This is a genomic window from Marinomonas sp. THO17 (genome assembly GCF_040436405.1).
Classification (GTDB): domain Bacteria; phylum Pseudomonadota; class Gammaproteobacteria; order Pseudomonadales; family Marinomonadaceae; genus Marinomonas.
In genome coordinates, this window is sequence record NZ_AP031575.1 from 2,717,501 (window position 1) to 2,775,171 (window position 57,671).

The 57,671-nt window shown below is 44.4% G+C and carries 44 protein-coding genes and 2 rRNA genes (2 of these 46 running past the window's edge); 35 read left to right on the forward strand and 11 right to left on the reverse strand.

Annotation, left to right across the window (positions count from 1 at the left end):
* Together ABXS85_RS12935 and rrf are read left to right on the forward strand one after the other, a co-directional pair.
* Nucleotides 1-2,881, forward strand: a 23S ribosomal RNA gene (locus tag ABXS85_RS12935); it begins 24 nt to the left of the window's first position.
* A 155-nt stretch (nucleotides 2,882-3,036) separates the two neighbouring features.
* Nucleotides 3,037-3,151, forward strand: a 5S ribosomal RNA gene (gene rrf / locus ABXS85_RS12940).
* Between the two features lie 287 nt (nucleotides 3,152-3,438).
* On the opposite strand, the gene ABXS85_RS12945 is transcribed toward rrf, so the two are convergent.
* Nucleotides 3,439-4,365: a LysR substrate-binding domain-containing protein gene (locus tag ABXS85_RS12945; protein ID WP_353666933.1), complete on the reverse strand. Its 927-nt coding sequence runs from the start codon at nucleotides 4,363-4,365 to the stop codon at nucleotides 3,439-3,441.
* Between the two features lie 220 nt (nucleotides 4,366-4,585).
* Here ABXS85_RS12945 and ABXS85_RS12950 point away from each other — a divergent pair, with 220 nt between their 5' ends.
* The 7 genes from ABXS85_RS12950 (at nucleotide 4,586) to ABXS85_RS12980 (ending at nucleotide 12,583) form a co-directional block, all read left to right on the forward strand.
* A complete protein-coding gene (locus ABXS85_RS12950) occupies nucleotides 4,586-6,133 on the forward strand; it encodes an ABC transporter substrate-binding protein (protein ID WP_353666934.1) in 1,548 nt (515 codons plus the stop codon).
* A 71-nt stretch (nucleotides 6,134-6,204) separates the two neighbouring features.
* Nucleotides 6,205-7,122, forward strand: a complete 918-nt coding sequence (locus ABXS85_RS12955) for an ABC transporter permease (RefSeq protein WP_353666935.1) — start codon at nucleotides 6,205-6,207, stop codon at nucleotides 7,120-7,122.
* 11 nt (nucleotides 7,123-7,133) lie between these two features.
* On the forward strand, nucleotides 7,134-8,072 hold the full coding sequence (locus ABXS85_RS12960; RefSeq protein ID WP_353666936.1) for an ABC transporter permease: 939 nt from the start codon (nucleotides 7,134-7,136) through the stop codon (nucleotides 8,070-8,072).
* A 13-nt stretch (nucleotides 8,073-8,085) separates the two neighbouring features.
* On the forward strand, nucleotides 8,086-9,081 hold the full coding sequence (locus ABXS85_RS12965) for an ABC transporter ATP-binding protein (protein ID WP_353666937.1): 996 nt from the start codon (nucleotides 8,086-8,088) through the stop codon (nucleotides 9,079-9,081).
* On the forward strand, nucleotides 9,081-9,914 hold the full coding sequence (locus tag ABXS85_RS12970) for an ATP-binding cassette domain-containing protein (RefSeq protein ID WP_353666938.1): 834 nt from the start codon (nucleotides 9,081-9,083) through the stop codon (nucleotides 9,912-9,914). Before ABXS85_RS12965 ends, ABXS85_RS12970 begins: the two co-directional genes overlap by 1 nt.
* Nucleotides 9,915-9,967: 53 nt before the next feature.
* A complete protein-coding gene (locus ABXS85_RS12975) occupies nucleotides 9,968-11,389 on the forward strand; it encodes a M20 family metallopeptidase (protein ID WP_353666939.1) in 1,422 nt (473 codons plus the stop codon).
* Nucleotides 11,390-11,410: 21 nt separating this feature from the next.
* Nucleotides 11,411-12,583, forward strand: coding sequence for a M20 family metallopeptidase (locus tag ABXS85_RS12980; protein WP_353666940.1), 1,173 nt, complete (start codon nucleotides 11,411-11,413; stop codon nucleotides 12,581-12,583).
* A 79-nt stretch (nucleotides 12,584-12,662) separates the two neighbouring features.
* Here the strand turns inward: ABXS85_RS12980 and ABXS85_RS12985 are convergent, their stop codons facing one another.
* Nucleotides 12,663-13,622 carry a class 1 fructose-bisphosphatase gene (locus tag ABXS85_RS12985; protein ID WP_353666941.1) on the reverse strand — a complete coding sequence of 320 codons (960 nt, stop codon included), beginning with the start codon at nucleotides 13,620-13,622 and terminating at the stop codon, nucleotides 12,663-12,665.
* A 146-nt stretch (nucleotides 13,623-13,768) separates the two neighbouring features.
* Between ABXS85_RS12985 and ABXS85_RS12990 the strand changes: the two genes are divergently transcribed.
* Complete coding sequence (locus ABXS85_RS12990; RefSeq protein ID WP_353666942.1) at nucleotides 13,769-14,737, forward strand: zinc transporter ZntB; 969 nt, start codon at nucleotides 13,769-13,771, stop codon at nucleotides 14,735-14,737.
* 51 nt (nucleotides 14,738-14,788) lie between these two features.
* Here ABXS85_RS12990 and rpiA read toward each other — a convergent pair whose 3' ends face one another.
* The gene (gene rpiA / locus ABXS85_RS12995; RefSeq protein WP_353666943.1) at nucleotides 14,789-15,463 is read right to left on the reverse strand and encodes a ribose-5-phosphate isomerase RpiA; all 675 of its coding nucleotides are present in this window, start codon (nucleotides 15,461-15,463) and stop codon (nucleotides 14,789-14,791) included.
* Between the two features lie 278 nt (nucleotides 15,464-15,741).
* Here rpiA and ilvA point away from each other — a divergent pair, with 278 nt between their 5' ends.
* The 4 genes from ilvA (at nucleotide 15,742) to ABXS85_RS13015 (ending at nucleotide 21,195) form a co-directional block, all read left to right on the forward strand.
* Nucleotides 15,742-17,247 carry a threonine ammonia-lyase, biosynthetic gene (ilvA, locus tag ABXS85_RS13000; protein ID WP_353666944.1) on the forward strand — a complete coding sequence of 502 codons (1,506 nt, stop codon included), beginning with the start codon at nucleotides 15,742-15,744 and terminating at the stop codon, nucleotides 17,245-17,247.
* Nucleotides 17,248-17,383: 136 nt separating this feature from the next.
* A complete protein-coding gene (gene argS / locus ABXS85_RS13005; protein ID WP_353666945.1) occupies nucleotides 17,384-19,117 on the forward strand; it encodes an arginine--tRNA ligase in 1,734 nt (577 codons plus the stop codon).
* A gap of 124 nt (nucleotides 19,118-19,241) precedes the next feature.
* Nucleotides 19,242-20,213 carry an asparaginase domain-containing protein gene (locus tag ABXS85_RS13010; RefSeq protein ID WP_353666946.1) on the forward strand — a complete coding sequence of 324 codons (972 nt, stop codon included), beginning with the start codon at nucleotides 19,242-19,244 and terminating at the stop codon, nucleotides 20,211-20,213.
* A gap of 121 nt (nucleotides 20,214-20,334) precedes the next feature.
* Nucleotides 20,335-21,195 carry a DMT family transporter gene (locus ABXS85_RS13015; RefSeq protein ID WP_353666947.1) on the forward strand — a complete coding sequence of 287 codons (861 nt, stop codon included), beginning with the start codon at nucleotides 20,335-20,337 and terminating at the stop codon, nucleotides 21,193-21,195.
* On the opposite strand, the gene ABXS85_RS13020 is transcribed toward ABXS85_RS13015, so the two are convergent.
* The 6 genes from ABXS85_RS13020 to ABXS85_RS13045 all read right to left on the reverse strand — a co-directional run bounded on the left by ABXS85_RS13020 (nucleotide 21,192) and on the right by ABXS85_RS13045 (nucleotide 27,221).
* On the reverse strand, nucleotides 21,192-21,815 hold the full coding sequence (locus ABXS85_RS13020) for an SCP2 sterol-binding domain-containing protein (protein WP_353666948.1): 624 nt from the start codon (nucleotides 21,813-21,815) through the stop codon (nucleotides 21,192-21,194). The two genes, ABXS85_RS13015 and ABXS85_RS13020, sit on opposite strands and share 4 nt — an antisense overlap.
* A gap of 33 nt (nucleotides 21,816-21,848) precedes the next feature.
* Nucleotides 21,849-22,226, reverse strand: a complete 378-nt coding sequence (locus ABXS85_RS13025; RefSeq protein WP_353666949.1) for a DUF971 domain-containing protein — start codon at nucleotides 22,224-22,226, stop codon at nucleotides 21,849-21,851.
* Between the two features lie 63 nt (nucleotides 22,227-22,289).
* Nucleotides 22,290-23,615 (reverse strand): ATP-dependent protease ATPase subunit HslU, encoded by a 1,326-nt coding sequence (gene hslU, locus ABXS85_RS13030; protein ID WP_353666950.1) that lies wholly within the window; start codon nucleotides 23,613-23,615, stop codon nucleotides 22,290-22,292.
* 39 nt (nucleotides 23,616-23,654) lie between these two features.
* Complete coding sequence (hslV, locus tag ABXS85_RS13035) at nucleotides 23,655-24,206, reverse strand: ATP-dependent protease subunit HslV (protein ID WP_353666951.1); 552 nt, start codon at nucleotides 24,204-24,206, stop codon at nucleotides 23,655-23,657.
* A gap of 94 nt (nucleotides 24,207-24,300) precedes the next feature.
* Nucleotides 24,301-24,939, reverse strand: a complete 639-nt coding sequence (locus ABXS85_RS13040; RefSeq protein ID WP_353666952.1) for an SPOR domain-containing protein — start codon at nucleotides 24,937-24,939, stop codon at nucleotides 24,301-24,303.
* A gap of 50 nt (nucleotides 24,940-24,989) precedes the next feature.
* Entirely contained in the window at nucleotides 24,990-27,221 is a 2,232-nt protein-coding gene (locus tag ABXS85_RS13045; RefSeq protein WP_353666953.1) for a primosomal protein N', read from the reverse strand.
* A gap of 267 nt (nucleotides 27,222-27,488) precedes the next feature.
* On the opposite strand from ABXS85_RS13045, the gene rpmE reads away from it, so the two are divergent.
* The 4 genes from rpmE to ABXS85_RS13065 all read left to right on the forward strand — a co-directional run bounded on the left by rpmE (nucleotide 27,489) and on the right by ABXS85_RS13065 (nucleotide 30,633).
* Complete coding sequence (gene rpmE / locus ABXS85_RS13050; RefSeq protein WP_353666954.1) at nucleotides 27,489-27,704, forward strand: 50S ribosomal protein L31; 216 nt, start codon at nucleotides 27,489-27,491, stop codon at nucleotides 27,702-27,704.
* A 14-nt stretch (nucleotides 27,705-27,718) separates the two neighbouring features.
* On the forward strand, nucleotides 27,719-28,495 hold the full coding sequence (locus ABXS85_RS13055; RefSeq protein WP_353666955.1) for a thermonuclease family protein: 777 nt from the start codon (nucleotides 27,719-27,721) through the stop codon (nucleotides 28,493-28,495).
* 175 nt (nucleotides 28,496-28,670) lie between these two features.
* Nucleotides 28,671-29,939 carry a malic enzyme-like NAD(P)-binding protein gene (locus ABXS85_RS13060; protein ID WP_353666956.1) on the forward strand — a complete coding sequence of 423 codons (1,269 nt, stop codon included), beginning with the start codon at nucleotides 28,671-28,673 and terminating at the stop codon, nucleotides 29,937-29,939.
* 133 nt (nucleotides 29,940-30,072) lie between these two features.
* Nucleotides 30,073-30,633 carry a TIGR00730 family Rossman fold protein gene (locus ABXS85_RS13065; RefSeq protein WP_353666957.1) on the forward strand — a complete coding sequence of 187 codons (561 nt, stop codon included), beginning with the start codon at nucleotides 30,073-30,075 and terminating at the stop codon, nucleotides 30,631-30,633.
* 71 nt (nucleotides 30,634-30,704) lie between these two features.
* Here the strand turns inward: ABXS85_RS13065 and ABXS85_RS13070 are convergent, their stop codons facing one another.
* Complete coding sequence (locus ABXS85_RS13070) at nucleotides 30,705-33,164, reverse strand: penicillin-binding protein 1A (protein WP_353666958.1); 2,460 nt, start codon at nucleotides 33,162-33,164, stop codon at nucleotides 30,705-30,707.
* Nucleotides 33,165-33,323: 159 nt separating this feature from the next.
* Between ABXS85_RS13070 and ABXS85_RS13075 the strand changes: the two genes are divergently transcribed.
* The 12 genes from ABXS85_RS13075 (at nucleotide 33,324) to ABXS85_RS13130 (ending at nucleotide 50,190) form a co-directional block, all read left to right on the forward strand.
* On the forward strand, nucleotides 33,324-34,286 hold the full coding sequence (locus tag ABXS85_RS13075) for a hypothetical protein (protein WP_353666959.1): 963 nt from the start codon (nucleotides 33,324-33,326) through the stop codon (nucleotides 34,284-34,286).
* Nucleotides 34,252-34,989 (forward strand): hypothetical protein, encoded by a 738-nt coding sequence (locus tag ABXS85_RS13080; protein ID WP_353666960.1) that lies wholly within the window; start codon nucleotides 34,252-34,254, stop codon nucleotides 34,987-34,989. Before ABXS85_RS13075 ends, ABXS85_RS13080 begins: the two co-directional genes overlap by 35 nt.
* Complete coding sequence (locus ABXS85_RS13085; RefSeq protein ID WP_353666961.1) at nucleotides 34,955-36,130, forward strand: type II and III secretion system protein; 1,176 nt, start codon at nucleotides 34,955-34,957, stop codon at nucleotides 36,128-36,130. Before ABXS85_RS13080 ends, ABXS85_RS13085 begins: the two co-directional genes overlap by 35 nt.
* Nucleotides 36,131-36,172: 42 nt before the next feature.
* A complete protein-coding gene (locus tag ABXS85_RS13090; protein WP_353666962.1) occupies nucleotides 36,173-36,715 on the forward strand; it encodes a shikimate kinase in 543 nt (180 codons plus the stop codon).
* Between the two features lie 5 nt (nucleotides 36,716-36,720).
* A complete protein-coding gene (gene aroB / locus ABXS85_RS13095) occupies nucleotides 36,721-37,821 on the forward strand; it encodes a 3-dehydroquinate synthase (RefSeq protein ID WP_353666963.1) in 1,101 nt (366 codons plus the stop codon).
* 35 nt (nucleotides 37,822-37,856) lie between these two features.
* Entirely contained in the window at nucleotides 37,857-39,398 is a 1,542-nt protein-coding gene (locus ABXS85_RS13100; protein WP_353666964.1) for an AAA family ATPase, read from the forward strand.
* Nucleotides 39,399-39,821: 423 nt separating this feature from the next.
* Nucleotides 39,822-44,273, forward strand: coding sequence for a glutamate synthase large subunit (gene gltB / locus ABXS85_RS13105; RefSeq protein WP_353666965.1), 4,452 nt, complete (start codon nucleotides 39,822-39,824; stop codon nucleotides 44,271-44,273).
* A gap of 92 nt (nucleotides 44,274-44,365) precedes the next feature.
* Nucleotides 44,366-45,787: an FAD-dependent oxidoreductase gene (locus ABXS85_RS13110; RefSeq protein ID WP_353666966.1), complete on the forward strand. Its 1,422-nt coding sequence runs from the start codon at nucleotides 44,366-44,368 to the stop codon at nucleotides 45,785-45,787.
* A 156-nt stretch (nucleotides 45,788-45,943) separates the two neighbouring features.
* Entirely contained in the window at nucleotides 45,944-46,123 is a 180-nt protein-coding gene (locus tag ABXS85_RS13115; RefSeq protein ID WP_353666967.1) for a DUF6435 family protein, read from the forward strand.
* Nucleotides 46,124-46,440: 317 nt separating this feature from the next.
* Nucleotides 46,441-47,529 (forward strand): hypothetical protein, encoded by a 1,089-nt coding sequence (locus tag ABXS85_RS13120; RefSeq protein ID WP_353666968.1) that lies wholly within the window; start codon nucleotides 46,441-46,443, stop codon nucleotides 47,527-47,529.
* Between the two features lie 47 nt (nucleotides 47,530-47,576).
* On the forward strand, nucleotides 47,577-48,035 hold the full coding sequence (locus ABXS85_RS13125; RefSeq protein WP_353666969.1) for a polysaccharide biosynthesis/export family protein: 459 nt from the start codon (nucleotides 47,577-47,579) through the stop codon (nucleotides 48,033-48,035).
* Between the two features lies 1 nt (nucleotide 48,036).
* Nucleotides 48,037-50,190 (forward strand): polysaccharide biosynthesis tyrosine autokinase, encoded by a 2,154-nt coding sequence (locus ABXS85_RS13130; protein ID WP_353666970.1) that lies wholly within the window; start codon nucleotides 48,037-48,039, stop codon nucleotides 50,188-50,190.
* 47 nt (nucleotides 50,191-50,237) lie between these two features.
* On the opposite strand, the gene ABXS85_RS13135 is transcribed toward ABXS85_RS13130, so the two are convergent.
* A complete protein-coding gene (locus ABXS85_RS13135) occupies nucleotides 50,238-51,800 on the reverse strand; it encodes a cation:proton antiporter family protein (protein WP_353666971.1) in 1,563 nt (520 codons plus the stop codon).
* A 298-nt stretch (nucleotides 51,801-52,098) separates the two neighbouring features.
* Here ABXS85_RS13135 and chvE point away from each other — a divergent pair, with 298 nt between their 5' ends.
* The 5 genes from chvE to ABXS85_RS13160 form a co-directional block, all read left to right on the forward strand.
* A complete protein-coding gene (chvE, locus tag ABXS85_RS13140; RefSeq protein WP_353666972.1) occupies nucleotides 52,099-53,160 on the forward strand; it encodes a multiple monosaccharide ABC transporter substrate-binding protein in 1,062 nt (353 codons plus the stop codon).
* An 83-nt stretch (nucleotides 53,161-53,243) separates the two neighbouring features.
* A complete protein-coding gene (mmsA, locus tag ABXS85_RS13145) occupies nucleotides 53,244-54,779 on the forward strand; it encodes a multiple monosaccharide ABC transporter ATP-binding protein (protein ID WP_353666973.1) in 1,536 nt (511 codons plus the stop codon).
* 14 nt (nucleotides 54,780-54,793) lie between these two features.
* Complete coding sequence (gene mmsB / locus ABXS85_RS13150; protein ID WP_353666974.1) at nucleotides 54,794-55,996, forward strand: multiple monosaccharide ABC transporter permease; 1,203 nt, start codon at nucleotides 54,794-54,796, stop codon at nucleotides 55,994-55,996.
* A 14-nt stretch (nucleotides 55,997-56,010) separates the two neighbouring features.
* The gene (gene araD1, locus ABXS85_RS13155) at nucleotides 56,011-56,994 is read left to right on the forward strand and encodes an AraD1 family protein (protein ID WP_353666975.1); all 984 of its coding nucleotides are present in this window, start codon (nucleotides 56,011-56,013) and stop codon (nucleotides 56,992-56,994) included.
* On the forward strand, nucleotides 56,991-57,671 hold the 5' portion of the coding sequence (locus ABXS85_RS13160) for an SDR family oxidoreductase (protein WP_353666976.1). The gene runs 90 nt beyond the window's last position; the window shows 681 of its 771 coding nt (coding positions 1-681); its start codon is at nucleotides 56,991-56,993; the stop codon falls past the right edge of the window. The genes araD1 and ABXS85_RS13160 overlap by 4 nt, the downstream gene beginning before the upstream one ends.

Consider the following 57,671-nt stretch of genomic DNA (forward strand, 5'->3'; position numbering starts at 1 on the left):
TGGATGCCTTGGCAGTCAGAGGCGATGAAGGACGTGGTAATCTGCGAAAAGGTTCGGGGAGTGGATAAACACGCTGTGATCCGAACATGTCCGAATGGGGAAACCCACCCGCTTGCGGGTATCGTATGGTGAATCCATAGCCATACGAGGCGAACCCGGGGAACTGAAACATCTAAGTACCCGGAGGAAAAGAAATCAACCGAGATTCCCTGAGTAGCGGCGAGCGAAAGGGGATTAGCCCTTAAGTTTAATTGGTGTTAGTAGAAGGCTCTGGAAAGAGCGGCCGTAGAGAGTGATAGCCTCGTATACGAAAACGCCTTTTGAATGAAAACGAGTAGGACGGGACACGTGTTATCCTGTCTGAACATGGGGGGACCATCCTCCAAGGCTAAATACTCCTGACTGACCGATAGTGAACCAGTACCGTGAGGGAAAGGCGAAAAGAACCCCAGTGAGGGGAGTGAAATAGAACCTGAATCCGTGTACGTACAAGCAGTGGGAGCCGACTTGTTCGGTGACTGCGTACCTTTTGTATAATGGGTCAACGACTTATTTTCAGTAGCAAGGTTAAGCATGTAGTGGAGCCGTAGGGAAACCGAGTCTTAATAGGGCGTATAGTTGCTGGGAATAGACCCGAAACCGGGCGATCTATCCATGAGCAGGTTGAAGGTTGGGTAACACTAACTGGAGGACCGAACCCACGTACGTTGAAAAGTCCGGGGATGACTTGTGGATAGGAGTGAAAGGCTAATCAAGCTCGGAGATAGCTGGTTCTCCTCGAAAGCTATTTAGGTAGCGCCTCGTGTATTGCCATTGGGGGTAGAGCACTGTTTGGGCTAGGGGGTCATCCCGACTTACCAACCCCATGCAAACTCCGAATACCAATGAGTATGAGCACGGGAGACACACGGCGGGTGCTAACGTCCGTCGTGGAAAGGGAAACAACCCAGACCGTCAGCTAAGGTCCCCAAGTTACAGTTAAGTGGGAAACGATGTGGGAAGGCTTAGACAGCTAGGAGGTTGGCTTAGAAGCAGCCACCCTTTAAAGAAAGCGTAATAGCTCACTAGTCGAGTCGGCCTGCGCGGAAGATATAACGGGGCTCAAACTGTACACCGAAGCTACGGATATGTAGATGGTTTTGCTGTTTATGTATGGTAGAGGAGCGTTCTGTAAGCCGTTGAAGGGGAAGCTGTAAGGCACCCTGGAGGTATCAGAAGTGCGAATGTTGACATGAGTAACGATAAAGGGAGTGAAAACCTCCCTCGCCGGAAGACCAAGGTTTCCTGTCCCATGTTAATCAGGGCAGGGTGAGTCGGCCCCTAAGGCGAGGCTGAAAAGCGTAGTCGATGGGAAACAGGTTAATATTCCTGTACTTATGCATATTGCGATGGAGAGACGGAGAAGGCTAGGCCAGCGCGGCGATGGTTGTCCGCGTTTAAGGTTGTAGGCTGGTGACTTAGGAAAATCCGGGTCGCCCTCTTTTAGAGAAGGCTGAGAATTGATGACGAGTCCTCTTTTGGACGAAGTGGTTGATGCCCTGCTTCCAGGAAAAACTTCTAAGCGTCAGATATGTGTGAACCGTACCCCAAACCGACACAGGTGGTCAGGTAGAGAATACCAAGGCGCTTGAGAGAACTCGGGTGAAGGAACTAGGCAAAATGGTACCGTAACTTCGGGAGAAGGTACGCCGACCGGTGTGAAGGACTTGCTCCGTAAGCACTGGTCGGTCGAAGATACCAGGTGGCTGCGACTGTTTATTAAAAACACAGCACTCTGCAAACACGAAAGTGGACGTATAGGGTGTGACGCCTGCCCGGTGCTTGAAGGTTAATTGATGGGGTTAGCTTAGGCGAAGCTCTTGATCGAAGCCCAAGTAAACGGCGGCCGTAACTATAACGGTCCTAAGGTAGCGAAATTCCTTGTCGGGTAAGTTCCGACCTGCACGAATGGCGTAACGATGGCCACACTGTCTCCACCCGAGACTCAGTGAAATTGAAATCGCAGTGAAGATGCTGTGTATCCGCGGCTAGACGGAAAGACCCCGTGAACCTTTACTATAGCTTCACAGTGAACTTTGAACCTACTTGTGTAGGATAGGTGGGAGGCTTTGAAACTAAGACGCCAGTTTTAGTGGAGCCGATCTTGAAATACCACCCTGGTATGTTTGAGGTTCTAACTCAGGTCCCTTATCGGGATCGAGGACACTGTGTGGTGGGTAGTTTGACTGGGGCGGTCTCCTCCCAAAGAGTAACGGAGGAGCACGAAGGTGTGCTCAGCATGGTCGGAAATCATGCATAGAGTGTAAAGGCAAAAGCACGCTTAACTGCGAGACAGACACGTCGAGCAGGTACGAAAGTAGGTCTTAGTGATCCGGTGGTTCTGTATGGAAGGGCCATCGCTCAACGGATAAAAGGTACTCCGGGGATAACAGGCTGATACCGCCCAAGAGTTCACATCGACGGCGGTGTTTGGCACCTCGATGTCGGCTCATCACATCCTGGGGCTGAAGCCGGTCCCAAGGGTATGGCTGTTCGCCATTTAAAGTGGTACGCGAGCTGGGTTTAGAACGTCGTGAGACAGTTCGGTCCCTATCTGCCGTGGACGTTTGAGATTTGAGAGGAGCTGCTCCTAGTACGAGAGGACCGGAGTGGACGAACCTCTGGTGTTCCGGTTGTCACGCCAGTGGCATTGCCGGGTAGCTACGTTCGGACGGGATAACCGCTGAAAGCATCTAAGCGGGAAGCCTCCCTCAAGATAAGATCTCACTGGGACTTGAGTCCCCTAAAGAGCCGTTCGAGACTAGGACGTTGATAGGTTGGGTGTGTAAGCGTTGTGAGGCGTTGAGCTAACCAATACTAATTGCTCGTGAGGCTTGACCATATAACACCAAAGTGGTTTTACAGAACTCTGAAGAAAACAGAGTGAGCTACAAAGAATTTACGATAAACTGGTTTGATACTTGATTATCGCTGTTTCAAAAGTTGATTGTTAAAGTGAACAAGTAAACGAATTTGTGCTGAGCACATCCGAGTTTTCTTGATAATCATAGAGGCGTTGAACCACCTGATCCCATCCCGAACTCAGAAGTGAAAAGCGCCATCGCCGATGGTAGTGTGGGAGATCCCATGTGAGAGTAGGTCGTTATCAAGATCTTAATTAAGAAGCCCTGATCGGAAACGGTCAGGGCTTTTTTACGTGTGGAAGAAAGTCAAATCTTCCTTGTTCACATAATCAGATCCAAGCGCGACGCCTTGCGTCACTGACGTCGTCAGCGACTCATGCTTCATTGGATCTGAATGAAGAGTATGATTGAACCATCTAATCCCATCTCGAACTCAGAAGTGGCTCTTTATACGCCACAGGCGTTCGACATGTTTATGGTAGTTTCACAAGTGGGTAACCCGTATTGGATCTAACAATCTAAATCAGGTGTTGAATTAAAAGCCTATTGTTTCTTCATGCTTCATTTTGACAATTAAATAAGCCAGAAACACCTTTATAATGTTGGGTAATGTTCGGCCAGAAAGGGTTTGTATTTCGATATTCCTGACGTCCATACCTCGGTCTCTAATCGGAACCGCGATGAGTTCCTCTGTTGCGATTTGATGTCGCATAGATATCTCTCCTGACAAATGTATTCCGCCGCCGAAAGCGGTAAAGCGACTTAGGCTTGCCATATGGTTTGATTCTAAAATAGGTTCGAATAGGAGGTTCAAACGGCTACAGCAAATATCAAAGAGTTGTCTAACGGTAGTGTTCTCTTCAGGTAAAGCGATTGGGTAAGGTTGCAGCTGTGACAGGGAAACCGTTTTCTTGTGAGCTAGAGGGTGTGTTGGGTGGAATACCGCCATAATGGGTGAGGGTTGCCGATATTCCACTTTAATGTCTTTGGTTGGCGATAAGCTGAGTGTTATGCCAATGTCCGCATCTCCACGACTAATCAAGGTTGCGACTTCGGCAGGTGCGCATACTTTAAGATTGAAGTGAATGCCCGGATGTTGTTGTCGGAAGTTAGACAAGGTTCTGGGTATAAAGTCCATAGCAAACCCTTCGGAACATGCAATGTTAATATGACCTTTCTCTATACCATTGAGCGCATCTATTTCTGCCACAACACGTGCAGACTCAAGGGCGTTTTTGCGGGCGTAAGCAGCCAGCATTTCCCCAGCAGCACTGAGTTTCATTCCTCTTGGTTGGCGTTCGAAAAGTACTGCACCAAGAATGTCCTCTAGGCTGCTTATTTGCCTGCTTATGGCACTTGGGGCAACGTTCAATCGAACCGATGCCTCGCTAATTGAACCGATTTGCGCCACTTCTAAAAAATAGCGTATTGCCGTGTCTTGAAGTCGTAATGAGGCTTTCATCTCCAATACCGTCGAAGAGTCGAATTTATGTCGTCTTTAGAACATTTAGTTGACTGTTATTAAGCTGTTTTTGTGCCTATTTTTATCAAGCCATAGGTTTGCATTTTTGGCAATGTTTCTTTGCAAAATTGTTAATTGTGGCAAGGGACTAATTTCTATTAATGTGAATAGAAGTTGCATTACTTACAAGATTACAATTGGAATGATAGGAAGCAGAACGATGATAAAAAGCCGAAGTCACTCTTTTACACTCCGTAAAACCCTTTTGAACTCACTGATTTCGTGTGCGATTGCGGCCTCAGCTTCTGCTTGGGCGGATAAAGGTAATGATACCCTTGTCTATGCATCCGACAGCGAGCCTGAAAACGTAAGTCCGTACCATAATAACTTAAGGGAAGGGGTTATCTTATCTCACATGGCTTGGGACACTTTGCTTTACCGCGATCCAGCCACATCTGAATATCTGCCATTATTGGCAACCAGTTGGGAGTGGGAAGATACGACAACTTTACTATTTAATCTTCGTAAGGGCGTTAAGTTTCATAATGGTGATGATTTTTCAGCAGACGATGTCGCGTTTACCTTTAACTATGTTGTATCGCCTGACTCCAAGATAGTAACGCGTAAAAATGTTGATTGGATTGATCATGCAGAAAAAGTCGATGACTATACCGTTCGCCTTGTGCTTAACAAGCCATTTCCAGCGGCTCTAGAATACCTTTCTGGACCGACTCCTATCTACCCTGCTAGATACTTTCAAGAAGTGGGAATCGAAGGCTTTTCTAAGGTGCCTGTTGGTACGGGACCATATAAAATCACCAAAGTATTGAGTGGCGAAGGGGTTAACCTAGTCCGCAACGACGATTACTTTGAAGCGAGCCCTATCCCAAAACCGGCGATCAAGAATTTGGAATTTCGTGTCATTCCCGATCCAGATGCTCGTCTTGCACAACTGATGACAGGTGAAATTGATTGGATCTGGCGTGTCCCTTCGGATCAGGCTGATCAAATGAAGATGATGCCGGGTCTTGAAGTAAAAAGCTCTGAGACTATGCGAATCGGTTACCTACGTATGGAAACAACCAGTGAAATACTTAAGGACTCGCCATTTAACAATAAATTGGTTCGTGAAGCCGTGAACTATGCAATTGACCGTGACGCTTTTTCTCAGGATTTAGTGCGTGGCGGTAGCCGTTCTGTTTATACGCCGTGTTTCCCAAGTCAATTTGGCTGTGATGTCAGTGCGGCTAAAAAGTATGAATACAATGTAGAGAAAGCCAAAGCACTTTTGGCGGAAGCTGGCTATCCAAACGGATTTGAAACGGAATTTTATGCCTACCGCGAGCGTGATCTTGCGGAAGCAATGATGGGTTACTTAGGTGCTATTGGCATTAAGGCTAACTTGCATTTCATGAAGTATGCTGCCCTGCGAACTGATCAGCGAGCGGGTAAAGTGCCATTGTCGTTCCAGACTTGGGGTTCTTATTCGGTAAACGACGCTTCAGCGATCACCAGTGTTTTCTTTAAAGGCAGCGTAGATGATTCCGCGAAAGACGAAAAAGTCATAGCCATGTTGGACATTGCGGATACCTCGGTGGATCCAGAAGCGCGTAAAAAGGCATACGCAGAGGCAATTAAGCGCATTTCAGAGGAAGCTTATTGGGCACCTATGTTTTCTTACTCTAGTAACTATGCGTTTAGCGATACGCTGAATTTCAAACCTTATGCCGATGAATTACCACGTTTTTACGAGTCTACTTGGAAGTAACTCAAGGTGCGGAAGTGGTAGTGACGCTATCACTTCCGTAATCGTCTTACGCCTTTCTCTCGGGAGAAACTATGCTGGTGTTTATTTTTCGTCGCTTGTTGGTTGCAATCAGCGTGGCGATTACGGTTTCGATTATTAGCTTCATGTTGCTGCATTTGTCAGGCGATTTGGCTACCGCTATTGCCGGGCCGGAATCGACGGCGGATCAAGTCGAAGAAATTCGAGTTGCATTTGGTTTAGATAAACCGATTGTTCAACAATACTTTTCCTGGCTAATGGCGGCGGTACAGCTCGACTTTGGTCGCTCTTATTACTTTCAAGATACTGTGATGTCTCTTATTAGCGAGAGGTTACCAGTGACATTGACCTTAGGGGCGCTAGCTTTGGCAGTGGCGACTTTCGTCGCGATTCCTCTAGGTGTGCTTGCTGCGATCAAACAAGATACTTGGATTGATCGTTTGGCCCTTATGATTGCGGTGGTCGGTCAGGCCATGCCTAGCTTTTGGTTTGCCCTGACCTTGATAGTTGTATTTGCTGTTAACCTTCATTGGTTGCCAGCGGGGGGTAATTCGACTTGGCAGCACTTCATCTTACCAGCGATTGCTTTGGGGTATTACGCCATGCCTGCCATGATGCGACTTACACGTACTGGCATGCTGGAAGTATTAGGTTCGGACTACATAAGAACAGCGCGTGCTAAAGGCTTAAGTGAAACCTCAGTCGTCTTCAAACATGCTCTTCGTAATGCGGTTATTCCGGTTGTCGCTCTGGCTGCGGTGGAGCTTGGTTTTATGTTAGGCGGTTCGATTGTCATCGAATCTGTATTTTCTTTGAAGGGCCTTGGGCAACTGGCATGGGATGCGATTTCTCGTAATGATTACCCTGTTGTGCAAGCTGTGGTGCTAATCATTGCTGTTTTCTACATCGCGTTGACCTTTGTGGCTGATGTCATAAATGCCATGTTAGATCCACGTTTACGTGTTCGATGAGGGAGAAAATTATGTCACAAACTCTGTCTAATTCTGCTTCTGACTCGACTCTAAACGCAACTGAGCCGTCTATTGCATCGGCCTTACCTGTCGTTCCTGAGTGGCGTAAGGGTTTGAATAAATTTATGGGGCACCGTGGTCTGTTTATTGGTTCGGTTATTCTTGGCTTGGCTGTTCTCGCGGCCATTTTCGCTCCTTGGATAGCGCCGCACGATCCATATCTACAAAATATTTCGCAAAGAATGATTCCGCCAGTTTGGCACGAAAAAGGCTCTTGGGAGCATATTCTAGGAACGGACAAACTTGGCCGTGATTATCTCAGCCGCTTGCTTTACGGCGCGCGTATTTCTCTGACAATTGGATTAACCGCAGCATTAATTTCCGGCTTTATTGGCACCACGCTTGGGGTGTTAGCAGGCTATTTTGGTGGCCGTACCGATGCGATTATTAGCTATATCATCACGACTCGTCTGGCCTTGCCTGTTTTGCTAGTGGCCCTAGCAATGGCCGCGTTGGTTGGTGGTTCCCTTGAAATGGTGATTATTCTACTTGGTCTTTTGCTTTGGGATCGCTTTGCTGTAGTGGCCCGATCTACCACGCAACAACTTCGTGATGCAGAGTTTATTGCCTCTGCCAAAGTATTAGGCGCATCTACCCCTTATATTCTGATTAGGGAACTTTTGCCTAATATTTTAAGCGCTCTTATTGTTGTTATTACCCTTGAAATGGCACATGCCATCTTGCTTGAAGCCACGCTGTCTTTTTTAGGTCTCGGCGTTCAACCGCCTTTACCTTCTTGGGGGCTTATGGTGTCTGAAGGTAAAGCTTATATGTTCTTTCAACCTTGGGTTATTGCTATACCCGGTATCACATTAATGATTCTGGTACTGGCTATTAACTTAGTCGGGGATGGGTTGAGGGATTTAAATGCTCCTGAAGGCCGTAATTAAAGGAGATTAAGCTATGACTAAAATTCTGGATGTGAAAAACCTTCAAGTGGATTTGCCAACTGGGAACGGAATGTTACGCGCCGTGCGTGGTATTGATTTGTCGGTCGAAAAAGGTGAGATGCTGTGTATCGTCGGCGAATCAGGGTGCGGTAAGTCGATGACTTCGATGGCGTTAATGGGGCTTCTACCCAAGAAGGCTCAGGTGTCAGCGGATCAAATGGAATTCGACAGGTTGGAGTTACTGTCTTTATCAAAGAAAGACCGTAACAAGGTGCGCGGTCTTAGAATGTCGATGATTTTTCAGGAACCAATGACGTCACTCAATCCTTCATACACGCTGGGTAATCAACTGTGTGAAGGCATTATGCGTCATAAAGGAGTCAGTAAACGTCAGGCTCAGGAGCGGGCAATTTATCTGCTTGAAAGAGCAGGCGTTCCGTATCCTGAGAAACGTTTAAGCCAATATCCTCATCAATTATCTGGTGGCTTAAGGCAACGTGTCATGATTGCCATGGCATTAATGTGCGAACCTGATTTGATTATTGCGGATGAGCCGACCACGGCATTAGATGTGACGATTCAAGCTCAGATTTTGAGACTGATTCGTGAACTTCAGCAAGAGTTCGGCACGGCGGTGATTTTTATTACCCACGACCTTGGTGTGGTTGCGCGTATCGCCGATCGTGTGGCGGTTATGTATGCAGGGCAAGTGGTTGAAACAGGGTTCACAGAAGATATTTTTAATCGTCCAAGTCACCCTTATACACAAGGCTTGCTGAGTTGTATCCCGATTCCAGGCAAAACTCCACCGGGCAGTCATTTGGAATCTATTCCAGGTGTTGTTCCTAGCCTAATTGGTAACTTAAGCGGATGTGCTTTTCGAAATCGCTGTAAATTTTCAGCTAAAGAGTGTGCGTCGGTTTCACCTGAACTTACTAATGTAGAGGCATCAGACAGTCATTTGGTTCGTTGTCCTATGTCGGTAGCGTCGCTACAGGAGGCTGTGTAATGCCGCAATATGCATTAGAGCTATGTGATCTTTCACGCCACTTTCAGCTTAAAAACGGTGCGTTTAGAACGCCTACCTTACTTAAAGCGGTTAATGGTGTTTCGTTACGAATTTCCCCCGGAGAAACGCTAGGTTTGGTCGGTGAGTCTGGTTGTGGCAAGAGTACCTTGGCGAAAATAATCCTTGGTTTATTAACGCCGACAGAAGGTCATGTGCTCATTAATGACAAAGCGATTGAGGGTGGAGATCGTTTTGCTCTTGCTAAGCAGTTACAGCCTATTTTTCAAGACCCTTATTCGTCGCTCAATCCGCGCAAAACCATTCGTCAAATCATTCGACTACCGCTGCAACTTCATAAGGTGGGCGACTCGAAAAGCCAGCATCTTGAAGTAAAAAAGATGAGTGATTTGGTTGGTTTGCCAGAGCGCTTATTGGACCAGTACCCCGGTCAATTATCCGGAGGCCAACGTCAACGTGTCGCGATTGCGCGTGCTTTGATTCTTAAACCTAGCATTTTGGTGTGTGACGAGCCGACTTCCGCTTTAGATGTATCGGTACAGGCACAGATTCTAAATCTACTCATGGATCTAAAAAAGGAGCTGGGTCTGACCTATTTTTTTATCAGTCATAACCTAGGCGTTGTGGAGCATTTGGTCGATCGAGTCGCTGTTATGTACCGTGGCAAGATCATTGAGCAAGGCACTAGAGAAGACATTTTCCAGAATGCCCAACACCCATATACAAAAGCGTTACTTTCTTCCGTTCTAACGCCTGAGCCTGCTTTGGGGCTTCCTGAAGTATTGGATGACAGCGCATGGGCTAATGTGTCCTAACGCTTGAATGGGTAAATCACTTCGTAAGATCGCATTGTGACTAAGGAGACGAGATGAGTCGCCAGTTAAGTATTCAAACGTCGGAGTCGTATTTTGACTCTGGCGAGTTTTTCGACGCGTTGAGTATGCGCGTTGCCATAAAAAGTGAGAGTCAGAACCATGAGGATTTACAACCTCTTCATACTTATCTTGAAGAGGTGATGATCCCAGAATTACAGGTAATGGGATTTAATACGAAACTACTAAGCAATCCTGAAACAGAAGAAAAAATGCCTGGCTCATGGCCGTTTTTGTTTGCTGAGCGCATTGAAGATCCTGCCTATATGACATTACTTACTTATGGGCATGGTGATGTGGTACTTGGCTATGACGACCAATGGAGTGAGGGATTATCACCTTGGGCGCTAACGAAATCTGGGGATCGTTGGTACGGTCGTGGGGCTGCTGACAATAAAGCGCAACATACCATTAACTTAGCCTCGTTGAAGTCTGTTTTAAAGACCCGAGATGGTAAGCTTGGTTTTAATGTGAAGGTCTTGATTGAAACCGGTGAAGAGGTGGGCTCACCCGGTTTGATGGCGTTCTGTGAGCAGCATAAAGAGATGCTAAAGGCAGACCTTTTTATCGCGTCAGATGGACCTCGCTTGGATTCCACTTCGCCGACGATTTTTCTCGGATCACGTGGTGGTTTTAACTTTGACCTGACAGTAAAGCTTAGGGACGGGGCACACCATTCCGGTAATTGGGGTGGTTTATTGAGTAATGCAGGTACTCGACTGGCACACGCTTGGGCATCTATGGTCGATGCAAAAGGGCGAATTCTTGTTCCAGAGCTTTTGCCAAATGGCATGCCTGAATCGGTGCGAGACGCGTTGAAAGACATTCAGGTGGGGCAGGATAAAAATAACCCAGAAATCGATTACGAATGGGGCGAACCAGAGCTTTCGCCGGCAGAGCAAGTATTCGGTTGGAATACACTCGAAATGCTGGCTTGTAAAACGGGGAATCCAGATAATCCTGTCAATGCGATTCCGGGTTATGCCAAAGCTCATTGTCAGATTCGTTTTGTGGTCGGAACGGACAGTGATCATTTCTTAGAGAATATCCAAAAGCATTTGATCAAGCAGGGGTTTGACGATGTGGTGGTGTCACAAAATGGCGAACCTATGCATGCAACACGTCTCAATCCTAATGATCCTTGGGTAGATTGGGCCCTAAACTCACTTGAGAAGACAACGCACAAACAACCAACTTTATTGCCTAATTTAGGTGGGTCGATCCCTAATCATGTGTTTTCTGACATATTAGGGCTGCCAACGGTATGGGTGCCACATTCCTATCCAGCTTGTAGTCAACATGCTCCAAATGAACATGTATTAGCAAATGTTTGTCGAGAAGCCCTGCAAATTATGACAGGGTTATTCTGGGATCTTGCAGAGCAAGGTGAGCAGGTAAAACAAGGTCGCGACATTTAACGGGTTAATTAGGATTGCAGAATGGAAAGATACGCAGATTTGCTGTGCGAGTGGATCGCCGAGCAAGAAGACAAGATGATTGTTTGCTTGGAAGCCTTGGTCAATGTGGATTCCAATAGTTATGACAAAGCAGGTGTAGATAATGCCGGTAAGCTTATTGAAGCTTGGCTAGCTGAGGATGGTATTCATTGTATTTGGCATGCGCTGGAAAATTCCGGTGATGTTCTAGAAGCAAGAGTCGGGTTTAATGAAGCCAACCAAACAGAACCCGCCGTATTTGTCATGGGGCACCGTGATACGGTTTTTCCCAAAGGCACATTGGAAACACGTCCCTTTACCCGTGAAGGCATGAAGGCGTTTGGGCCGGGCGTTGCGGATATGAAGTCTGGGCTGGTTCTTAATTGCTTTGTACTAAAAGGCTTGCAGTATCTTCTCAAAACGACGGATTTGGAAACACTTCCTTTTCCTGTCGTTGGCTTGTTTACCGGGGACGAAGAAATTGGTTCGCCAGAAGGTCGTCATGTGATTCGTGATCGAGTTTCTGGAGGGCGTGCTGTTTTTAATGCCGAGCCGGGTAGAATCAGTGGCAATGTGGTTTCCGCACGTAAAGGAGGCGCCAGTTTCGAAATAGAAGTCACAGGCAAAGCAGCACATTCAGGGGTAAACCATGCGGACGGTGTCAGTGCCATTGGTGCACTGGCTCAGCTTATTACTTGGTTGCACGCTTTAACGGACTATGAAAAAGGCATTACAACAAACGTCGGGTTGGTCAAGGGAGGCATGTCGTCCAATACGGTTGCTCCTCATGCGACGGCGCGCTTGGATCTCAGGTTTATTAGGTTGGAACAGGGCGAAGAAGTGAAAGCTAAGATTCAAGACATCATTAATACACCTACTATTGAAGGTGCGAGCGCCACAATTAAAACACTGTCGGAGTTCCAACCCTTTGAAGCTTCCATGAGTGAAGATTTGCTCGCTCATTATCAACAGCAAGCCAGCAGTTTAGGATTCAGTGTAGAGGGGGAATTTACCGGTGGATGCTCGGATGCTGGTTTCACCTCTTCGATGGGGGTACCAACACTTTGCGGCACCGGGCCAGTGGGAGCCAAGATGCACACAGATGAAGAGTTTTGTTTGTTGGATACCTTTGTGCCGAGGACACAGGCGGTCGCGAAAAGTATTTTATTGCTTTGATTTAGCAAGCTTGGAAGAGCAAAAGCAGTCCTTACAACATGGACTGCTTTTGCTTGGTTTTCACGGAAAACAAGGGATGTTAATAACTTAAGCACTTATCCACTTCATTGGCTGCACCGAGAATCACAGCGACGCGCTGGTGAATCCCCTCAGGCTGGATATCAAGAATACGTTGAGTATGAGTATGTGCTTTGCCGCCAGCTTGCTCGATCAGCATGGCCATAGGGTTGGCTTCATACATAAGGCGTAGTTTGCCTGCACGGTTTGGTGTTTTGCTGTCCCACGGGTAAATAAAGATACCACCACGGCATAGGATACGATGCACATCACCTACCATAGCAGCCACCCAACGCATGTTGAAATCCTTTTCTCTTGTCCCTGTTGCTCCTGCAACAAGGTCGCTAACATAGGTTTGCGTAGCAGCAGACCAAAAACGCTGGTTGGACATATTAATGGCAAACTCTTGTGTATCTGCCGCCACTTCAACCTTGCTTTGCGTGAGCACAAACTCATTCTTTTCTGGGTCTAAAGTGAACATTTGAGTGCCTTGGCCTGTGCTCAAGACCAGCATGCAAGATGGGCCGTATAGTACGTAACCTGCGGCCACTTGCTCTATGCCGGGTTTTAAGAAGCTTTGCTCTGTCGCGGCTTGCTCACCAACATCATGGTAAATAGAGAAAATAGTACCGACCATGGCATTGATATCAATATTGGACGATCCATCTAACGGGTCGAAGGCAATGAGATATTGGCCTTGTGTATTGGCTGGAACTATGTCGTCTTCTTCCTCAGAGGCAATAGCTCGTACATCAGAACAGTTGAGCAGCGCATTTTTGAGCATATTATTGGAAATGATATCTAATTTTTTTTGCTCTTCTCCTTGCACATTTTCATTGCCTGCAACGCCAAGAATACCGGCAAGAGAGCCTTTGTGCAGTGCTTTGCAGATATCAATGCAGGTATCTGTTGTGACACTAATAACCTTTTGTAGCGCATCGGGACTAGAGGAGTTTGCCAAAACGTGAGCAAGATTGTGCATGATCAGGTCTATCCTTATTATTTTGAGGGTGGTGAAATTATGCCACCGTCGTAGCGGAGTGTCAGCTGAGCTATTGAAAAGGGCCGAAATTAATAGGGATAACGCTAACTTTTAGCTAGTCTACGCAGATTGATTGGAGAATACATATGTCTGAGTTTGTTGTTCATCATTTAGAGCTAGATGGCACGGGTGGCGCACAGAAATTAACAGCGAATGAATTACCTTCAAATTTGCCAGAAACCGGTTGTCGTTGGGTACATTTAGACGCAACGAAGGAAGCCAGTGGTGATTGGCTGTCCAGTGTTGAAGGGGTACCTGATACAGTGGTGGAAGCTTTATTGGCAGAGGAAACACGACCTCGTATGGTGAAAATGGGGCGTGGTGCCTTATTGATTTTGCGTGGCGTGAATTTGAATCCAGGTTCTGATCCTTCCGATATGGTATCTTTGCGTTTATGGGTAACGCCACATTTTATCATCTCCAGTCGCCGCCGCCGTTTGTTGTCAGTACAATATGTGATGCAAACTCTAGAAGAGGGCGAAGGTCCAACAAACACGGGAGATGTATTGGCAAGTCTGACTGTAAAATTGATCGGGCGAATGGCCAGTGTTTTGGTCGATTTAGAAGAAGAGTTGTCCGATTTGGAAGAAGGTATCGGGGAAGGATTTAAAATCGGGCAACGTGAATTGCTGGTGCAACGTCGCCAAGAAACGATTCGCTTAAGACGTTTCTTGGTACCGCAACGTGAGGCTATACACGCATTAGCGCAAGAAGCGGTAGCTTGGATGACAGTAGTGCAATTGATGCAGGTTAAAGAAGCTGAAAACGACATAGTGCGATATATAGAAGGCTTGGAGGCATTGCGAGAACGATGTCAATTGATGCAGGAAGAATACGTCAATTTACAAGCCGAAAAAATGAATGCCCGTATGTATGTGTTATCTATTTTATCGGGTATTTTCTTGCCGCTTGGATTTTTAACCGGGTTATTTGGTATCAATATTGGTGGAATGCCAGGTACTGAAAATAGTGAGGCTTTTTGGTGGTTTTGCTTTGTATTGTTGGTGTTAGGTATTGGGCAGTTTTGGTTAATGCGCAAAAGTCGTTGGTTCTGAGGTTAAGTCTTCAATCCCCCAAATTACTTGTTGGAGGACTGAAGTAGTGGATTAGGCTTTGCGTAGGGTTTTAACGCCTTGCTGTGTACCCAGCAATAGAACATCAGCGGAACGGTTGGCAAATAAACCGTTGGTGACCACTCCGACAATGCTATTGATCTGTGCTTCTAATTTAATAGGATCAAGGATCTTCATATTGTAGACGTCAAGGATGCAATTGCCGTTATCTGTTACTACCCCTTCACGATAAACCGGGTCACCGCCTAGTTTTACCAATTCTCGAGCCACGTAACTGCGAGCCATAGGAATCACTTCAATTGGGAGTGGAAAATCACCTAATACGTCTACCAGTTTTGACTCGTCCGCAATACAGACGAATTCTTCACTGCAAGCCGCGACAATTTTTTCACGTGTTAAAGCCGCGCCGCCACCCTTTATGAGGTAAAGGTGATGGTTCGATTCATCTGCTCCGTCCACGTAAACGCGAATATTCCCCACGCTGTTTAAGTCATAAACTGGAATACCATGCTGTTTTAAACGTTCTGCAGACGCTTCTGAGCTGGCAACGGTACCGTCAAAGTCGTGTTTGTGCTTGGCTAATTCATCAATAAATAAGTTGGCTGTAGAGCCAGTACCAACACCGATAATAGTATCGCTTTCCAATAGGGGAAGAATGTATTTCACAGCTGCTTCGGCAACGGCTTGTTTTAGCTCATCTTGAGTCATGAGGGGTGCTCTTAGTTATCGTTTTAATGGTAATTTGAACTCACTCTAATGGTGAATTTCCTCTGGTGGAGTGAATATTATATGCCCTTATTCTGGGGCTTGTTAACTGTGCTTGGTGTTGAACTTAAAATTATATTGGCTATTTCGCAGTTTCCGTAGCTTGCGGCTTTACGCGAGTTGCAGCGAACAGGTATATTTGAGGGTTCCATTTTTTGACTTGCCACTCTGTTAAGGAAGAGTAGAAGTCTTATTCTGAAGAAGGTTTTCTGGGAATTATTATGCCTCATACCATGATCAAAAAGATTCTACAGGCGCGCGTCTATGATGTTGCTGTAGAAACACCACTGTCTCGTGCTAATCAGTTATCAAGTCGATTAGGCAACGAGATTATTTTGAAGCGAGAAGATTTACAGCCGGTTTTCTCATTCAAAATTCGTGGGGCATACAACAAAATTTGTCAGTTAAGCGATGCTGAAAGAGCCAAGGGTGTGATTGCTGCTTCGGCGGGAAATCATGCTCAAGGTCTCGCCTTGGCGGCGAAAAAATTGGGTGTACAAGCGACCATAGTCATGCCTGCGACCACACCTGAGGTAAAAGTCAGCGCCGTGCGCAATCATGGCGCAGAAGTAGTTTTGTTCGGTGATGCGTTTGATGAAGCATCGGCAAAGTCGAAAGAGATCATGGCGCAAACAGGACAAACCTATGTGCATCCCTTTGATGATAAGGACACCATTGCTGGACAAGGCACCATAGGAATGGAAATTTTGCATCAACATGAAGGGCCCATTGACGCCATTTTTATCCCTGTTGGCGGCGGCGGTCTGATCGCGGGCGTGGCAGCCTATGTTAAGTATTTACGCCCTGATATCAAAATCATTGGAGTGGAGCCAGAAGATGCAGCTTGCCTGAAAGTAGCTATGGAAGAAGGTGAACCAACGCGTTTATCACAAGTAGGTATTTTTGCCGAAGGGGTGGCGGTAGCGGAAATTGGTCAGCATACCTTTGCCATTGCTAAAGACACGGTCGATGAAGTTATTACTGTGACCACAGATGAGATGTGTGCCGCGATAAAAGACATTTACGATGATACTCGTGCCATCACTGAGCCTGCTGGCGCTTGCGCCTTAGCTGGATTGAAAAAATACATCGAAAGAGAAAACGCACAAGGACAAACCTTGATTGCCATTAATAGTGGCGCCAATGTTAACTTTGATCGCCTACGCCATGTGTCTGAACGCGCTGAGTTAGGTGAAAAACGTGAGGCCATTATAGCGGTGAAAATTCCTGAGTCACCGGGTAGTTTTAAAGATTTTTGTCAGGCTTTAGTCGGACGAAATATTACCGAATTTAATTACCGATATGGTGATGATGATCAAGCGGTCATTTTTGTGGGTGTGGCGTTAGGTGGCAGTCCTCACAGTCGTGAGGAATTGTTGGATGATTTGCAAGAGTATCAAATCGTCGACCTCACCGATGACGAGACAGCTAAAGTGCATGTTCGTCATATGATTGGTGGCCATTTACGCAGTGAAAAAGGGGAGTTGTTATACAGTTTTGAATTTCCTGAGCGTCCCGGTGCCTTGTTGAAGTTTCTGAATACTTTAGGCGGACAATGGAATATCTCCATGTTCCATTATCGTAATCATGGTGATGCTTATGGTCGTGTTCTAGTCGGCTTACAAGCGGTGGGAGAAGAAACCGACGTGACGCATTTTTTGGATAAGTTAGGCTATCCATATCAAGATGAAAATAATAACCCAGCTTGCCAGCTGTTCTTTCGCTAATAAGACGAAAATCGGTTATTATTAGGCCATCTATTTCTAATGAAACCCTCTGCTGAACTTGCGTGACAAGATTGGCAGAGGGTTTGTGATTTTGATGTGCTCACTTTGAGCACATGCATTGTTTAAAGGTTTCCAAGTGAATATTCAAACGCTTCTAAATCAACGTATTCAAGCGGCAATGGTCGCAGCAGGTGCGCCTGAAACAGCACCTGCACTGACTCGTCAATCGGCAAAAGTCCAATTTGGTGATTATCAAGCTAACGGCATCATGGGCGTGGCGAAAAGCCTCAAGATGAACCCTCGTGAATTAGCACAAAAAGTGGTCGACGGTTTGGACTTATCTGATATAGCAGATAAGGTCGAAATCGCGGGTCCAGGCTTTATTAATATCTTTTTGAAAAACGCTTGGTTGGGCAAAGAGCTGATGGCACTGCGCCAAAGTGATCGTCTGGATGTCCCTGAAGTGAGTGCGCCGGAAACCGTTGTGGTGGATTACTCTTCCCCTAACTTAGCAAAAGAGATGCACGTAGGTCACCTGCGTTCTACCGTCATTGGTGATGCGGTTGTGCGCACATTGGAGTTCTTAGGTCATCGAGTGGTTCGTCAAAACCATGTAGGCGACTGGGGTACGCAATTTGGTATGTTGTTGGCGTACATGGAGCGTCTACGTGCTGAGCAAGCCGAAATTAGCATGGCTTTGTCGGATTTAGAAACCTTCTACCGTGCTGCGAAGAACTGTTTTGATGAAGATGAAGCCTTTGCCAATCGTGCCCGTGAATTAGTGGTGGCGCTGCAATCAGGTGATAAAGATTGCTTGGCATTGTGGGATGAGTTTATCGATATTTCTCTGACACACTGTGAAGAAACCTACAAAATGTTGGGTGTCTCGTTAGAGCGTCAGCACGTTATGCCAGAAAGTGCTTACAATGATGATTTGCAAAATGTGGTTAACGAGCTACAAGAACACGGTCTATTAAAAGAAGACCAAGGTGCTCAGTGTGTGTTCTTAGACGAGTTTGCTAACAAAGACGGTGAAATTACGCCCATTATAGTGCAGAAAACAGGTGGCGGTTTCCTATACTCGACAACCGATTTGGCGGCGGTACGTTTCCGTCAGCATACCTTGCAAGCCAATCGTGTGCTGTATTTTGTGGATGCTCGTCAATCGCTGCATTTCCAGCAAATCTTTACCTTATCCCGTAAAGCAGGTTTTGTGAAACCAGAAACCCAGCTGGAGCACATGCCATTCGGTACCGTAATGGGCAGTGATGGCAAGCCATTCAAAACCCGTTCCGGTGGCGTGGCCAAGTTGTCTTCTTTGCTAGAGGAAGCCCAGCAGCGCGCTTATCAATTGGTGGCGTCAAAGAACCCTGACATGGGCGAAGAAGAGCTGCGTAACATTAGCCGTGTGGTGGGCATTGCGTCGGTAAAATATGCGGATTTATCGAAAAACCGCACCAGTGATTATGTCTTTAACTGGGATACTATGTTGAGCTTTGAAGGCAATACGGCACCTTACTTGTTGTACGCGTATTCACGTGTGGCCAGTATTGTGAAGCGCGCTGAATTGGATGTGGCTGCATTGACTGGAGATATCCAAATTGAAACCAGCCAAGAGCGCGCTTTGGCGGTAAAACTTTGTCAGTTTGAAGAAGCGATTCAGCAGGTTGCGAATGAAGGCATGCCTCATTTCTTATGTGCCTATTTGTTCGAGCTAGCGGGTACTTTCATGTCCTTCTATGAGGCTTGTCCTATTTTGAATGAGGAAGAAGAGGTGAAAAACAGTCGTTTACAATTGGCGTTGAATACCGCTTCGACTCTTAAACTAGGTTTATCCTTGTTGGGGATAGAAACCCTGGAACGTATGTAATTCATGCAAAGATGAGATGATAAAGGCGCTTTTCCTCTGATTAGCGCCTTTTTTCTCTGCATAAACAAGGGGTTTAATTAAAGTGAATTCCTGATGCCTGCTTAGAGAATGAGACGAGGAAAAAATGAAGATATACATAGCTTATACTGGCGGCACCATTGGCATGGTTGCTTCAGATCAAGGGCTGACGCCTGATGCGGTTTTTGCTCAAAAATTAGCAACGCAATTGGCCGGAATAAAAGATTTGGCCCATGAATTTGCTATTCATGCCTATCCAGAGCTGATCGATTCTTCCAATGCTACAGTGCAAGACTGGCAAACCATAGGGCAAGATATTTATGATCGTTGGCAGGATTTTGATGCCTTTATCGTGCTTCATGGTACTGACACTATGGCCTATACCTCAGCCGCGTTAAGTCTGATGTTTGAAAACAGTGCTAAGCCAATTGTGATTACAGGTTCTCAGGTGCCTATGTATCAAGCCAGAAGCGATGCGATGAACAATGTCTTAGGGGCGATTTCAGCCTGTGAATTTGTTGCTCAAGGTGTTTTTCTATTTTTTGCCGGACGCTTGATTGAAGGTGATTGTGCGCACAAGTCTCATACCAGTGACTGGCAAGCCTTCTCTTCTCCTAATCGGGCTGAGCGTGGTGTGCTGGGCATTGATTGGCGCTGGCGAGAAGGGCAAATGACTGAGCTTCCTAGTGAGATTCAGATTCCGGACATGCAGTCTGGTGCGGTGACCATACTCCCAGTTTTTCCCGGTATACAAGCCTCTCATTGGCAAGGTTTGTTGAATGAGCAAGTGAAAGGGGCTGTTTTGTTAAGTTACGGGGCGGGTAATGCGCCGGATAAAGACCTAGAACTTTTGTCCATATTGCGTCAAGCTAATGCGCGTGGGGTAGTGATAGTCAATGTTAGTCAATGTGGTGCAGGCAGCGTTGCCGCTGGTGCTTATGCAGCGGGCTCGGCATTGGTCGAGGCAGGTGTGATTTCTGGTCAAGCTATGACCTATGAAGCCGTGTTTGCCAAGTTGCATTTTTTATTGGGTCTTGGATGGAACGCAGAACAAATCAAAGTAGCGTTTGCTGCCTAAAGAAGGCTTGTTGTCTATCTTGCCAATAATCAAGGGTATTCAGTGATATAGATTGAATGAAGTTGCTTGATAACAAGCGCTCTTTTAGGCAGAGGGCTACAAGGGAGGAGTAAGGCGAAGTATGGCTATGTTATGTGCGTTGCTGGTGTTAATTTGGTCGACCGGATTTATTGTCGGTAAATTGATTGTTGGACTTATTGACCCAAATATCTACCTAGGTCTTCGTTTTCTGCTTGCTGCAATATTGTTTTTTATACTGGCCGTTGTTTTAGGTCGGCCCTATCCTAAATGGCAAGCTTGGCCTAAGCAGATTTTGGCAGGCGTGCTCATGAATGGTTTGTACTTGGGCTTGGCTTATGTCGCCATAGCGAAAGGTTTACCGGCAGGTATGATGGCATTGATTGGAGCATTGCAGCCGGTACTGGTGACCTTATTAGCCTTCCTCATTGTCAAAGAAAAAACATCCATTATGGGCATGGTAGGCATGCTGATTGGCATCTTTGGTTTGCTATTAGTGATTTCGCCCGCAGTTGAGTTGGATTTAAGTCACGGTGGGGTGAGTTTGTTGACCCTGAGCTTAGCCGTTGGCGCTATTTTGGCATTGTCCCTAGGTGCGGTTCTACAAAAAATGTCTGTTGCGAGTGCTGACATAATAGTGTCAATGGGGATACAGAATCTGGCGGCCAGTGTGGTGGCGTTTGTTCTCGTCTTACTGCTTGGTGAAAGCCTATTCGTTCAACAATGGTCATCTTATCTCTTGTTGATTTGGGGGGCTGTAATCTTGTCGGGTGTAGGCGTCTTTTTGATGGTCTGGTTACTCAGAAAAGTGAAGGCGTCGCAGGTGGCCATTTTACTTTTATTAGCACCACCTTTGGCGGCAGTAGAAAGTTACTTTTTATTCTCAGAAACCATGACAGCACTGCAAATCATAGGCTTTGCTGTCACCATTGGGGGAGTCTACCTAAGCCGCGTAAAAGCTTAGCGCTTTTTGTTTTCCTGCATTCTCAATTTGGCTTCGAAGCGATCAAGCTGTGTGCCAAATTTCTCTAGTTGATCGACGAAAGCCTCTACTTCAATTTTGCTGGGCAGTAATTGACTATTGGATTGTAAATGTTGCACCACTTGTATGCGTGCTGTGGTGGCAAAATTTTTGCTCCATGACCATTGAGCACGTAATAAGCGCGCCAAAGCTGCTGCGGGCAGGTCGCCAATGTGATCGGCTAATAAGCCTTCCCAGTCCAGTTCAAAGTTTTCCATTACCTTGTGTAAGGTCATTAAGGTTTGAGCATTGCCTTGAATACGCAAGTCACCGTCAAAAAAACCATCGCCTTCGAGCAGTTTGCGATACGCCGAACTGGGCCCTTGTACCAAGGTATCCAGTTTGGGGTCTAACTCTATTTCGTCTAAAGAGTCTGGTTTGTATAGCATGACGCCTTGTTCAAGGATGTGTACTTGCAGAATCAAAGAAAAGTCTTCCACACAGAGAAATACTTGTTGGCCAGCCAGTTTGCTTAATCTTTGTTGCGAAGGCACATCTTGTTGTAGCGCAAGATTGATACCATGTTCGATAGCGCTGATGGCGGTTAAGCTAAGTGAGCTCATGACAAGTTTCCCGATATTAGCGGTAATTTAGTATTACAGCTGGTGGATTTGAATGACGGAAGTGTCCCGCGTCTTGCCTTCTTTTTCAAGGCGATCTAAATAAATTTGCCAGAGCTCAGCGTGATTAGAGCCCAATTTATGTAAGTATTCCCAGGTGAAAAGTCCGGAATCATGGCCATCATCAAAACTGATTTTCAAGGCGTAGTTACCTGCGCCTTCAATGTTTTGAATGGCAACGTCTTTCTTTCCGTATTGTAATATAGGCATTTGTAAACCATGACCACGTACTTCAGCCGAAGGGGAGTGTACCCTCAAATACTCTGCACTTAAGCGATAGCTTTGGCCATCTGAGAAGGCCAATTCCAGCTCTCGTGACTGTTTGTGATAATGAATTTTGGTTGGTGTGGGCATGAGTTTACTCTTAATCATAAGGCGAACCACTAAAGCGTGGTTCGCACCAATCAAGCTCTAAGCCTACAAAATGTATTGGCTTAGGTCTTCGTCTTTTGCAACTTCACCTAACTGTTCATCAACGTAGGCTGCAGTGATGTCAACTTGCTGACCTTCTGGCATATCGCAAGCGGAATAGGATATTTCTTCTAATAGACGTTCAAGCACAGTATGTAAGCGACGCGCGCCAATGTTTTCAACCGTTTCGTTGACCTGACAAGCAATTTCGGCAATACGGGTAATGCCTTCGTCAGTAAAGTTTAGATCAATATTTTCGGTTTTTGCTAGGGCAACGTATTGCTTAGTGAGAGACGCGTTAGGCTCTACCAAGATGCGTTTGAAATCCTCTACCGTCAAAGCATCCAGCTCAACACGAATGGGTAGACGACCTTGCAATTCTGGAATCAGATCTGATGGTTTGGTTAAGTGGAAAGCACCAGAAGCGATAAATAGAATATGGTCAGTTTTGATCATGCCGTATTTGGTATTGACGGTGCAGCCTTCTACCAAAGGTAGCAAATCACGTTGTACTCCTTCGCGAGATACTTCACCGCTGGTACGTTCTGAACTTTTTGCTACTTTATCGATTTCATCTAAGAAGACGATACCATTCTGCTCAACCGCTTCCACCGCACGAGCTTTAAGTTCATCTTCGTTAACCAGTTTGACTGCTTCCTCATCACGCACTTGACGTAAGGCATCTTTGACTTTGAGTTTGCGTTTTTTGGTTTTGTTGGAACCAAAGCTTGAGAACATGTTTTGCAGCTGGCTGGTCATTTCTTCCATGCCTGGTGGCGTCATGATTTCCACACCAACAGGTGCTTCGGCGACATCGATATCAATTTCTTTATCGTCTAATTGGCCTTCACGCAATTTCTTACGAAAAATTTGACGAGTATTACTTTCGTTATTGAGTTCAGGGTCACCGCCTCGAGCAGGTGGAAGTAGCGCATCTAAAATACGATCTTCTGCCGCGTCTTCTGCTTTGTGGCGTAATTTCTCAGTTTCTTGTTCACGCAGCATCTTGATGGCCATTTCCACTAAATCACGAATAATGGACTCCACATCACGACCCACATAGCCTACTTCGGTGAACTTGGTGGCTTCGATTTTAATGAAAGGCGCATTGGATAGTTTTGCCAAACGACGCGCAATTTCTGTTTTGCCGACTCCGGTAGGACCTATCATAAGGATATTTTTGGGCGTCACTTCGGCACGCATGTCTTCTGATAATTGCATACGACGCCAGCGGTTGCGTAAGGCGATGGCAACGGCTCGCTTGGCTTTTTGTTGTCCGATAATGTGATTGTCTAAGGCGTTAACCGTCTCTCTTGGGGTCATGCTGCTCATGAATTTATCTCTTTAAAAAGGTGTTCAGTGGCGGTTGAGTTAAACGGATTTGTCTTCCAACTTGGCTTCAACAGCGATTTCTTCAATAGTGAGATTGTGGTTGGTGAATACGCAGATGTCTGCTGCGATGTTCAAACTTTTTTCCACAATCTCTTTGGCTGATAAGTCTGTGTTGTCAATCAAAGCACGTGCCGCGGCTTCAGCGTAATTACCTCCAGAGCCAATGGCTAATGCCCCGTGTTGTGGTTCGACCACATCACCGGTACCTGTGATAATTAGAGTGCTTTCTTGATTTGCCACAATCAGCATGGCTTCTAATTTGCGCAGGGCGCGATCTGAACGCCAATCTTTGGCAAGATCAACGGCAGCGCGAACCAGATGGCCTTGGTGTTTTTCCAGTTGCCCTTCAAAGCGTTCGAATAAGGTGAAGGCATCAGCGGTGCCACCGGCAAAGCCTGCAATGACTTCACCATGGTATAGACGGCGAACCTTGCGGGCATTGCCTTTCATTACTGTATTACCAAGTGATACTTGTCCATCGCCACCTACGACGACTTGATTGCCTTTGCGTACAGTTAGAATCGTTGTCATGCTTTACTCCAATTTCGATTCTATCAAAATGGGGACGGACAATAGGATTTCAAGCACAGCAGAGAGATTACCTAGATGGGTTCAGAATCCGCCCTTAATCTTCTTTCTTTACCGTATAAGAAAAGGAAGTGATGTCCATTGATACCAACTTGTCCTCGGCACGATTCATTTTTGATCGGGACACATAGGGCCCAAGGATGACTCGGAACCAAGGGCGACCATCTTTGTCTGTGGTTTGGCGAATATTGGTCTCTACTAATCCAGATAAGATCAATTTTGCACGTAAACGATCTGCGTCGTCTGAATTGCGGAAAGACGCAGCTTGCAGCATGTAATAGAAATCTTGTTCACCACGCGGTGTAGATTGGTAAGCATCAACGTGGCTGGTATCGACTTCGCTGTCCTGCAAAATTTGATAGAACTCAAAGTTATCTTTTTTCGTTGTCGTAGTTGTTTTTTCTTTGGTCTTGGCCTTTTCAACCTGCTTAGGCTTAGCTTTTTCCACAACTTTGGCTTTTGTTGGTGCCGTAGGTTTTGGTGTTTGCTTGGCTTTAGCAGCTTCAGTATTGACTTGGCTAAGTTGTATTAAAGCGTAAATAAAGGCCACTAAGACAGCTGGGATGAGTAACCATAACAACCAAGGTGTTTTTCGTTTTGCAGGCGGTGGTGTACGACGAGTCGCGCCTTTTTTGGGACGGCTACCTTTGCTGGCGATGTAAAATGGCTTAAACATATCGGGTATTTGGGTACTCAAATCATTAGGTGCACATTATGCGTTGTCGACTAGTAAGTTTCCAGTGGATCAACGTCGATTGCGAAACGCATTTTATGCTGTTTTGTCGCCTGTTCCAACCAGTGAGTAATGACTTGTGTTGCTTGGTGTAGAGGTGCACGCTGAGCGGACTTTAAGGATATCAAAGCGCGATGCTGCCCAGCCTTGCGTACAATGATAGCAGCATAAGGTCCAACCCAATAAACATCCTTGGGTAAAATGGGGGCTAAATCGATTTTCATGGCATGAAAAAACTGCATGGCTTCTTGCTCATTTGCCGACTCTGCTCGCACTATGACTTGATGATAAAAGGGCGGTAAAGACAAAGATTTCCGCTCGGCTAATCCTTCAATGGCGAATTGTTCGTAGCCAGAATGACATAAACATTCGATGGCGGCATGGTCTGGATGATAAGTTTGTAACAGTACATGGCCGGGCTTTTTCGCCCGCCCGGCACGTCCGGCCACTTGGGTGATAAGTTGAGCCGTGCGCTCCATCCCACGAAAATCCGACGAAAATAATCCCGCATCGGCGTCCATAATAATCACCAAGGTGACATTGGGGAAATGGTGGCCTTTGGCCAGCATTTGAGTGCCAATTAAGATGGCTTGATCATGTTCATGGATTTTTTGCGTTAGTTTAGTCATCGCCGTCTTGCCTTGCGTACTGTCGCGATCAATGCGTAACACGGGGGTGTCTTTAAACAAGCTGCTTAACTGGGTCTCTAGCTGCTCGGTGCCTTCGCCAACGGTGAACAGCTCATCGCTATGGCAATCGGGACATTGATGTATCAAGGCTTTTTGTGCGTCACAATGATGGCAGTGCAACTTATTGGCACCTTTGTGTACCGTCAGATTGACATCACAATGATCGCAAGTAGCAATCCAACCACATTGATGACACATGAGAGTAGGTGCGTAACCACGACGATTGAGAAATATCAGCACCTGTTCTTTTCTGGCCAAAGTTTGCTTGATATTTACCAAAGCGGTTTCACTAAAACCGTGGACTAATTGTTGTCCACGTAGATCGACTCGTTCCATAATGGGTGGTTTCGCATCACCGGCTCTATGGCGCAGTTTGAGCCAAGAAAAACGTTGTTGCAAAGCGTTAGCAAGACTTTCGTATGAAGGTGTTGCGGAAGCCAATAACACAGGAATGTTTCTGGACTGAGCGCGTTTTATCGCTAAATCCCGAGCGTGATAACGGAATTTTTCGTGTTGCTTATAGGATGCATCATGTTCTTCGTCAATGACGATTAAACTCAAATGGGGGGCTGGGACAAATACTGCTGAACGTGTGCCAATGATGATTTTAGCGTGGCCATTGGCAGCCAATAACCAAGCGTCTAAGCGCTCTCTGTCGTTCATGTTGGAATGCATTAATACAATGTCAGTATTAAAACGCACTTCAAAACGCTTTAAGGTTTGTGGTGTAAGACCAATTTCAGGCACCATCACCAGCACTTGTTGACCCTTATTGACGTACTCTTCTATTAAACGCAAAAAGACTTCTGTTTTACCGCTACCTGTTACGCCATCCAGCAAAGCAACATGAAATTGATGGCTGTGTTGTTGTAGCCTTTCAATGGCTTGGCTTTGTTCAGGATTGAGAGTAGGAGGTACTTGTGTTTGATGAGTGTGTTTTTCTCCTGCTTTGTTAAAGGCGCGGGGTTCTCTTCTCACTAGACCTTTTTCTTCTAGTGTTTTGCCTGCCGCATGAGCCAAATCCAATACCGCGGTTGCTTGTTGACTTAAACCATTTGGATGTTGTTGTACTGCTTTGAGAAAGTCTTGTTGCCGTGGAGCGCGATTAAGTTGGGTAAGGTCATAGGTACGTCCTAAATCGGTAGTGAACCACCAATTTTCAGTGCGAAATTCCGCATTCTCTCCTTTGCGCAGTAATACGGGTAAAGCGTGAAAAAGCACATCGCCAATGGGGTGGTGATAGTAGCGAGCGGCCCACAAACACAGTGACATAAGTTCATCTGTCAGAACGGGTGCTTTGTCATGTAATGAAGTAAGCGGCTTAACCTCATCAGGGTTCCATTCGGTCTGCTGGCTTAATGCTACTATGACACCGATACGGCTGCTTTTACCAAAGGGCACTTTGACGCGCATTCCAGGTTTTAAGTCGTGACGCAGGGCGATGGCTTTGGGAACTTTATAATCGAACAGAGTGCGCAATGGCACAGGCAGAGCCACTTTAATGTAGGGAGACTGGGTTAGTAGTTGCTCTTGCATCTGCTCTGTTAAGCCTTGTTTAGTAAGGAAAAAAATTCGCTAATTACACGTCTGTTAAGTTTACGCTAGATCAAGGGCGATACGCGAGTGAGAAATTTATCGCAAAAGCGCCATAAAGGACTTGATGAATTGCCAATTGATCCCTAGAATACGCGGTTCTTGGTACCACTGTACAATGTCTGTACAACGAATCGTGCGGTGCTTGACGAGGCGAAAGCCCATATTTGTCGATCAAGTGGCGGCACACCAAACTTTAAGGTAAAAACGATGAAAAAAGAGATCCACCCAAATTACTCTGCGATTACTGCAACTTGCACTTGTGGTAACACTTTGAGCCTAAACTCTACCATCGGCAAAGACATGCACATTGATGTATGCAGTAACTGCCACCCATTCTACACAGGTCAGCAAAAAATGCTTGATACTGGTGGTCGTGTTGATCGCTTCAACAAGCGTTTCGGAGCACGTCGTACTGCTAAGTAATTGGTGGAATGATCATGAGATTACAAAAAAAGCGCCCAGTTTTCTTGGCGCTTTTTTTATGCCTGTCATTTGGCGCTCAAGCCGAAGACGAGTGTCGTGCGCAAGGTCCATTGGAGAGCGCTAAAATAAAACGCGTAGTAGATGGTGACACTGTCCACTTTGTAGATGGTCGTAAAGTTCGTTTGGTGGGTATAAATACCCCAGAGCTAGATCATAAAACAGCACAGCATGAACCCTATGCGGAAGCAGCGAGAGACTATTTGAGTAGCTTGCTTGATGGTGATGTTTACTTTCAAGCGGCTCAGGATAGCGAAGATAGATACGGTCGTAAGCTGTATTACCTATTCGATAAAGATCGTATTTCGATAACAAGTCAGTTATTATCTGCAGGGCTTGGTTATCGTATTGCGGTGCCACCCAATTTGTCTTATCAGACCTGCTTTGAACAAGCAGAAACATTGGCCCGCAGCGCGCATAAAAGGTTATGGCAAAACACATTGCAATGGCAGCCAAAAGCTGGTTTTGCAATTGCGAGAGTCAATATCTCTTCTGTTACCCGCAACCGAGGAGGCTGGTGGCTAGAAACTCAATATGATCTGGTTATCAACTTACCACCCTATGTTGCAGATTACTGGCCAGCGCAAAAAGTCTTTGCTTTGCAGGGAAAAGTGCTTGAAGTTAGAGGGTGGCAACATAATAGAAAAAACCGTAACGCTGCTTTTAAAGCTTGGGTTTTGTCGGTGAGACATCCCAAGGATTTGCGTGAAGTCAAGGAGACTTTCGCGAACTGATTGATAGAATATTCCGATGGCTTTGTGCTTTAAACAATTTGGTAGATAGATTATTCTGACGACCCAAAATGATAAGGTGTCACTTTTTGATGTCATGTATCTGATGTAATGATGTCAAAAACAAGGCCCAGAAAAGCAATTAATTAAATAACACCTAACAGACGGAAACATAATAATGGCAGAAGATATGAAGCAAGCCGCATTGGATTACCATGCCAATCCAGTCCCAGGTAAATTGAGTATTACCATTTCAAAACCAACAGCAACGTCTCGTGACCTTTCTTTGGCTTACAGTCCTGGTGTCGCTGAGCCTTGTCGTGAGATCGCAAAAGATCCTGAAAATGCTTTCCGTTATACAGGTAAAGGTAACTTGGTTGCGGTTATTTCTGATGGTTCCGCTATTCTTGGTCTCGGTAACCTTGGTCCATTGGCGAGTAAGCCAGTAATGGAAGGTAAAGGTCTTCTTTTCAAACGTTTTGCCGGCATTAACTCAGTTGATGTAGAAGTGGAATCTGAGAGCCCACAAGCTTTTATCGACACAGTCGCGCGTATAGCGAATACTTACGGTGGTATCAACCTAGAAGACATCAAAGCACCAGAATGTTTTGAAATTGAACGTCAATTGATTGAACGTTGTTCTATTCCGGTATTCCACGATGATCAACACGGAACGGCAATTGTAACGGCTGCGGGTTTGATAAATGCCCTTGAACTACAAGGCAAAGCATTAGCGGATGCTAAGATTGTTTGTTTGGGTGCGGGTGCCGCAGCAACAGCTTGTATGAAATTGATCATTGCATGTGGTGCACAGCGCGACAATATCTTTGTGCTTGATCGTAAAGGTGTAATCCACTCTGGTCGTGACGATCTAAACCAATTCAAAGCCATGTTCGCTATCGATACGGATAAGCGTACTTTGGATGACGCGATCGATGGTGCAGACGTTTTCATCGGTGTCTCTGGCCCAGATTTATTGTCAGCAGAGCAATTGAGCAAAATGGCTGCTAAGCCTGTGGTCTTTGCTTGTTCTAACCCTGATCCAGAAATCAGTCCAGAATTGGCCCATCAAACTCGTTCAGATTTGATCATGGCAACAGGTCGTTCAGACTATCCAAATCAGGTAAATAACGTATTAGGCTTCCCATTTATTTTCCGTGGTGCGCTTGATGTTCGAGCGACTCAGATCAATGAAGAGATGAAAGTTGCTGCTGTTCACGCTTTGAAAGATTTGGCAAAAGAAGAAGCACCTGCTGATGTAGTTGAAGCATACGGTGGTGCAGCATTGAGTTTTGGTAAAGACTACATCTTGCCTAAGCCAATGGATGCTCGCTTGTTGAATGTTGTGTCGGCAGCGGTGGCGAAAGCAGCCGTAGATTCTGGTGTAGCTCAGCTTCCTTACCCAGATTTTTACCCACTAGAGAATCTAGATCACTTCGGTGCTTAAGGGCTCTAAGTAATGAGGAACAAGCGTTTCTCATTATTGGAAAAAGGCGATACTCAGTAGAGTGTCGCCTTTTTTATGGCGTGTGAAAAGCAATAAACAGCTCGATATTAGTAATATTGTTGGGAGAAAAAGCATGAGATTGGCAATTTTCTGCGGTTCTTCATTAGGAAACAATGAAGGATTTCGAGAAAGTACCGAGTTGCTTGGTCAATACTTGGCAGAGCAGGGCGTGGATATAGTATACGGTGGCGGTAATGTTGGCCTCATGGGGTGCATTGCTAATTCTGTTCTTGCGGCTGGTGGACAGGTTATTGGTGTGATACCAGATCACCTTAAACAGAAAGAAATTGCCCATTTGGGGTTGAGTGAGTTGCATGTGGTTGCTGACATGCATGAACGTAAAGCCAAGATGATGGCTCTGGCCGATGGTTTTGTGGCCTTGCCGGGTGGCGTCGGCACCTTGGAAGAAATGTTTGAGGTTTGGACTTGGGGGCAACTTGGCCTGCACAACAAACCTTGCGCTTTTTATAATGTAAAAGCTTTTTATGACCCCTTGTTTAGCATGGTGGCAAGTATGCAAGAAGCAGGATTTGTGAAGTCCGTTTATCTTGATATGTTGATTAGAGAGTCCACTCCAGAAGCATTGCTTAAGGCGATCAAGGCTTATCAAGCACCTGCTTCAAAATGGTCATAATAAGATAAGGTCTGAAAACAAAAAAGATCCTCGGGAGCGGATCTTTTTTGTTTCACCTCAATTAGAAGTTGTTAGAAAAGGTTATCGAGAGCGTTGTTTTCTTGCTTTTCTTCTTGTACTTCATTATTTATTCCATTTTCTAAAACCGGTAGGTTAGTATCTCGCTTAGGTGGTACATGCTCTTTGCGGAAAATTTCGAAAATTGCGTCTTTTTGACCCGGTAAAGCTCGCTCACCCGTTTTGGGGTCGATGCGAACCGTTACCAAACTAGACGGCTTCGCAACGTAACTCGGTGGTGTGTCTTGCAGGGCATAACGCATGTATTCAATCCAAGCAGGCAAGGAAACTGAGCCCCCCCATTCTGATCGTCCGCCATCATATCGACCCAAGGGTGTAGAGTTATCAAAACCACTCCAAACCGACGTTACTATGTCACCGTTAAAGCCCGAGAACCAAGCGTCGCGACCTTCATTAGTGGTACCGGTTTTGCCTGCGATATCATCTCGTTTTAGCACCAAGGCACGACGACCGGTACCGTATTTGATGACATCACGCATCATGTCGTAAATAATATAATTTATTTCCGAATCAATAACTTGAGGAGCTACTGGTAAGCTTTTGATGCCATCAGGACTGTTGAATAATCCCATTTGCGCTTCGTCATCAGAGCTCTTCTCTAGCAAGGTACAGGTTTCGCAGACGGTCACAGGGCTGGCCTGGAAAAGTACCTGATTGTCCCTGTCTACTACACGGTCAATAAGATAGGGCTGCACTTGATAACCACCATTTGAGAATACCGCATAGCCTGTAGCTATCTGCAATGGTGACAAGTTAGCACTGCCTAATGATAAGGACAGGTTGTGAGGTAATTCCGCTGGATCAAAGCCAAAGCGCTTTAAGAAGGTCAATGTGGGGCGAATACCAAGCTCGTCTAATAGGCGTACCGAAACAATATTCTGTGAACGGTATAGAGCTTGACGGAGACGGGTTGGTCCATAGAATTTTCCTCCGTCATTAGTGGGACGCCAAGCCGTCGCTAGGTTAGCATCGTTAAATACCACTGGGGCATCGTTGATTGTGCTGGCTGCTGTGTAGCCGTGTGCCAAGGCACTGGTGTAAATAAAAGGTTTAAAGTTTGAGCCAGGTTGACGCTTGGATTGAGTGATGCGATTGAACTTATTTTCATAGAAGTTAAAACCGCCCACTAATGCTTGAATGGCGCCATCTTTGCTATTTAAAGATATCAATGCACTTTGCACATCTGGTTTCTGAGCCAACAACCAACCATGAGTTTCGTCTGGACGTAAGCGAATAACATCACCAGGTACCAAAACATCAGCCATGATTTCAGGTGCAGGGCCTTGGCTGTTTTCATCAATATAGGGTTTTGCCCACTGAACAGCTGGCCATTCTAAAGTAGCACGCTCGCCGTTTACTAAACGCACGTCAGCGCTTTTCTCTTCGGTACTGATGACTAAAGCCGCTTGCCAGTCTTTAAAACGACTGACTTCTTCAAGTGCCGCTTGCTGCTCTTCTAATGGTGCATCGATAAGGTCTATACGTGTTTCAATGGAGCCACGGTAGCCGTGGCGCATATCGTAATTGATGACGCCGTTGAAAACAGCTTCATTGGCGGCTTTTTGGCGACCCGAATCGATAGTGGTGTAAACGGTCAAACCATTGTTATAGAGCTCATCACCAAAGGAACCGTATAATTCAGAACGAACCATTTCGGCAATATAGCCCGCTTCAATATCTGGAGTAACGCCATGATTTTTTGCTGTGATAGGGGATTCAACTGCGATTTGATACGAGTTTTTGTCTATCATACCAAGTGACAGCATGCGCTGTAGGATCCAGTTACGACGAATTAGGGCTCGTGATGGGTTAACAATAGGATTAAAGCGTGAAGGGGCTTTTGGTAAGCCAGCAATCATGGCTATTTGAGCTAGGTTAAGTTCATTTAAACTTTTGCCATAATAGACTTGAGCTGCGGCCTCAAAACCATAAGCACGTTTTCCCAGATAGATTTTATTGACGTAGAGTTCGAGAATCTCATGCTTGGTTAATTCACGCTCCATCTTTAGGGCGATGAAGATTTCTGTGAATTTACGTGTAAAGGTTTGTTCAAAGGATAAGAAATAGTTTCGCGCGACCTGCATGGTGATGGTACTACCACCACCTTGTTTTTGCCCTGTCGTAACCAATTGTAAGACAGCACGACCTAGGCCAAGAATATCGACGCCTGGGTGATGATAGAAGTTTGTGTCTTCAGCAGCGAGAATTGCGTGTTCTAAATTGTCAGGAATCTCTGAGTAACTAATTGGAGTACGACGTTGTTCTCCAAATTCTCCGATTAATTGGTTGTCTGCTGTGTAAATACGTAATGGGATACGTAACTCAATATCTTTTAGTTCTTCTACTGTTGGGATGCGATCTTTTACATTGTAATAAATCCCATAGGTGATAGCGGCGGCACAAATTGCTCCAAATACACCAAGAAATAATAGAGTTTTAAATACCTTAGCCATAAATAACCAAATGCTACTGGGTGAAAAAGAATCATTATACCTAAAAACAACTCAGAATAGACGCTTAACTTTGCAGCAAAACGTGTTATCTTGAGAAAAAAGTTCGTTATGGATATTGAGCTTCGACACCTATCTTGCAAATTAATTCAAGGATGAGTCATGACGTTTGCCTTGCTTTACACAGTTGCGGTCCTTTCTAAGCAAACTTGTCGATTTTTTGCGTCAGTAGATCAAGTTGAAATAGAGTCAAGATTGCAGCACAAGGATGATTCAACTGGTACTTTAGATTCCTTATCGGAAGTCTTGTCATCACTGGACTGCTCCCAAATACCTTCCCCAAAGCGCATATTGGTATTGGTGCCTGATGCTTGGTTAAAAGTGACTCAGCCTATTCTCGAACATCCAGTATCAGAACGACTTTTGCCTTTAGCGGCGTTAAGTTACGCTGTTGAAGTGACGTTTGCGATCCCAGAAGAAACACATTATGCCTTTTATCAGGAACCTTTAAATTCCAAGCAAACCAGATTAACCATCTATTCTTGCTCGCAAGACTGGCTGAAACAGCTAATGGCGCCTTTTGAGGAGCAAGGACAAAGCTGTATTCTGATGTCTTTTACACAGTACCAACAACTGAAAAACAAGTCATGGAATGCATGTTTGAGACAAAAATTGTCAAGCTTCCAACCTAACTTTCAAAGACAGCAAAGGGCGCGTCTGTATTTGAGTTGGGGGTTGAGTATCAGTTTGTTATTGCAGTGTTTGGCAGGGGGATATTATTACTATGTATATGATGCCGCTCAAACCACACGATTAGCATACGATCAAATTCTTGATGTGCAGTCCACCTGGTTACAAGATCAACAGGCTGGTGTTTTCCCTTTATCTGCTTTAAATCTGATTCAAGGACTGCCCAAACAGGTCCGTATTGAACAATTTTATGCCTATCAGCAGCAAGCCAATATCCAGCTTAAACTGCCTAAGAGCATGGTGAAGCTATTGCTTGATAATTGGCAGAAACGCTACCCAAAATGGGGGTGGACTTTTGTTCAAGAAGTTATATCACAAGCGCCTGGTCAGGAATTAGTTAATGCTCACATTCAAATTATCTCAAATGAAGACTAGTCTCTCCCAACTTCTGAGTGGACGTTTCATCCTATTATTAATTTTGCTTCAGGTAGCGATTTGGTATCTGCTTATCTTAGATGTCCATGAGGATTGGCAGCAATCTCAACGTAAATTAACTCGCATATGGAAAAGTTGGCAGAATATTCAGCAACAAGATGCTTTATTACAAACCATGCAAAATGAGCAATGGCCATGGTTATCAATGACATCAATTAACAGTCGTAATCAACTTATAACGGGTTGGCGAATTGAAGGTGTTGCCAGCTTGACTGAATGGCAACCGGTATTGGAAAGCTTACAGGAAAGGTTTGCTCTGTCTGTTATTGGTATTAAATGGCAGCGTCGGCAAGACGCCCAATGGGTTGGGGTGGTGGATGTGGATATTGAACCACCTGCCCCTAATCGCGAATGGCAAAACTGGTTGCCTAGTCGTTTTCAGAAGTCAGTATTTCATGAGGAAGATTGGCATTTGTCTTCTACCATGAAGGTTCAGGATCGTTGTTCTGCATTGGTGCAATACCGTCAACGTCACTATTGGTTGACAGAAGGCAGTTGGATTCCCGATGCCAGCGTGAGTGTGAGTAAGGTGGCAGTCGATTATGTGATTTTGGTTGCTAAGGATGGCAAACAGTATCGGCTTGAAAGACAAACAAGGAGGTCATTGGATGACGATTATCAGCAGCAGGAGGTGGCTCACTAGCATCACTCTGGTTTTCAGCTCATGGTGTAAGGGGTTGGATCTTTATATAGAGGGTAAACCATTACAGGAAGTTGTGCCTTGGATTGCCGCTCAGTTAGAGGAAAGTGTGGTCATTAGTCCAGATTTAGATCAGAGACTGACTCTGTCGATCAATGATGCGACATGGCATTCGGTGTTAAAGGCCATAGCACAACAGCCAGGAATTGAACTTTATTGGCAGGATGGTGTGGCTGTCTTAGTGCCAAAAGATGAGACTAAAACAGGGGTAAAAGCGTCCAACTGTGAGCACATGTTTTGGCCAATAACGCATGCTAAAGCTGACATAGTTGGTAAACATTTACAAACCTTATACCCAGAAATTTCTTTGGTGGTTGATGGCAGAACCAATTCTATTTTAGGACTGTTTTGTGAACCGCCCGAGGGGCTTGAAGAAGTTTTGGCTTGGTTGGATGCGCCTCTTCAACAGGTTGAAATTAGTGCTCAAATTGCACAAGTGAGCCGCTCTGCACAATCGCAATTTGGCGTCAATTGGCAAAGTACTTTATTGTCTGGTGTTAGATCATCTATTGGTGGTGCAATTGATTTGGCTGCGTTGTCTCCAACCAGCGCGTTTACCTTTACTGCTTCAGATAACAATAGCTTGTTGTCTCTCACTTTGGATATGTTGGAAAGCCAAGGTATGGCAAATGTGGTGTCCAAACCAAAGATTGTTACCGCTGTTGGGCAGGCGGCGCGGATTGAGTCTGGAACAGAAATTCCCTATCAAACGGTAGAAGACGATAATGTCAGTGTATCATTTCGTCAGGCGGCCTTGGTACTGGAAGTAATCCCCCATATTAAACCGCAGGATCATATTTTACTCGAGTTGAATATTCATCAGGATTCGGTCGGAGATTTGGTCAATGGCGTGCCGAGTTTGGAGACCAATCGTTTACATACTCAGGTGATGGTAAAAAACCAACAAACCTTAGTATTAGGGGGTGTTTTTCGAGAAGAAAGCTTTACTTCGGAGAATCAAGTACCACTGCTAAGTGACATTCCTTGGTTGGGAGAATTCTTTAAAAGCCGTTCAAAACAACAAGAAAAGGTTGAATTACTTGTATTTATTACGCCAAAGCTGCTACAAATGACGTTAAACTAAGACTCAGTCTTATTCGGCTTAAACTCTGTGTAACAAAATACAATGATAAATGCCCCCAATATTATTCTAGTAGGCCCAATGGGCGCAGGAAAAACCACCATAGGCCGTTTGATTTCGCAATCGATGGGCAAAGAGTTTTATGATTTGGATAAGGTCATAGAAGACAATACAGGCGCGGATATTCCATGGATATTTGAACGTGAAGGGGAAGAGGGTTTTCGTAAACGTGAAACTCAAGCTCTGGCGAACATAGTTCAGTCTGAAAAAAACAACACAGTATTAGCCACCGGCGGTGGTATTGTGATGCGTGAAGAGAATCGCGATATTTTGAAACAAGACGCATTGGTGATTTATCTTTATGCGTCTGTTGCTCAGCAATTGTATCGTACGTCAAAAAGCTCACATCGCCCTTTGTTACAAACAGGTGATCCTAAGGCCACTTTAAAAAAACTGTTTGCTATTCGGGATCCTTTGTATCGTGATGTCGCGACTTTAATTATAGAGACGGATGCCCGTCATCCTAAAGCAGTGGCCAACAAAGTGATAGACGCGTTAAGGCGTTATTTAAATTCGGAGGAAAACTAAATCGAATGCGTACTTTATCTGTCGATTTAGGTGATCGTAGTTACCCTATTTATATTGGTAGTGGCGTTCGTCAGCAGAAAGCATTATTTACTAAAGCCATTCATGGCAATCAAGTCATGATTGTGACCAATGAAACAGTGGCAGACATTTATCTTGCATCTTTAGTTGCCTTGTTGACCGAAGATTATCAGGTGGATACCTGTGTGTTGCCAGATGGAGAAGTTTATAAAACCCTGGATACTTATGCCACTATTATGACCTCTTTGCTGCAGGCGAAGCATAATCGCACTACAACCATTATTGCTTTGGGTGGAGGTGTGGTAGGCGACATGGCTGGTTTTGCTGCTGCTACCTATCAGCGTGGTGTGCCTTTTATTCAAGTGCCAACTACCTTATTGTCGCAAGTAGATTCTTCCGTGGGCGGCAAAACGGGGGTAAATCATCCATTAGGTAAGAACATGATAGGGGCTTTCTATCAACCGCAAGCTGTGATCATTGACACAGATACCTTAAGCAGCTTACCTCCGCGAGAATTGTCTGCAGGTATGGCGGAAGTGATTAAGTATGGCTTGATATGTGATGCGGATTTCTTCTCTTGGCTAGAGGAAGAAATGCAAGATCTGATGCTCTTGGATACAGATAAGATTACCGAAGCCATTTATCGCTCTTGTTTAGCCAAGGCCAATGTGGTGGCGCAAGATGAGAAAGAAGGTGGCATACGCGCTATTTTGAATTTAGGTCATACCTTTGGGCACGCTATTGAAGCGGAGCTAGGCTATGGTAAATGGTTGCATGGTGAAGCGGTAGCGGCAGGTTGTATGCTGGCAGTGGACTTATCATGGCGTATGGGCAATCTAAGTGAGCAGGACGTGAGTCGTTCTGTGGCATTATTTGAAGCCGCTAAGTTACCCGTTATGCCTCCATTGGAGATGTCTTTGGAAAGCTTTGTTGAGCGCATGGCGTTAGATAAAAAAGTATTGGATGGCAGTTTGCGACTGGTGTTGTTATCAGCATTAGGGGCGGCCATCGTTACATCAGATTTTCCTGTAGCGGATTTTGAGGCCTGTATTTTAGATGCCTTGGAAGCCAGTAAACAGGCAAGTTAGGTATAAATTATTGCTGATAGTGTAAAAGGACGGATATGTCTCAGTCTCAGCCAGAATTTCAATTTGATCTAGATGAAGCTTTAAACCAGCCCAATAAGGGTTCGTTAAGGGATCCTTTTGGCGCCAAAGATGCATCCGTTTATTTTGCTTCCGAAGAAGGTAATCAGCAATTAGCTTTATTGGAGCACTTGAGTCGCTACAGTAACTTGATGTCTGTCGTGCAAGGCCCTGAAGGAAGTGGAAAAAGTCGTTTTTTGATGGAGTTTGCTCGTCATCAGGATGAGATGACAGTAATTAGTCATGTAAAAGCCAGTATGTTGATGACAGCGGGTCAGCTTCTTCAGGCAATTTATACTGGTTTTTCCGGGCATTTTAACCAGCCGCCCAATGAAGCCACGTTTGGGCCTTTATTAAAATTCTCCCATGATTTGGATGAGAAAGGACAAGCGGCTTTAGTCTTGATTGATAATGCGCAAGAGCTCAATACGGATGCGGTCAGTATGTTATTGGATATGATGTCTCTTGCGACAGAAAACCAGTCAGTACCTCATGTTGTGTTATTTAGTGAGCATTCACTGGCACGTAATCTGGATACATATCAAAAATCTCGTTATGAGCAACTTAGCCATTCTTTTACCCTAGCGCCTTATTCATTAGAGCAAACCCGTGCTTATATGTTGCATCGTGTTCGTGCTGTTGGTGGTGGTATCAACCTTCCTTTTAATGACAAACAGATTAAGCGAATACACCAAGAATCAGGTGGATATCCTGGGCGCATCAATGAAATAGCCCAACGTATGATGGGCAATGGTAAAGCGGCAAAATCCTCTTCGAGTTTTAGTTTGGGGATGGGGTTTCCGTTGGCGCATATGGCGCTTTTGTCTATTGTAATGCTCGGCATTTTGGTGGCGGTTTTGTTTTCGGATAATAAAGATGAATCTACGACCAGCGTTGATCGGGTAGCCAATGTCATTCCTTTGAGTCCTAGACAAGGACAATCCTCTGAAGAAACCATTGCTCGTATCGATGCGATGCAGCGTAAAATTGGTCAGGAAGGGGATTTGGTGTTGCCACCAGTTCCTGAAGGCGCTTCTTTGCCTGCGATTAACTTGTCGCAACAGGGTTCGACTGAGACACCTTCGAGTATAACGCCAAATATTGAAACCGCCCCGATTCGCTCTGAAGCGCCTATGTTGGCAGAAGCTCCTCAGCAGCAAGAAGTGGTTGAGCCTGCCCCTGTTACAGAGCAAGCTAAAGAAGTGGAAGCGGATGATCGCTTTAATAAAACTCAATGGTGGCTTAGTCAAAATCCAAATCGATATACATTGCAATTACTGGGCACACATAATCAGCAAACGGTGAAAGACTTTATTCGTGACCAAGGTGGTATTGATACTTTTGGATATTTTCAAGCCGCTCACAATGAACGGCCTTGGTTTGTTGTTGTGTACGGTCTCTACCGCAATCGCAGTGAAGCAATTGCGGCTGCGGAGACCTTGCCATCAGATTTACGTGCCTTGAACCCTTGGGCGAGAAGTGCTCGTGGAATTCAGGAAGACATACGTAAAGCACAATAATTCGGTCATTAGGTTCTTCTTTCACTACAGAATAATTCATAGAAAAATGCTTTCGGATGCGTTTTTTTATGTCGGTTAGAGGCCAAAAAATCGTAATTTAGTAAAAATAACTGTATTTCTCTAAAAAACGTAAATGAACAGAGGATTTTTCTGTTTGCCAAAACTCCTGCCATAGATAATTCTCTAACACCGCAAAAATGGCTGCGAAATTCTGGCTAAAATCCCCTAAAGTAATAGAAAACAAGGTAAGTCAAGTTTGAGTCCATGGTCGCCTCAGGTTAGTATGACCATCCATTTTGATGGCGCATTGGGCAAAATACAGTCTTAACAAATGCTTTCTATAACATTAGTACAGCCAATATCGCCCTCCATCAAATAACGAATATCTTCTTATTTTTATATTTCAACCGTGGGAGTTGGTGTATGAATGCAGGCCTTTATCGCCCTGGCGAGTTCAAGGACAACTGTGGTTTCGGCTTAATTGCACATATGGAAGGCAGTACCAGTCATGAACTGCTGAAAACCGCCATTCAATCTTTAACATGTATGACACACCGTGGTGGTATTGCTGCTGACGGCAAAACTGGTGATGGCTGTGGCCTTTTGATTCAAAAACCTGATGCATTTTTACGCGCAGAAGCAGCTAGATTATTTGGTCACACTTTATCGGATCTTTACGGCATTGGAATGGTCTTTTTGGATCAAGATAAAGCAGCAGCGGATGAGCAACGCAGTCGCGTCACTAGGGAGTTAGAAGAGCAAGGTTTGCGTGTGGTGGGATGGCGCGAAGTGCCAACGGATCCTTCCTGTTTAGGTAGCATTGCGTTGGATTGTCTACCGCACATTGAGCAAGTTTTTGTCGATAGCAATCGTATGGACGCTCGAACTTTTGCTACGCGTTTGTTTGTGGCGCGTCGTCAAGCTGAGATTGCATTGTCTCAGTATGAAAACTTCTATATTTGTTCTTTGTCTGACAAGGTGTTGTCTTACAAAGGCTTAATGATGCCAGTGGATTTGCCTTCTTTCTATAAAGACCTTGGCAATGAGAAATTGGAAACTGCAATTTGTGTATTCCACCAACGTTTCTCGACCAACACCTTACCACGATGGCCTTTGGCACAACCTTTTCGCATGTTGGCGCACAATGGTGAGATCAATACTATTGAAGGTAATCGTAACTGGGCATTGGCGCGAGCCAGCAAGTTACGCTCGCCTTTGATTCCAGAACTGCAAGATCTTCAGCCTTTGGTTAACCTTACTGGCTCCGACTCGTCTTCAATGGACAACATGTTAGAGATCCTTGTTACAGGTGGCATGGATATCTTCCGCGCTGCCCGTTTGATCATTCCGCCAGCATGGCAAAATGTTGAAAACATGGATCCAGAATTGCGTGCTTTCTACGAATACAATTCGATGCACATGGAACCTTGGGACGGCCCAGCGGGTTTGGTAATGACAGATGGTCGTCATGCTATTTGTATGCTTGACCGTAACGGTCTGCGTCCGTCTCGTTGGGTCGTTACCAAAAATGGCTTTATCACTTTGGCGTCTGAAATCGGTACTTACGATTACAAACCTGAGGATGTGGTGGCGAAAGGTCGTGTTGGCCCAGGACAAATGTTAGTAGTGGATACCCAAACGGGAAGAGTTCTGCACACAGATGACATTGATAATCGTCTGAAAGCTTTGCATCCATACAAAAAATGGTTGAAGCAGGAAGCCATCCGCATTGAAACCATTTTGGTGGAATCGTCACAAGAATTTGTGCCTTTTACAAAAGACGAAATGTCCACTTACCAGAAAATGTTCCAAGTATCTTTTGAGGAGCGTGAGCAGATCTTTCGGCCACTGGCGGAAAGTGGACATGAAGCGGTTGGTTCTATGGGGGACGATACGCCAATGGCGGTAATGTCGAGTCAAACTCGTCCCGTCAGTGATTACTTTCGTCAGAAGTTTGCTCAGGTAACCAATCCACCAATAGACCCGCTACGTGAATCCATTGTGATGTCATTGGAGACCTGTATTGGTGTCGAGCGTAACCTGTTTGAGGAAACGCCTAAGCACGCTAACCGTATTATCTTGTCGTCACCGTTATTGTCGCCACGCAAGTTTAGCCGCTTGTTGGCAATGGACGACCATAGATTCCGTTTGGTGCGTTTGGATACCAATTACGATCCAGCTGAAGCGTCTCTTGAAGAGTCTATTAAAGCCCTACAATTAAAAGCTGAGCAAGAAGTGCGAGACGGTGCGGTCATTTTAGTATTAACCGATCGTGATTTAGCCAAAGGTCGTTTGCCAATTCCGGCGCCCATGGCGGTGGGGGCGGTGCATCATCATCTGACGAAAGTCGGTTTGCGCTGTGATTCCAACATCATTGCGGATACAGGTTTTGCTCGTGACCCACATCAATTCGCTGTGTTATTAGGTTTTGGTGCCACTGCTGTGTATCCATACCTGTCGTACCGCTTGATTAACGACATGATCGAAAAAGGCGAGGTGCTTGGTGATCCTATCGCGTGTCACGCTAAATACCGTAAAGGTATTAACAAAGGTCTTATGAAAATCCTATCTAAGATGGGTATTTCTACCATGGCGTCATACCGTGGTGCGCAATTGTTTGAAGCCGTTGGCTTGGCAAAAGACGTGGTGGATCTATGCTTCAAAGGAGTGGCGAGTCGTATTCAAGGTGCAAACTTCATTGACTTCCAACGCGAGCAAGCGTCAGTCGCGAACAATGCGTGGAAATTACGTAAGCCAATTCAACAAGGCGGTTACCTGAAATACGTTCACGAAGCGGAATATCATGCCTTCAACCCAGATGTGGTACGTAATCTGCAAACCGCGGTGGGCAGTGGTAAGTTCACTGACTTTACCAAGTATACAGAGCTGGTAAACAGTCGTCCTGCTTCTATGTTGCGTGATTTGTTTGTGATTTCGGATAAAGCCACGCCCATTGCTTTGGAACAAGTCGAGCCAGTGGAAAGCATTTTGCCACGGTTTGATTCCGCAGGTATGTCGCTGGGTGCTTTGTCTCCAGAAGCACACGAAGCTTTGGCTCAAGCGATGAACGAATTAGGTTGTCGCTCCAACTCGGGTGAGGGAGGTGAAGATCCAGCGCGTCACGGTACCGAACGTCGCTCTAAGATTAAGCAGATTGCCTCTGGTCGCTTTGGTGTCACACCAGAATACTTGGTGAACGCAGAAGTGCTGCAAATAAAAGTTGCGCAAGGTGCCAAGCCAGGTGAAGGTGGTCAGTTACCAGGTGGTAAAGTAAACGGCTTGATTGCACGTTTGCGTTACGCTGTGCCGGGTGTCACCTTGATTTCGCCGCCGCCACATCACGATATTTACTCAATCGAGGATTTGGCGCAGTTGATTTTTGACTTAAAACAAGTCAATCCAGACGCTTTGGTTTCGGTAAAATTGGTTTCTGAGCCGGGTGTTGGCACCATAGCCGCAGGGGTAGCAAAAGCTTACGCCGATTTGATTACCATCTCTGGTTACGATGGTGGTACGGCAGCGTCGCCAATCACCTCTATCCGTCATGCAGGCTCCCCTTGGGAATTAGGTTTGGCGGAAGCGCAACAAGCCCTGCGTGCCAATGACTTGCGCGGCAAAATTCGTTTACAAACAGACGGTGGTTTGAAAACCGGTTTGGACGTGGTGAAAGCAGCTATACTTGGAGCAGAGAGCTTTGGTTTTGGTACCACGCCAATGGTGGCCATGGGCTGTAAGTTCCTGCGTATTTGCCACTTAAACAACTGTGCAACCGGTGTGGCCACTCAGGATCAGAAACTGCGCGATGATCACTTCTTAGGCACAGTCGACATGATTAAGAACTTCTTCTTGTTTATGGCGGAAGACACTCGTTTGTGGTTGGCAAAATTGGGCGTGTCTAATCTACAAGACCTGATTGGCCGTACCGATTTGTTGGCCTTGTTGCCCGGTGAAACAGACAAGCAGAAAAACTTAGATCTGTCCCCCATTCTGAACAACGATGCGATTCCAGCGGATAAACCACAGTATTGTGAAGTACCACTTAACCCGCCGCATGACAAAGGTTTGTTGGCTTTGAAAATGTGGGACACAGTCAAAGACGTGGTGGAAGAAAAAGAAGGTGGCGAGTTCGCTTTTGACGTCACTAACTGTGATCGCTCAATCGGTGCGCGTTTGTCCGGTGAGATAGCCAAACGTTATGGTAACCAAGGCATGTTAGATGCGCCTTTGACCTTGAAGTTAAAAGGTACGGCTGGCCAGAGTTTCGGTGTGTGGAACGCAGGCGGTTTGAACATGTATTTGGAAGGTGATGCCAACGATTACGTGGGTAAAGGCATGACTGGCGGTAAGCTGGTTATTCGTCCACCTCGTGGTTCAGCCTTTAATTCGCAAGACTCTGCCATTATTGGTAACACCTGTTTGTACGGTGCGACGGGCGGTAAATTGTTTGCTGCTGGTTCGGCTGGTGAGCGTTTTGCGGTACGTAATTCAGGGACGCATACGGTTATCGAAGGCGCAGGTGATCACTGCTGTGAATACATGACGGGTGGTATGGTGACTGTATTAGGGAATACAGGTTACAACTTTGGTGCGGGTATGACAGGTGGTTTTGCTTACGTGTTGGACTTGGATCGTACCTTTGTTGATAAGTACAACCATGAATTAGTGGAAATTCACCGTATTGGTACGGAATTAACGGAAGAATATCGTTCGCATCTTCGTTCTGTGATCGAAGAATATGTACGCGAAACGGACAGTGAGTGGGGCCATGAAATCTTAGAAAACTTCTACGATTACATAGGCAAATTCTGGCTGGTTAAACCGAAAGCAGCGAGTTTAGGGGCATTATTGGCCAATACTCGCCAACGTCCAGAGTAAACACCCTGTCATGGTGCTGAGCACCTTGAATGAATTTTGACCCATTTGAGAGAGTGCCGTTTCTATGAAACGGCCCTAGGAGATAGCAGCTTATGTCTGAGCGCTTGAACAATGCATTTCAATTCGTCGAAGTTGATCGTCAGGATCCAAAGAAAAAGCCTTTGATCACTCGTAAGGCACAGTTCGTCGAAATTTATAAACCTTTTGAAGAGCCAAGTGCCAAAAGCCAGGCTCACCGTTGTTTGGAATGTGGTAATCCGTATTGTGAGTGGAAATGCCCCGTTCACAACTACATTCCAAACTGGTTGAAATTGGTTAGCGAAGGCAACATTTTGGAAGCCGCTGAGTTGAGTCATCAGACCAACTCATTGCCGGAAGTGTGTGGTCGCGTATGTCCTCAAGACCGTTTATGCGAAGGGGCTTGTACCCTTGGAGAAGGCGGTTTTGGTGCTGTGACCATAGGCTCGGTTGAAAAATACATCACAGATACGGCGTTTGCACTAGGTTGGCGTCCGGATATGTCTAAAGTAGTGCCTGTCAATAAAACCGTGGCCATCGTTGGAGCGGGTCCTGCAGGTCTTGCTTGTGCTGATGTACTGGTGCGTAATGGTGTTAAACCTGTGGTGTTTGATAAATACCCTGAAATTGGTGGTTTGCTGACGTTCGGTATTCCAGAATTTAAATTGGAAAAAAGTGTTATGGCACGCCGCCGCGAAGTCTTCGAGGAAATGGGCGTGGAATTCGTTTTGGGTACATCCGTTGGTGATGACGTGCCATTTGAGCATGTGCTGGAAGAGTACGATGCGGTTTTCTTAGGCATGGGTACCTATAAGTACATGAAGGGCGGCTTCCCTGGTGAAGATCTTCCTGGTGTATATGATGCGCTGGATTATCTTATCTCGAATGTAAACCATTGCTTGGATTTGGAAGAAGACGAAGCCGATTACATTAACCTAAAAGGCAAGCAGGTTGTGGTGCTAGGCGGTGGTGATACTGCGATGGACTGTAATCGTACTGCAATTCGCCAAGGAGCAAAAAGCGTCACTTGTGCTTATCGTCGTGACCGTGAAAACATGCCGGGTTCCCGTAAAGAAGTTACCAACGCGAAAGAAGAAGGCGTGCAGTTTTTATTCAATCGTCAGCCAGTGGAAATCATCGGCGATGGTAAAGTCGAAGGCATCAAGGTAGTGGAAACCCAAATGGGTGAGCCGGATGAAAATGGTCGTCGTTCTGCTGAAATTGTCGAAGGCAGTGAGCAGATTATTCCTGCTGATACCGTATTGGTTGCCTTTGGTTTCCAAGCCAGTCCTGCACCTTGGTTCGAGAAGTTTGGCATTGAAACGGATAGTCGTGGCCGTGTACTGGCACCAGATAATGGTGAATTTATGTTCCAAACCACCAATGAAAAAATCTTCGCTGGCGGTGATATGGTGCGCGGTTCGGATCTTGTGGTAACCGCTATCAACGAAGGCCGAAAAGCTGCCGAAGGTATTATGGACTATCTGGATGTTTAAAAAGCCAGATATATAAGAGTTGAATTGGGCTGTTTTTTCGCTCCAGTTATCTTGTTATTAATGCCAACTTAATGTGATTAAGTTGGCATTTTTTATGGTGAACACATCTAAACACGTCAGTTTTGCGTATAAGACTATTAATATAGGAGTAACCTAATGTTTAATTTCTTAAAAGCAAATCCACAGAAAAAGCTCACAAAAGAGTATGACTTATTGTTAGAAAAGGCCATGCAAGCCCAACGTAATGGTGATATTCGCTTATATGCCGAGTTAACGGCTGAAGCGGAAGTGATAAAGGCTCAGTTAGAAGAAATGGCGACCTTATTGACTAAGTAGCTTTTGAGAGTCAGAAAAGAACGAAATCAATAAAAAAGCCAGTCTGCAACAGACTGGCTTTTTTATTGATTTTAATTAATGAGTTACTTGTTTTGCAAGGAGGTTGTAAGAGTAAAGGCATTTATGCGTTAAGTAATAAAAGAAATATGGAAAATAAAATTAAAATGCAAATATAGTGTTTATTTTTGTAAAGATATTGTATCTTTTAGTATCTCGAGCAGTAATTTAGATAGGATTAAGTACTAACCATGATTCAAAAGCTGAAATGCTTGTGTTCAGTATTGTTGTGGATTTTTACGTCTACTTTAGTACAGGGCATGGAAGTGGAAGATTTAGGTTATCAATTAGGGGGAACACAGATCTCGGCTGGTTTGGCTGTAGGAGGGAGATCGTTCTCGTATCAGCCATCATATTCATATTATCAATCGAATATAGGGGTAGAGAGTACCCTGACAAGTGGTAGATATATATTACAAGGCAGTTATGACTTTAATGCATATCAACCTGAACAGAGACAGGATGAGATACAAGATCATCTAATGGCATTAAGTGCAGCATGGCGACCAATACCTTCCTCGACAATATTACTTGCTGTTGACTTAAAGGACGTAGAAGAAGAACGCGGTACTGGCTTAACAGCGGATCTTATTGATATCGATAACTCCCTGAGTTCATATCAACAACAAGGCGTGGATGTAAATTTCAGCTTCAATCGTATCGCGGAAAGGAGTCCTATTCTAACTGTTTCTTATAATAAAGACATTAAAGAATACGATCAAAAAACAGATTTAGCATTAAATGCAAACTTTGAAAATGAGTCTTTCGGTATTAGCTCTGGTTACCGATGGTCAGATAAAAAAATATTTTATTACTTTAGAAAAAGAAGAGAAATTTATCCAAACGCTTTAAGTAAGAATTCAACTAATTATACTTCTTCGTTAGGTTTTGCCTTTCCCTTGACTTTAATAACAGATTTTTCATTATCGTTTGGAAAAGAAAATAAGGAATTTGATAGGGAAGAAGAGGAAGAGCAAGAAACAACCTATTGGTCTGGAGAAATTAACTGGAAGCCATATGCAAATAATACCATCTCGATACAGAGTATTAATCAGCAAAATCCATTAACAAAAGAAAATCAAACACTCAATGAAGAAAATGAATTGTCAGTATTTTGGGAGTATAAAAGAAGTTCTATTCATAGTGTTTCAGTTGGTGTTTCAAATAAAAAATCTATTGTAGTTATAGATGGAAAGGAAAGTAATGAAGAGTCGATATCGATTAAAATCGATAATGATTATAAGGATTTTATTTTTTCCTTATTATATAAAAGAGAAGAAGATGTAAACTCAGAAAAATACTGGAGTCTTGGTCTATCTGTATCATATAGATTTTCGGGGGTTATATGAAAAACAGAATCTTGTTTTTAATATTATTTTTTTGGTCGTGTACTTCTGTGTCTCAAGATGCTTATATTTTGAAGGCAGGAGATACAATAAAAATACATGTTTTTAATGAAGAAGAATTAAGTTTAGAAACTAAGGTGGACTTATCTGGGACAATTAATTTTCCTTTTGTCGGGGAAGTTGAAATAGCAAATAAAACCAGTAAAGAAGTAGAAGAAATAATAAAATTAAAGCTCAAGGATGGATATCTAGTAAATCCTGAGGTGAATGTCTCTGTTTTGGAATATCGACCTTTTTATATTAATGGACAAGTCAAGAGTCCAGGTGGTTTTCCATATCGTCCTAATATGACAGTTTCCATGGGAATAGCCCTTGCCGGCGGACTGACCGACAGCGCATCTCGATCCGACTGGTTTATAAAAAGATCATCTGAAAAAAAAGAAAAGGTAACAGGTGAAAGTTATATTTACCCAGGTGATATATTAATTATAGAAAGAAGTTTTTTTTAATATGAAAAGTCAAGCTATACAAGATGATGAGATAGATTTATTGGAAGTTTTTTCGATTTTTTTGAATAAAAAACTATTTTTCATATTTGTCTTTTTAATATCAGTTATACTTTCTGTTTATGTTTTTTATACTTCGAAAGACACTTATACATCGGAAGTTAATATTCAAGTCAATCTAAATTATAAAGGTGCAGTTTCTATCCTTGATAATTTTTCTCTAGGCTCTAACACTTCAAATAGTTATGGTTCAGAAATTGAACTGATAAAATCGAGAAACTTGCTCTCTAATGTCGTAGATGTCATTGATTCAAATCTACTGGATGAATATGTCGAGAATGAAAAACCATATTATGTTAATGTTGCTTTGAATGAAATTAATGATTTTTTATCTAGTATTAAAAGCTATCTTCCTTTTTTTGATAGCGAGGAAAGTTATGTCGAAGAAAATTTGTTCGTCAATAAAAGACTTGAAGCCATTAAAAAATTACAAAGCATGCTCTCTGTATATTTTGAGACTGCTAGTAATTCTTTGAAAATCTCAATTACATCAAGTAAACCAGAGGTATCAAAAAATCTAGTGAATGCAATTGCCTCCGAGTATATGAAATATAAAGACAAAGAGGTTGCTATACGTAATAAAGAAACGATTTCTTGGCTTTCAGAAGAAATTGATAAGATTAAAAAGGATATTGTGAAATCTGAAAGTGAATTAAAAGAACTATCTGGAGATGAAGATTCTCCCGATATTGGTATCATGATGAATCTAAAAGAGGATGAATTGAATGATCTTTCGTCAAAAATAAATGATTTAGAAGAGAGTTTAGCGATAGAAAATATATATATTAGCAAGTTGGATGGAGTTGATGATCCTAATGTAATCTTAGAGTCTCCTCTTATTACTTCTAATTCGGAAATTGAAAGAACGAGAAATTCCATTTCTTCTGCAGAAGCTAGATTATTGGAAGCAAGTTTGAAGTACGGGTTCAAGCACCCTAGATATGTTGCTGCTAAAGAAAATCTTGATAATTTAATATCGCGCCTTTATCAACAAGTGCAAAATCAATTGTCAATTAAAAAATCAATTCATGAGGTTGAGAGAAAAAAACTGTCTTCTTTATATGATGATTTTGATCGGATTAAAGTTGAGTTAAACTCTCTTGGTCTGTCTGAAGACGCTTATATGGAGAAATTACGTGAAGTTGAAACTTATAGAAATTTGTATGATATAACCCTAAGACGACTTCAAGAGAGCCAAAGTGTCAGTAATATTAAAAATGAGGTGGCTAAGGTTCTGGACTATGCCTTATTGATAGATGTGGTGAATAATGATGTGCGATATAAAAAAGCTCTTCTTGTTGTCCTTCTAGGTTCTGTCCTAGGTGTGTTTATTAGTCTTTTGTTTGGAGTGTTAGATCAAAAAATTTATACCAAAAGAACACTTGAGCTACTTACCGGCATTCCTAACTTAATAAATTTGCCGAAAACCACTTTTAATAAGGGTAAAAATAATCATTTTAGATATTCTAAAAATAAAGCTTACATTGAATCCATCTATCGATTAAGAACTCAATTACGCAGTATACATAAAGATAAAAAGGTAATAACAATTGCTTCAGCTAAAGCGAGAGAGGGAAAGTCAACAGTCTCCTTACACTTGGCTAAGGCACTTTCAGAGTTAGAAAAAACACTAGTGATAGATATCGATTTTAGACGCCAATCAATTGCCAAATATTTAAATATACCGAGTAATCGCCCAGGTATATCTGACATCATTGCAAAAAAATCAAAAGTATCAGATGCCATAACGCAAAATCATGAAGAAGGATTCGATGTTATGGGAGCTGGTACCTATTTGGATAAACCAAATGATTTATTGTCTTCTCATATGATGGAGAAAATACTAGATTACTTGAAAGATTATTATGACAGAATCATCATTGAGACACCTCCCATTCAACTATTTTCAGATGCCGAAAGTGTTGCGAAATTTTCTGATGGATTGGTTTTTATCGTTAAATCTGGCAATACCAAAAAGAGAGATGTCGCTGAAACCATTGAACAGCTAAAAATGATTGAAGTTAACTTAATTGGCAGTATTTTAAATCAAGCGAAAATACCATCTCGCAGGAAAAGTTATATTAATTATGTTAAATAATCTGTCACTTATATTTGAAGTTTTTATCTGAAATTTAACGATTATTTTTATTGTATTAAGGCCAAGCTTTCTTCCGCAAAGCCTGTACCGGCTTCGGTATAAAAGTTGAAGACATTGTCTATGCCTGCTGAGAGTAATTCCTCTCGTTCATCTTGATAACGGGCAATGGCGGCAATTTGCCCTTGATAATTTGCCTTACGCAGCTGAATAGCAATGTTGGTGCTGTCTTCTGCAATGGGTAATGCCAACATGATGAGTTGGATGTTTGAAGTGTCCAAGCGTTCCCACAAATCAGCATCTTCACCATCGCCATAAAACACATTGTCATTATTGTCTTGCATTTTTTTAATGCGGTTGCGATCCGCATCCATGCCTGCGACGCCATTACCGACTAGGTTTTTCAAAGACTCAAAAGCACCTCGGCCAACTCGACCTAAACCGACGACTAAAATCCTCGCGTCTTGGGGCTGACTGAAAATATCTTCAGGTAAACAACCAGAGCTTTCATATCGACGAATGGTATCTTTGTTTGTTTGATACAGGCGGTGAGATTGCCGATATAGAATACTGGTGATCACAAAGGAGAAAGACACAGCGAGTGCTAAAATGACCAACCATTCTTTTGCTAACCAGCCGTTTGCCACGCTAAGGGAAACGACAATTAAACCAAATTCACTGTAGTTGGAGAGAATCAATGAAGACAAAAATGACGTTCGGGCGCGCAGCTTTAATTTGGTGAGTAGGCCAAAGAAGAGGGCAAATTTGATGAGCAGCACAAGCGTTATGATTAAGCTCATACCAATCATGGCCAAGTCAGGCAAGGCGGTAAAACCGATAGATAAGAAAAAGCCAATTAAAAACAAATCTTTGAAATTCATTAATGATTTATTCATTTCCGATGCTTTACCATGGGAAGCGAGCAAAATGCCAGCAATCAGAGCTCCTAAATCACCTTTTACACCGACTAAATCAAATAACTGATAGCCTCCTAATGCGAGGAACAAACCCGTTAGAGGTAGCATTTCCCCGTGTCCTGCTTGATCTAATATTTTATTTATTAATGGACGTACTAACAGCAGAGCAAATAAGCTAAGTGCCCAGATAGAAGGGATTTTTCCTGTTGCCGCCACTAGGAAAACCACAGCGACTATATCTTGCATGACCAGAATACCTAAGGCTAGCTGGCCATGGCGGGTTTTAAGCTCCCCGCTTTCTTCCAGTAATTTCATCACGCAGACGGTACTGGAGAAGCTTAAGCCAAAGCCAATTAAAGCGGCTGTTTTTAGATCCAGCGTGCCGAAGAAAGGTAAGCTTAATACGCCGATCAGCAAAGCTAAAGCAGAGAAGAGAATCGTCCATATTCCCATATGACTGAGCGTCGAGGCCCACACTTCACGTTTTAGTAGATCTTTTACATGCAGTTTTAGACCTATGCTGAATAGCATCAAGGTAATGCCGATATTGGCCAGCGACTCTAGTATGTTACTGGGTTGAATACCGAGATAATTGAGAAGGAAACCCGCGAACAGAAAGCCAATAAGAGGTGGAAGGTTGGCCAGTTTCACTGCTAGACCACATACGAACGCAAACAAAATCCAAATGAATTCCATACTTTCCTTATATTTACCTCTACTTAGACGAGCCGATGAAAGAGAAATTTAATCATACGAAATTTAACCTCTTCATGCAGCTTTGAAGCTGTCATCACAGCATAAAAATAATAAATTCACATAACAAAAATGATATGTCGATCATCATTATTTCTATTTGATTGGTATGTTAAATCTTCATACGCTCCTAGACAGGTTTTTAAAACCTGATTGGCTAGAAACAATAATCATAATAACTCTCACGGCCAAATAAAGCGCATATCCTAGTGTGCTTTTTTGGTCAGCAAAGGAGAAGCTAATGACATATATAAAGAATGCTTTAGTTGGCCTAGTAGTTGGGGGCGCAGTACTCAGTTCAATCAATACCATGGCAGCTAATGGGTACGTTGGCATTGCTATGCCAACAAAATCTTCCGCACGTTGGATTACCGATGGTGATTCAATGGTCACTCTGTTCAAAGATGCTGGCTATAAAGTCGATTTGCAATATGCAGAGGATGAGATACCAAATCAACTTGCACAAATTGAAAATATGATCGTAAAAGGCGTCGATGTTCTGGTCATTGCAGCCATTGACGGCACCACCTTATCGAATGCTCTGGAAAATGCGGATGCGGCGGGTATTAAGGTGATTTCTTATGACCGACTCATCAAAAACAGCCCCTATGTTAGTTATTACGCCACCTTTGACAATTTTAAAGTAGGTGTCTTGCAGGCCAAGTCCTTAGTAAATGGTCTTCAACAGCGTGGTGATGGTCCTTATAACATTGAATTGTTCGGTGGATCTCCGGATGACAACAATGCTTATTTTTTCTACAACGGTGCTATGTCGGTACTTCAACCTATGATTGATGCAGGTGATATAAAGGTTATATCAGGCCAAATGGGGATGGACAAAGTTGGTACGTTACGCTGGGATGGTGCAACGGCGCAAGCGCGCATGGATAACCTTTTGTCTGCACACTATACCGAAAAGCGTATTGATGGTGTGCTATCCCCTTACGATGGAATATCCATTGGTATTTTATCTTCACTTAAGGGAGTGGGATATGGTTCAGGGAACATGACCATGCCTATCGTAACTGGCCAAGATGCGGAGATACCTTCCATAAAATCCATCTTAGCGGATGAGCAATATTCCACTATTTTCAAAGACACACGTGAGTTAGCGAATGTCACAGTGAGTATGGTGCAAGCTGTATTGAACGATACTAAGCCAGAAATCAATGATACAACCACTTATGACAATGGTTACAAGGTGGTGCCTAGTTATTTGTTGGAGCCTGTGACGGTAGATAAATCCAATTGGCAAGAAGTGCTGTTAGGCAGCGGTTATTACAAGCGCTCGCAGATTGAATAATCTCTCAATTCCGATTAACCAAAAGAGTCGTGGACATATTTGCTTGTTGATGACGAGCAATGTGTTCGCGTATGGGACTGGCTATGGAAAATATCATTTTGGAAATGCGGGGGATTACCAAGACTTTTCCCGGAGTAAAAGCCCTAGATGCGGTGAACTTAAAAGTTCGGGAAGGTGAGATACACGCTTTAGTTGGAGAAAACGGGGCAGGAAAATCGACCCTCATGAAGGTGTTAAGCGGTGTGTATCCTTATGGCAGCTATGAAGGAGACATTGTTTTTCAAGGAAAAACAATGACATTTTCTGGCATCACTGACAGTGAGAAGGTGGGCATTATCATTATTCATCAGGAGCTCGCTTTGGTGCCGCTGTTATCCATTGCTGAAAACTTGTTTTTAGGCAATGAGAACGTTGAAAAAGGCATGATTAATTGGCCGAAAACGTACGCGCGAACACTAGAATTATTGGCCAAGGTTGGCTTGCAAGCATCGCCTTCCACCTTGTTAGGACAGTTAGGCGTTGGTAAGCAACAGTTAGTGGAAATTGCTAAGGCCTTAGCCAAAGACGTAAAGCTTTTGATCTTGGATGAGCCGACATCCGCTCTACAGGAAAATGACAGTGCGAAGTTGCTGGATTTATTACTGGAATTTAAATCAAAAGGCATGTCTTCCATTCTTATAACCCATAAATTAAACGAAATTAGCCAAGTTGCTGACAGTATTACCGTGTTACGTGATGGGACTTCGGTGTCCAGCTTGGATTGTCATACCCAAACGATCAGTGAAGAAGACATTATTCGCGATATGGTAGGGCGTGATATGGCCAATCGCTACCCGGAGAGAAAGCAGTCTTTAGACGCAGCGTTGGGTGAGGTTTTGATGTCGATTAAGCATTGGAATGTCTGGCATCCTGATGCTTTAGATCAGCAAATTATTCATGACATTCAACTGCATGTCAGAGCCGGTGAAATCGTTGGTATTGCGGGCTTAATGGGATCAGGTCGAACTGAGTTAGCGATGAGCTTATTTGGTCAAAGCTACGGAGCTAATCATCAAGGTGAAGTCTCAATACGTGGGCAAAAAGTGGATCTCTCCAATGTGCCAAAAGCCATAAAAAATGGCTTGGCTTATGTCACAGAAGATCGTAAGGATCTTGGGCTTATTCTGGAAGAAACCATTCAAATCAATACCACTTTAGCAAAGTTAAATCGCGTCTCTTCGTATGGCGTGATTGATGACAATGTTGAACGTCAGGTGGCGGAAGACTACCGCGAAAAGCTGAATATACGTACCCCAAGTGTGTATCAAAGTGTGGTCAATTTGTCTGGAGGTAATCAGCAAAAAGTGGTGTTGAGCAAGTGGCTGTATTCACAACCAGATGTGTTGATTTTAGATGAACCAACGCGGGGCATAGATGTTGGTGCAAAGTATGAAATTTACAACATCATGAATCAACTCGCTGAGCAAGGCAAAGGCGTCATTATGATCTCTTCAGAAATGCCTGAATTATTAGGTATGTGTGATCGTATTTATGTCATGAACGAAGGGCGAATGGTCGGTGAATTGAACCAGGCTGAAGCCAGCCAAGAGAAAATCATGTCGATGATAGTAAAAGCATAATAGGAGTAAAACAAATGGCGGACTCAAAAACAGCCACTTCTAGTCGTAACACAAGCTCTAGTGTTGGCCATTATTTGAAAACCCATGTGCGAGATTACGGCATGCTGATTGCGTTGGTCGTGATTATGGGGATGTTTCAATTTTTAACGGATGGCACCTTAATGCGTCCGGTGAACTTAACCAATTTATTCTTACAAAACAGCTACATCATTATCATGGCAATTGGCATGTTGTTAGTGATAGTGGCAGGCCATATTGATTTATCAGTCGGTTCTGTGGTGGGGTTTATTGGCGCACTGGCAGCGGTAATGTCAGTCAATTATGAGTTGCCAACCCTTGTTGTAGTGCCGGTTTGCTTACTGGTTGGGTTGGTCATTGGAGGATTACAAGGGTATTGGGTGGCCTATTGGAAAATTCCGGCTTTCATTGTCACTTTAGCCGGTATGTTAGTTTTTCGGGGACTGACCTTAGCTTTATTGGAAGGGCAATCCATTGGCCCATTTCCAAAAAGTTTCCAACTGCTCAGTACGGGCTTTATTCCTGATGTATTTGGTGTTCGCCGTCCAAATGTTACCGCTTTGGTGCTGGGCGTTTTAGCGGCAAGTGCTATTGTTCTGTTAGCGGCTCGACAACGGGCCCAATCATTAAAATATGGCATCCAGGATGAGCCATTTGCTTTCTTCATAGTGAAAAATGCCTTAATCGTCGTCGCTATTATTTATCTTTCCTATTTATTGAGTACCTACCGTGGTTTACCAAATGTACTGATTACCATGGCTGTTTTGATCGCCATCTATACCTTTATTACCAACAGAACGACCATTGGCAGACGAATTTACGCCCTAGGCGGTAATGTCAAAGCGGCAAAATTGTCCGGTATCAATACGGAGCGTTTGACCTTTTTAACCTTCGCTAATATGGGCATGTTGGCGGCCTTAGCGGGTCTTATTTTTGCGGCGCGTCTCAATACGGCGACGCCGAAAGCGGGTTTTGCTTTTGAGTTGGATGTCATCGCGGCGGTCTTTATTGGTGGTGCATCGATGACAGGTGGCGTGGGCAAAGTCATAGGTGCCGTGATCGGTGCCTTTATTATGGGGGTCATGAACAACGGTATGTCGATATTGGGGATTGGTATTGATTGGCAGCAAGTCATTAAAGGATTGGTGTTGCTGGCTGCTGTGGTGTTTGACGTCTACAACAAGCAAAAAGCTCGCTAGGGAGGGAAACCGTCATGATTTTTTTATCTCAACTGAAAGGCGGCGGCGTCATATGCCGTCATGGATCTTTAGGCGATGCTGGTAGCGCTCATCGGGTCAAACAGGCCAACAGTGTTTATGAGTTAGCGCAAGAAGCGGTGCGTAATAAGGCCTCTTTAGAAGAGGTCATTGAAAAACACGGATTGGCAGAATCGGTAGATTTATTAGAGCTATCGAAGCGCCATCAATTTGATTGCCCTGTGCGGCACCCTGACCCAGGGCACATGTATTTGACGGGAACAGGATTAACTCATTTAGGTTCGGCATCAACCCGAAACGCCATGCATGCTCAGAGTGAAGAACTGACTGACTCCATGAAGATTTTTCAAATGGGAGTTGAAGCAGGTAAACCCGCTTTAGGACAAGAGGGCGTGCAGCCAGAGTGGTTTTATAAGGGCAATGGCTTAGGTGTTGTGGCACCTGATGATGCCATCCCTTCTCCAGCGTTCGCTTTAGATGGTGGTGAAGAGCCAGAAATCGCGGGCTTTTATCTAATAGGCGAACAGGGTGAAGTGCATCGTTTAGGCTATACCTTGGCCAATGAATTCTCTGATCATGTTACCGAAAAGCAAAATTATTTGTATTTAGCCCATTCTAAACTGCGGCCAGCCGCATTTGGGCCAGAGCTGTTGGTGGGGGAACTGCCTACTCATATTCAGGGCAAATCGCGCATAGTGCGAGGTCAGCAAACCCTCTGGGAAAAATCGTTTTTATCTGGAGAAGACAATATGTCTCACAGTATAAACAATCTTGAACATCATCATTTCAAATACGCTATTTTTCGGCATCCGGGTGACTTGCATGTACATATGTTTGGTACAGCCACTTTGTCTTTTGCCGACGGTATTGGTACGCAAGAAGCGGATGTATTTGAAATTTCTTCTCCTAGCTTTGGCCTACCATTACGCAATGTTTTCACCATAGCTGCACCCTTGTCTACTGAGGTAAAGGCTTTATGAAACAGGCAGAGAGGGCGATTTATCCAGATTTACAGGGACGTGCTGTGTTTATTTCCGGCGGGGCTACGGGAATTGGGGCTGCTTTGGTCGAAGCCTTTGCAAAACAAGGAGCCAATACAGGGTTTGTGGACATAGACAGTCAAGCTGGTGATGCCTTGGCCAATCGTTTACAGCAAGCGGGGTGTCGTGTTGAATTTTACCACTGTGATATTACCGACATTAAAGGGTATCAAAGTACCATACGTTTAGCGGCGGAACACCTTGGTTCCATTGCGGTGTTAATTAACAATGCGGCAAATGATGTGCGGCATTCTCTGGCGTCACTGACGGAGCAGCGTTATGACGAATTGCTCGACGTTAATATCAAGCACGCTATGTTTGCAGCGCAAACGGTGGCGCCCATGATGAAAGAAATCGGCGGCGGTTCTATCATAAATTTTGGCTCGGTTGGCTGGATGATGGCGACAGGCGGTTACCCAACCTATGGTATGAGTAAAGCGGCGATGCATGGTTTGACGCGATCTTTAGCAAGGGATCTTGGCCAATATGGTATTCGGGTGAATACCTTGGTGCCGGGGTGGGTGATGACCGAAAAACAATTGCGCCTTTGGGTGGATGAGGCCGCGGAAGAAAAAATTAAACAAGGTCAGTGTTTGCCGAACAAAGTCATGCCAGAA

Excerpts from the sequence above, each read along its gene's own strand:
- ABXS85_RS12990 (WP_353666942.1), top strand. The coding sequence starts at position 13,769 with ATGTCTGAGTTTGTTGTTCATCATTTAGAGCTAGATGGCACGGGTGGC.
- rpmE (WP_353666954.1), top strand. The coding sequence starts at position 27,489 with ATGAAAAAAGAGATCCACCCAAATTACTCTGCGATTACTGCAACTTGC.
- ABXS85_RS12945 (WP_353666933.1), bottom strand. The coding sequence starts at position 4,365 with ATGAAAGCCTCATTACGACTTCAAGACACGGCAATACGCTATTTTTTA.
- ABXS85_RS13010 (WP_353666946.1), top strand. The coding sequence starts at position 19,242 with ATGAAGATATACATAGCTTATACTGGCGGCACCATTGGCATGGTTGCT.
- ABXS85_RS12980 (WP_353666940.1), top strand. The coding sequence starts at position 11,411 with ATGGAAAGATACGCAGATTTGCTGTGCGAGTGGATCGCCGAGCAAGAA.
- ABXS85_RS12965 (WP_353666937.1), top strand. The coding sequence starts at position 8,086 with ATGACTAAAATTCTGGATGTGAAAAACCTTCAAGTGGATTTGCCAACT.
- ABXS85_RS13090 (WP_353666962.1), top strand. The coding sequence starts at position 36,173 with ATGATAAATGCCCCCAATATTATTCTAGTAGGCCCAATGGGCGCAGGA.
- ABXS85_RS13065 (WP_353666957.1), top strand. The coding sequence starts at position 30,073 with ATGAGATTGGCAATTTTCTGCGGTTCTTCATTAGGAAACAATGAAGGA.
- chvE (WP_353666972.1), top strand. The coding sequence starts at position 52,099 with ATGACATATATAAAGAATGCTTTAGTTGGCCTAGTAGTTGGGGGCGCA.
- ABXS85_RS12950 (WP_353666934.1), top strand. The coding sequence starts at position 4,586 with ATGATAAAAAGCCGAAGTCACTCTTTTACACTCCGTAAAACCCTTTTG.
- ABXS85_RS13130 (WP_353666970.1), top strand. The coding sequence starts at position 48,037 with ATGAAAAGTCAAGCTATACAAGATGATGAGATAGATTTATTGGAAGTT.
- ABXS85_RS13025 (WP_353666949.1), bottom strand. The coding sequence starts at position 22,226 with ATGCCCACACCAACCAAAATTCATTATCACAAACAGTCACGAGAGCTG.
- araD1 (WP_353666975.1), top strand. The coding sequence starts at position 56,011 with ATGATTTTTTTATCTCAACTGAAAGGCGGCGGCGTCATATGCCGTCAT.
- ABXS85_RS13085 (WP_353666961.1), top strand. The coding sequence starts at position 34,955 with ATGACGATTATCAGCAGCAGGAGGTGGCTCACTAGCATCACTCTGGTT.
- mmsA (WP_353666973.1), top strand. The coding sequence starts at position 53,244 with ATGGAAAATATCATTTTGGAAATGCGGGGGATTACCAAGACTTTTCCC.
- hslV (WP_353666951.1), bottom strand. The coding sequence starts at position 24,206 with ATGACAACGATTCTAACTGTACGCAAAGGCAATCAAGTCGTCGTAGGT.
- ilvA (WP_353666944.1), top strand. The coding sequence starts at position 15,742 with ATGCCTCATACCATGATCAAAAAGATTCTACAGGCGCGCGTCTATGAT.
- ABXS85_RS13040 (WP_353666952.1), bottom strand. The coding sequence starts at position 24,939 with ATGTTTAAGCCATTTTACATCGCCAGCAAAGGTAGCCGTCCCAAAAAA.
- ABXS85_RS12970 (WP_353666938.1), top strand. The coding sequence starts at position 9,081 with ATGCCGCAATATGCATTAGAGCTATGTGATCTTTCACGCCACTTTCAG.
- ABXS85_RS12985 (WP_353666941.1), bottom strand. The coding sequence starts at position 13,622 with ATGCACAATCTTGCTCACGTTTTGGCAAACTCCTCTAGTCCCGATGCG.
- ABXS85_RS12960 (WP_353666936.1), top strand. The coding sequence starts at position 7,134 with ATGTCACAAACTCTGTCTAATTCTGCTTCTGACTCGACTCTAAACGCA.
- ABXS85_RS13015 (WP_353666947.1), top strand. The coding sequence starts at position 20,335 with ATGGCTATGTTATGTGCGTTGCTGGTGTTAATTTGGTCGACCGGATTT.
- aroB (WP_353666963.1), top strand. The coding sequence starts at position 36,721 with ATGCGTACTTTATCTGTCGATTTAGGTGATCGTAGTTACCCTATTTAT.
- ABXS85_RS13070 (WP_353666958.1), bottom strand. The coding sequence starts at position 33,164 with ATGGCTAAGGTATTTAAAACTCTATTATTTCTTGGTGTATTTGGAGCA.
- ABXS85_RS13080 (WP_353666960.1), top strand. The coding sequence starts at position 34,252 with ATGCTCACATTCAAATTATCTCAAATGAAGACTAGTCTCTCCCAACTT.
- hslU (WP_353666950.1), bottom strand. The coding sequence starts at position 23,615 with ATGAGCAGCATGACCCCAAGAGAGACGGTTAACGCCTTAGACAATCAC.
- ABXS85_RS13055 (WP_353666955.1), top strand. The coding sequence starts at position 27,719 with ATGAGATTACAAAAAAAGCGCCCAGTTTTCTTGGCGCTTTTTTTATGC.
- ABXS85_RS12955 (WP_353666935.1), top strand. The coding sequence starts at position 6,205 with ATGCTGGTGTTTATTTTTCGTCGCTTGTTGGTTGCAATCAGCGTGGCG.
- ABXS85_RS13045 (WP_353666953.1), bottom strand. The coding sequence starts at position 27,221 with ATGCAAGAGCAACTACTAACCCAGTCTCCCTACATTAAAGTGGCTCTG.
- ABXS85_RS13110 (WP_353666966.1), top strand. The coding sequence starts at position 44,366 with ATGTCTGAGCGCTTGAACAATGCATTTCAATTCGTCGAAGTTGATCGT.
- mmsB (WP_353666974.1), top strand. The coding sequence starts at position 54,794 with ATGGCGGACTCAAAAACAGCCACTTCTAGTCGTAACACAAGCTCTAGT.
- ABXS85_RS13100 (WP_353666964.1), top strand. The coding sequence starts at position 37,857 with ATGTCTCAGTCTCAGCCAGAATTTCAATTTGATCTAGATGAAGCTTTA.
- gltB (WP_353666965.1), top strand. The coding sequence starts at position 39,822 with ATGAATGCAGGCCTTTATCGCCCTGGCGAGTTCAAGGACAACTGTGGT.
- ABXS85_RS13075 (WP_353666959.1), top strand. The coding sequence starts at position 33,324 with ATGACGTTTGCCTTGCTTTACACAGTTGCGGTCCTTTCTAAGCAAACT.
- rpiA (WP_353666943.1), bottom strand. The coding sequence starts at position 15,463 with ATGACTCAAGATGAGCTAAAACAAGCCGTTGCCGAAGCAGCTGTGAAA.
- ABXS85_RS13135 (WP_353666971.1), bottom strand. The coding sequence starts at position 51,800 with ATGGAATTCATTTGGATTTTGTTTGCGTTCGTATGTGGTCTAGCAGTG.
- ABXS85_RS12975 (WP_353666939.1), top strand. The coding sequence starts at position 9,968 with ATGAGTCGCCAGTTAAGTATTCAAACGTCGGAGTCGTATTTTGACTCT.
- ABXS85_RS13115 (WP_353666967.1), top strand. The coding sequence starts at position 45,944 with ATGTTTAATTTCTTAAAAGCAAATCCACAGAAAAAGCTCACAAAAGAG.
- ABXS85_RS13020 (WP_353666948.1), bottom strand. The coding sequence starts at position 21,815 with ATGAGCTCACTTAGCTTAACCGCCATCAGCGCTATCGAACATGGTATC.
- ABXS85_RS13120 (WP_353666968.1), top strand. The coding sequence starts at position 46,441 with ATGGAAGTGGAAGATTTAGGTTATCAATTAGGGGGAACACAGATCTCG.
- ABXS85_RS13060 (WP_353666956.1), top strand. The coding sequence starts at position 28,671 with ATGGCAGAAGATATGAAGCAAGCCGCATTGGATTACCATGCCAATCCA.